The organism is Chitinophaga parva, from assembly GCF_003071345.1.
GTDB lineage: Bacteria > Bacteroidota > Bacteroidia > Chitinophagales > Chitinophagaceae > Chitinophaga > Chitinophaga parva.
This window is the reverse complement of record NZ_QCYK01000002.1, coordinates 115344-171635: the sequence shown is the minus strand read 5'-3', so window position 1 is coordinate 171635 and position 56292 is coordinate 115344. Positions and strand designations below refer to the sequence as shown.

58 protein-coding genes and 1 tRNA gene (1 of these 59 cut by a window edge) are annotated in these 56292 nt (G+C 52.1%); 37 read left to right on the top strand and 22 right to left on the bottom strand.

Annotation, left to right across the window (positions count from 1 at the left end; genetic code table 11):
* A protein-coding gene (locus DCC81_RS10900) for a branched-chain amino acid aminotransferase (RefSeq protein WP_240612965.1) crosses the window boundary here: on the bottom strand, nt 1–841 show its 5' portion. Its footprint begins 263 nt before the window's first position; only the first 841 of its 1104 coding nucleotides appear in the window; it begins with the start codon at nt 839–841; the stop codon falls past the left edge of the window.
* Between the two features lie 187 nt (nt 842–1028).
* On the opposite strand from DCC81_RS10900, the gene DCC81_RS10895 reads away from it, so the two are divergent.
* The 4 genes from DCC81_RS10895 to DCC81_RS10880 are packed head-to-tail and all read left to right on the top strand — an operon-like array spanning nt 1029 to nt 3223.
* Nucleotides 1029–1571, top strand: coding sequence for a hypothetical protein (locus tag DCC81_RS10895; protein WP_108686669.1), 543 nt, complete (start codon nt 1029–1031; stop codon nt 1569–1571).
* Nucleotides 1572–1580: 9 nt separating this feature from the next.
* Nucleotides 1581–2162, top strand: a complete 582-nt coding sequence (gene rdgB / locus DCC81_RS10890; RefSeq protein ID WP_108686668.1) for an RdgB/HAM1 family non-canonical purine NTP pyrophosphatase — start codon at nt 1581–1583, stop codon at nt 2160–2162.
* Nucleotides 2163–2197: 35 nt separating this feature from the next.
* Nucleotides 2198–2629, top strand: coding sequence for a thioesterase family protein (locus tag DCC81_RS10885; protein WP_108686667.1), 432 nt, complete (start codon nt 2198–2200; stop codon nt 2627–2629).
* Between the two features lie 9 nt (nt 2630–2638).
* Nucleotides 2639–3223: a nitroreductase family protein gene (locus DCC81_RS10880; protein ID WP_108686666.1), complete on the top strand. Its 585-nt coding sequence runs from the start codon at nt 2639–2641 to the stop codon at nt 3221–3223.
* A gap of 141 nt (nt 3224–3364) precedes the next feature.
* Here DCC81_RS10880 and ygiD read toward each other — a convergent pair whose 3' ends face one another.
* Nucleotides 3365–4192 carry a 4,5-DOPA-extradiol-dioxygenase gene (gene ygiD / locus DCC81_RS10875; protein WP_108686665.1) on the bottom strand — a complete coding sequence of 276 codons (828 nt, stop codon included), beginning with the start codon at nt 4190–4192 and terminating at the stop codon, nt 3365–3367.
* A gap of 198 nt (nt 4193–4390) precedes the next feature.
* Between ygiD and DCC81_RS10870 the strand changes: the two genes are divergently transcribed.
* The 9 genes from DCC81_RS10870 (at nt 4391) to DCC81_RS10830 (ending at nt 15028) form a co-directional block, all read left to right on the top strand.
* A complete protein-coding gene (locus DCC81_RS10870; RefSeq protein WP_108686664.1) occupies nt 4391–5083 on the top strand; it encodes an NUDIX hydrolase in 693 nt (230 codons plus the stop codon).
* A gap of 93 nt (nt 5084–5176) precedes the next feature.
* Nucleotides 5177–6073, top strand: coding sequence for an NUDIX domain-containing protein (locus DCC81_RS10865; RefSeq protein WP_108686663.1), 897 nt, complete (start codon nt 5177–5179; stop codon nt 6071–6073).
* Nucleotides 6074–6076: 3 nt separating this feature from the next.
* Nucleotides 6077–7504 (top strand): nicotinate phosphoribosyltransferase, encoded by a 1428-nt coding sequence (locus DCC81_RS10860; RefSeq protein WP_108686662.1) that lies wholly within the window; start codon nt 6077–6079, stop codon nt 7502–7504.
* Entirely contained in the window at nt 7504–8475 is a 972-nt protein-coding gene (locus DCC81_RS10855) for a phosphotransferase enzyme family protein (RefSeq protein ID WP_108686661.1), read from the top strand. The genes DCC81_RS10860 and DCC81_RS10855 overlap by 1 nt, the downstream gene beginning before the upstream one ends.
* A gap of 24 nt (nt 8476–8499) precedes the next feature.
* Nucleotides 8500–9408 (top strand): adenylyltransferase/cytidyltransferase family protein, encoded by a 909-nt coding sequence (locus DCC81_RS10850; RefSeq protein WP_165806545.1) that lies wholly within the window; start codon nt 8500–8502, stop codon nt 9406–9408.
* 4 nt (nt 9409–9412) lie between these two features.
* Nucleotides 9413–11200 (top strand): asparagine synthase (glutamine-hydrolyzing), encoded by a 1788-nt coding sequence (asnB, locus tag DCC81_RS10845; protein WP_108686659.1) that lies wholly within the window; start codon nt 9413–9415, stop codon nt 11198–11200.
* A complete protein-coding gene (locus DCC81_RS10840) occupies nt 11190–12416 on the top strand; it encodes a glycosyltransferase (RefSeq protein WP_108686658.1) in 1227 nt (408 codons plus the stop codon). The genes asnB and DCC81_RS10840 overlap by 11 nt, the downstream gene beginning before the upstream one ends.
* Nucleotides 12413–13300, top strand: a complete 888-nt coding sequence (locus DCC81_RS10835; RefSeq protein WP_108686657.1) for a PIG-L deacetylase family protein — start codon at nt 12413–12415, stop codon at nt 13298–13300. The genes DCC81_RS10840 and DCC81_RS10835 overlap by 4 nt, the downstream gene beginning before the upstream one ends.
* A gap of 3 nt (nt 13301–13303) precedes the next feature.
* Nucleotides 13304–15028 (top strand): chorismate transformation enzyme, FkbO/Hyg5 family, encoded by a 1725-nt coding sequence (locus DCC81_RS10830; RefSeq protein ID WP_108686656.1) that lies wholly within the window; start codon nt 13304–13306, stop codon nt 15026–15028.
* 59 nt (nt 15029–15087) lie between these two features.
* On the opposite strand, the gene yiaA is transcribed toward DCC81_RS10830, so the two are convergent.
* Both yiaA and DCC81_RS10820 read right to left on the bottom strand, forming a co-directional pair.
* Nucleotides 15088–15519, bottom strand: coding sequence for an inner membrane protein YiaA (gene yiaA / locus DCC81_RS10825; protein WP_108686655.1), 432 nt, complete (start codon nt 15517–15519; stop codon nt 15088–15090).
* Nucleotides 15520–15599: 80 nt separating this feature from the next.
* Complete coding sequence (locus DCC81_RS10820; protein WP_108686654.1) at nt 15600–16466, bottom strand: AraC family transcriptional regulator; 867 nt, start codon at nt 16464–16466, stop codon at nt 15600–15602.
* Nucleotides 16467–16577: 111 nt separating this feature from the next.
* Between DCC81_RS10820 and DCC81_RS10815 the strand changes: the two genes are divergently transcribed.
* The 9 genes from DCC81_RS10815 (at nt 16578) to DCC81_RS10770 (ending at nt 22922) form a co-directional block, all read left to right on the top strand.
* Nucleotides 16578–17519, top strand: coding sequence for an NADP-dependent oxidoreductase (locus tag DCC81_RS10815; RefSeq protein WP_108686653.1), 942 nt, complete (start codon nt 16578–16580; stop codon nt 17517–17519).
* Between the two features lie 43 nt (nt 17520–17562).
* Nucleotides 17563–18102: a carboxymuconolactone decarboxylase family protein gene (locus DCC81_RS10810; protein WP_108686652.1), complete on the top strand. Its 540-nt coding sequence runs from the start codon at nt 17563–17565 to the stop codon at nt 18100–18102.
* 64 nt (nt 18103–18166) lie between these two features.
* Nucleotides 18167–18754 (top strand): hypothetical protein, encoded by a 588-nt coding sequence (locus DCC81_RS10805; protein ID WP_108686651.1) that lies wholly within the window; start codon nt 18167–18169, stop codon nt 18752–18754.
* A gap of 15 nt (nt 18755–18769) precedes the next feature.
* Entirely contained in the window at nt 18770–19651 is an 882-nt protein-coding gene (gene bla, locus DCC81_RS10800; RefSeq protein WP_205686313.1) for a class A beta-lactamase, read from the top strand.
* A complete protein-coding gene (locus tag DCC81_RS26055; protein WP_394337119.1) occupies nt 19605–19901 on the top strand; it encodes a linear amide C-N hydrolase in 297 nt (98 codons plus the stop codon). The genes bla and DCC81_RS26055 overlap by 47 nt, the downstream gene beginning before the upstream one ends.
* An 83-nt stretch (nt 19902–19984) precedes the next feature.
* A complete protein-coding gene (locus tag DCC81_RS10790) occupies nt 19985–21679 on the top strand; it encodes a glycosyl hydrolase family 28-related protein (RefSeq protein ID WP_205686311.1) in 1695 nt (564 codons plus the stop codon).
* Nucleotides 21680–21732: 53 nt separating this feature from the next.
* Complete coding sequence (rhuM, locus tag DCC81_RS26050) at nt 21733–21963, top strand: RhuM family protein (RefSeq protein WP_205686370.1); 231 nt, start codon at nt 21733–21735, stop codon at nt 21961–21963.
* A gap of 350 nt (nt 21964–22313) precedes the next feature.
* Nucleotides 22314–22688 (top strand): ribosomal maturation YjgA family protein, encoded by a 375-nt coding sequence (locus DCC81_RS10775; protein ID WP_108686648.1) that lies wholly within the window; start codon nt 22314–22316, stop codon nt 22686–22688.
* Nucleotides 22689–22709: 21 nt separating this feature from the next.
* On the top strand, nt 22710–22922 hold the full coding sequence (locus DCC81_RS10770) for a YwbE family protein (protein ID WP_108686647.1): 213 nt from the start codon (nt 22710–22712) through the stop codon (nt 22920–22922).
* A 275-nt stretch (nt 22923–23197) separates the two neighbouring features.
* Here DCC81_RS10770 and DCC81_RS10765 read toward each other — a convergent pair whose 3' ends face one another.
* Nucleotides 23198–23566 carry a winged helix-turn-helix transcriptional regulator gene (locus tag DCC81_RS10765; protein ID WP_108686646.1) on the bottom strand — a complete coding sequence of 123 codons (369 nt, stop codon included), beginning with the start codon at nt 23564–23566 and terminating at the stop codon, nt 23198–23200.
* Nucleotides 23567–23690: 124 nt separating this feature from the next.
* On the opposite strand from DCC81_RS10765, the gene DCC81_RS10760 reads away from it, so the two are divergent.
* Together DCC81_RS10760 and DCC81_RS10755 are read left to right on the top strand one after the other, a co-directional pair.
* Complete coding sequence (locus DCC81_RS10760; RefSeq protein WP_108686645.1) at nt 23691–24485, top strand: SDR family oxidoreductase; 795 nt, start codon at nt 23691–23693, stop codon at nt 24483–24485.
* A gap of 19 nt (nt 24486–24504) precedes the next feature.
* On the top strand, nt 24505–24819 hold the full coding sequence (locus DCC81_RS10755; protein WP_108688215.1) for a nuclear transport factor 2 family protein: 315 nt from the start codon (nt 24505–24507) through the stop codon (nt 24817–24819).
* Nucleotides 24820–25039: 220 nt separating this feature from the next.
* On the opposite strand, the gene DCC81_RS10750 is transcribed toward DCC81_RS10755, so the two are convergent.
* Nucleotides 25040–25113: transfer RNA gene (locus tag DCC81_RS10750), tRNA-Met, on the bottom strand.
* Between the two features lie 59 nt (nt 25114–25172).
* A complete protein-coding gene (locus tag DCC81_RS10745; protein WP_240612964.1) occupies nt 25173–27212 on the bottom strand; it encodes an alpha-ketoacid dehydrogenase subunit alpha/beta in 2040 nt (679 codons plus the stop codon).
* Between the two features lie 149 nt (nt 27213–27361).
* Between DCC81_RS10745 and DCC81_RS10740 the strand changes: the two genes are divergently transcribed.
* Nucleotides 27362–27796, top strand: coding sequence for a MarR family winged helix-turn-helix transcriptional regulator (locus DCC81_RS10740; protein ID WP_108686643.1), 435 nt, complete (start codon nt 27362–27364; stop codon nt 27794–27796).
* Between the two features lie 165 nt (nt 27797–27961).
* Here the strand turns inward: DCC81_RS10740 and DCC81_RS10735 are convergent, their stop codons facing one another.
* From DCC81_RS10735 to DCC81_RS10720, 4 genes are all read right to left on the bottom strand, one after another.
* Nucleotides 27962–28573, bottom strand: a complete 612-nt coding sequence (locus DCC81_RS10735) for a fumarylacetoacetate hydrolase family protein (protein ID WP_108686642.1) — start codon at nt 28571–28573, stop codon at nt 27962–27964.
* A gap of 41 nt (nt 28574–28614) precedes the next feature.
* Nucleotides 28615–29190 (bottom strand): aminoacyl-tRNA hydrolase, encoded by a 576-nt coding sequence (gene pth, locus DCC81_RS10730; protein ID WP_108686641.1) that lies wholly within the window; start codon nt 29188–29190, stop codon nt 28615–28617.
* 81 nt (nt 29191–29271) lie between these two features.
* On the bottom strand, nt 29272–29853 hold the full coding sequence (locus DCC81_RS10725) for a 50S ribosomal protein L25 (RefSeq protein WP_108686640.1): 582 nt from the start codon (nt 29851–29853) through the stop codon (nt 29272–29274).
* 42 nt (nt 29854–29895) lie between these two features.
* Nucleotides 29896–30849, bottom strand: a complete 954-nt coding sequence (locus tag DCC81_RS10720; protein ID WP_108686639.1) for a ribose-phosphate pyrophosphokinase — start codon at nt 30847–30849, stop codon at nt 29896–29898.
* Between the two features lie 182 nt (nt 30850–31031).
* Here DCC81_RS10720 and radC point away from each other — a divergent pair, with 182 nt between their 5' ends.
* Entirely contained in the window at nt 31032–31760 is a 729-nt protein-coding gene (gene radC / locus DCC81_RS10715; RefSeq protein WP_108686638.1) for a RadC family protein, read from the top strand.
* 146 nt (nt 31761–31906) lie between these two features.
* Nucleotides 31907–32878 carry a Gfo/Idh/MocA family protein gene (locus DCC81_RS10710; protein WP_108686637.1) on the top strand — a complete coding sequence of 324 codons (972 nt, stop codon included), beginning with the start codon at nt 31907–31909 and terminating at the stop codon, nt 32876–32878.
* On the opposite strand, the gene DCC81_RS10705 is transcribed toward DCC81_RS10710, so the two are convergent.
* From DCC81_RS10705 to DCC81_RS10690, 4 genes are all read right to left on the bottom strand, one after another.
* A complete protein-coding gene (locus tag DCC81_RS10705) occupies nt 32875–33555 on the bottom strand; it encodes a 2-C-methyl-D-erythritol 4-phosphate cytidylyltransferase (protein ID WP_108686636.1) in 681 nt (226 codons plus the stop codon). The two genes, DCC81_RS10710 and DCC81_RS10705, sit on opposite strands and share 4 nt — an antisense overlap.
* Before the next feature lie 94 nt (nt 33556–33649).
* Nucleotides 33650–34699 carry a tRNA preQ1(34) S-adenosylmethionine ribosyltransferase-isomerase QueA gene (gene queA, locus DCC81_RS10700; protein WP_108686635.1) on the bottom strand — a complete coding sequence of 350 codons (1050 nt, stop codon included), beginning with the start codon at nt 34697–34699 and terminating at the stop codon, nt 33650–33652.
* A gap of 154 nt (nt 34700–34853) precedes the next feature.
* Nucleotides 34854–36605, bottom strand: coding sequence for an ABC transporter ATP-binding protein (locus DCC81_RS10695; protein ID WP_108686634.1), 1752 nt, complete (start codon nt 36603–36605; stop codon nt 34854–34856).
* 13 nt (nt 36606–36618) lie between these two features.
* On the bottom strand, nt 36619–37389 hold the full coding sequence (locus tag DCC81_RS10690) for an AMP nucleosidase (RefSeq protein WP_108686633.1): 771 nt from the start codon (nt 37387–37389) through the stop codon (nt 36619–36621).
* Nucleotides 37390–37455: 66 nt separating this feature from the next.
* On the opposite strand from DCC81_RS10690, the gene DCC81_RS10685 reads away from it, so the two are divergent.
* On the top strand, nt 37456–37902 hold the full coding sequence (locus tag DCC81_RS10685) for a type I restriction enzyme HsdR N-terminal domain-containing protein (protein ID WP_108686632.1): 447 nt from the start codon (nt 37456–37458) through the stop codon (nt 37900–37902).
* A 157-nt stretch (nt 37903–38059) separates the two neighbouring features.
* Here DCC81_RS10685 and DCC81_RS10680 read toward each other — a convergent pair whose 3' ends face one another.
* From DCC81_RS10680 to DCC81_RS10665, 4 genes are all read right to left on the bottom strand, one after another.
* Complete coding sequence (locus DCC81_RS10680) at nt 38060–39493, bottom strand: Glu/Leu/Phe/Val family dehydrogenase (RefSeq protein ID WP_108686631.1); 1434 nt, start codon at nt 39491–39493, stop codon at nt 38060–38062.
* Between the two features lie 23 nt (nt 39494–39516).
* The gene (locus tag DCC81_RS10675; RefSeq protein ID WP_108686630.1) at nt 39517–39759 is read right to left on the bottom strand and encodes a CcmD family protein; all 243 of its coding nucleotides are present in this window, start codon (nt 39757–39759) and stop codon (nt 39517–39519) included.
* On the bottom strand, nt 39746–40420 hold the full coding sequence (ccsA, locus tag DCC81_RS10670; protein ID WP_108686629.1) for a cytochrome c biogenesis protein CcsA: 675 nt from the start codon (nt 40418–40420) through the stop codon (nt 39746–39748). The genes DCC81_RS10675 and ccsA overlap by 14 nt, the downstream gene beginning before the upstream one ends.
* A gap of 200 nt (nt 40421–40620) precedes the next feature.
* Complete coding sequence (locus DCC81_RS10665; RefSeq protein WP_240612963.1) at nt 40621–41283, bottom strand: heme exporter protein CcmB; 663 nt, start codon at nt 41281–41283, stop codon at nt 40621–40623.
* Nucleotides 41284–41346: 63 nt separating this feature from the next.
* Between DCC81_RS10665 and DCC81_RS10660 the strand changes: the two genes are divergently transcribed.
* Together DCC81_RS10660 and DCC81_RS10655 are read left to right on the top strand one after the other, a co-directional pair.
* Nucleotides 41347–42834 (top strand): acetyl-CoA carboxylase biotin carboxylase subunit, encoded by a 1488-nt coding sequence (locus tag DCC81_RS10660; protein WP_108686628.1) that lies wholly within the window; start codon nt 41347–41349, stop codon nt 42832–42834.
* A 146-nt stretch (nt 42835–42980) separates the two neighbouring features.
* On the top strand, nt 42981–43466 hold the full coding sequence (locus DCC81_RS10655; RefSeq protein ID WP_108686627.1) for a GtrA family protein: 486 nt from the start codon (nt 42981–42983) through the stop codon (nt 43464–43466).
* Here the strand turns inward: DCC81_RS10655 and DCC81_RS10650 are convergent.
* Nucleotides 43463–44038: a thymidine kinase gene (locus tag DCC81_RS10650; protein ID WP_108686626.1), complete on the bottom strand. Its 576-nt coding sequence runs from the start codon at nt 44036–44038 to the stop codon at nt 43463–43465. The two genes, DCC81_RS10655 and DCC81_RS10650, sit on opposite strands and share 4 nt — an antisense overlap.
* Nucleotides 44039–44123: 85 nt before the next feature.
* Between DCC81_RS10650 and DCC81_RS10645 the strand changes: the two genes are divergently transcribed.
* Nucleotides 44124–45197, top strand: a complete 1074-nt coding sequence (locus tag DCC81_RS10645; RefSeq protein ID WP_108686625.1) for a hypothetical protein — start codon at nt 44124–44126, stop codon at nt 45195–45197.
* Nucleotides 45198–45293: 96 nt separating this feature from the next.
* Here DCC81_RS10645 and DCC81_RS10640 read toward each other — a convergent pair whose 3' ends face one another.
* Complete coding sequence (locus DCC81_RS10640; RefSeq protein ID WP_108686624.1) at nt 45294–46556, bottom strand: 3-deoxy-D-manno-octulosonic acid transferase; 1263 nt, start codon at nt 46554–46556, stop codon at nt 45294–45296.
* Nucleotides 46557–46657: 101 nt separating this feature from the next.
* On the opposite strand from DCC81_RS10640, the gene DCC81_RS10635 reads away from it, so the two are divergent.
* From DCC81_RS10635 to rfbD, 6 genes are all read left to right on the top strand, one after another.
* Nucleotides 46658–47785 carry a DegT/DnrJ/EryC1/StrS family aminotransferase gene (locus DCC81_RS10635; RefSeq protein ID WP_108686623.1) on the top strand — a complete coding sequence of 376 codons (1128 nt, stop codon included), beginning with the start codon at nt 46658–46660 and terminating at the stop codon, nt 47783–47785.
* A 19-nt stretch (nt 47786–47804) separates the two neighbouring features.
* On the top strand, nt 47805–49121 hold the full coding sequence (locus tag DCC81_RS10630; RefSeq protein ID WP_108686622.1) for a UDP-glucose dehydrogenase family protein: 1317 nt from the start codon (nt 47805–47807) through the stop codon (nt 49119–49121).
* 75 nt (nt 49122–49196) lie between these two features.
* The gene (locus DCC81_RS10625) at nt 49197–50141 is read left to right on the top strand and encodes a UDP-glucuronic acid decarboxylase family protein (RefSeq protein ID WP_108686621.1); all 945 of its coding nucleotides are present in this window, start codon (nt 49197–49199) and stop codon (nt 50139–50141) included.
* A 2-nt stretch (nt 50142–50143) separates the two neighbouring features.
* Nucleotides 50144–51199 carry a dTDP-glucose 4,6-dehydratase gene (gene rfbB, locus DCC81_RS10620; RefSeq protein WP_108686620.1) on the top strand — a complete coding sequence of 352 codons (1056 nt, stop codon included), beginning with the start codon at nt 50144–50146 and terminating at the stop codon, nt 51197–51199.
* 8 nt (nt 51200–51207) lie between these two features.
* A complete protein-coding gene (gene rfbC, locus DCC81_RS10615) occupies nt 51208–51768 on the top strand; it encodes a dTDP-4-dehydrorhamnose 3,5-epimerase (RefSeq protein WP_108686619.1) in 561 nt (186 codons plus the stop codon).
* 9 nt (nt 51769–51777) lie between these two features.
* Nucleotides 51778–52644: a dTDP-4-dehydrorhamnose reductase gene (rfbD, locus tag DCC81_RS10610; RefSeq protein ID WP_108686618.1), complete on the top strand. Its 867-nt coding sequence runs from the start codon at nt 51778–51780 to the stop codon at nt 52642–52644.
* Between the two features lie 103 nt (nt 52645–52747).
* Here the strand turns inward: rfbD and DCC81_RS10605 are convergent, their stop codons facing one another.
* Nucleotides 52748–56080: a TonB-dependent receptor gene (locus tag DCC81_RS10605; protein ID WP_108686617.1), complete on the bottom strand. Its 3333-nt coding sequence runs from the start codon at nt 56078–56080 to the stop codon at nt 52748–52750.
* Nucleotides 56081–56292 lie beyond the last annotated feature (212 nt).

Here is a 56292-nt window from a genome sequence, read left to right as displayed (position 1 = left end):
GCAGATCAATTACGCTGGCACGGGTTACGCCGGCCAGGATGGTGCCCTGTGACAGGTCCGGGGTAATGGCGGTGTTGCCAATGATGGCAAACACATTCATGGTGCCGCATTCCTGCAGGTATTTGTGCTCATAGCCATCTACCCAGAGGATCTGGTCGTAGCCCTGCTTGCGGGCTTGCATAGTGGGGTACATGGTGCCCCCGTAGTTGCCGGCCGCCTTGGCAAAGCCTACGCCGCCGGGGAAGGCACGTATATACTTATCCTGCACCAGCAGGTGGATGGGCTTATTGAAATAAGGACCGGAGGGTGAATTGATCACCGCAAATTTGTAGGTCTCAGACGGGCGCACGCCAATGAATTCATCTGCCGCGATCATGAAGGGACGCAGGTAAAGGGAGCAACCTTCGCCGGTGGGCACCCAGTCACGGTCAATATCGACCAGCTTTGCCAGGCCGCCAATGAACAACCACTCGGGGATGGCAGGCATGCCCATGCGCTCGGCAGAGGTCAGGAAACGGGCGTAGTTATCATACGGACGGAAGATCATGGGATTGCCCTGGGGATCTTTGTAGGCCTTGATGCCTTCAAAAATAGCCTGGCCGTAATGCCATGCGGCATTGGACGGGCTTACGGAAAAATTGCCGAAAGGCAGGATCTCCGCATTTTTCCATTCCTTGCCGTCAAAATCTGCTACCAGCATGTGGTCAGCATATTTTTTCCCGAAAACAAGGTGTTCAAAATCAACCTCTGCAAGCCGGCTGGCGGTGGTGCGGGTCACTTTGATCTTTTCGTTGGCCTCCTGCATTGCGGTGGATTTTGCCATTGGAGTATCTACCATCATGGTTAATCAGTTTTATCTCAATATTTTTACACTTTCGCCTGTAAACCGCAAATTGAAAATATTCAATAACCGGGCATTTAACCGGCCAGTATTTTTATATTTTAAAATTGTCGAGCAGTTTTTTATATAAACTTCTAGTGGAACCGGATTTGCAAATAAACAGCTTTTTTCCATAAAACCACCGGGCATGTCTTTAGAGCATCTACAATTTGATCCGTATTTCCTGGCCAGGATCTACCAGCACCAGGCAATCATCCCGGGCGAAAAGCCCGCTGCACCGGCTATTGGAGCCACAGCGCCCGCAACGCCAAAGGTAACGGAGGCGCCCGCTGCTGCCCTGCCGCCTGTTAAATTTCTAGGTGACAACCAGAAAAAAATTGTGCTCCTGATCAGCAATGCAAACGAAGTGTACCTGAATGATGCGCTCTTCCATCTCCTCACAAATATACTAAATGCCTGTAAGCTGGGCATGCAGGACGTGGCGCTGGTGAACCTCCACGCCTATCCGGGAGCAACGTTCACGGCGCTGCAGCAGGCCGTGCCTATGCAGTATTGTATCTTTTTTGGCGTAGACCCGGCCACGCTGGCGCTACAGGGCGTGGAACGCTACCAGGTGAGCCAGGCCGGCCACACCAGCCTGCTGTACAGCCACGACCTGGCCGTGATCGCGGAAGATAAAGTAATGAAAGGCCGCCTCTGGAATAGTTTGAAACAATTGCTCGGCATTTAAAATCACCGCATGCACACATTAGTATTTGCTACCAACAATAAAAATAAGGTAAAAGAGATCCGCGCCATGCTGGGCGATGCCTTTAACATCATAACCCTGGAAGAAGCAGGCATTGATATTGACATTCCCGAGCCCCACCATACCCTGGAGGAAAACGCCTCCGAAAAATCCCGTACTATTTTCAACATGACAGGACAGGATTGTTTTGGGGAAGATACCGGCCTGGAAGTGAAGGCGCTGAATGGTGCCCCCGGCGTGTTCTCTGCCCGTTATGCCGGTGAGCAGAAATCTTCAGCAGACAATATTCAAAAGGTGCTGCAGGAAATGCAGGGGCAAGCCAACCGGCAGGCACAATTCCGCACGGTGATCTCCCTCGTCTGGAAAGGAAAAGAATACCAGTTTGAAGGCGTATGCCCGGGCACCATCCTCCCTGAAGCCCAGGGTGGGGAAGGCTTTGGCTATGACCCTATTTTCCAGCCGGCAGGCGCAGACCGTTCTTTTGCCACCATGGCCATGGCGGAAAAGAACCAGTACAGCCACCGTGCAAAGGCTACTAAAAAATTAATTGACTGGCTGCAGGCCAATGCGTAAAATATGATACGCAAACATTCGTCTACACAACATTTATGGCAAGGATCAAACTTACCTTTCCCGAAAAGGTTTTATTTCATACCAGCATTCCTGTACGCATTACAGATGTGAATTACGGCGGTCATGTGGGCAATGATGCCATACTCTCCATGCTGCACGAGGTGAGGGTGCAATTCCTGCAACACCTGGGCTGCAAAGGAGAGCTGGATGTTTTTGGTACCGGCATCATCATGGCTGATGTAGCCATTATGTACCAGGCGGAGGGTTTTCACGGGGATGTATTCACCGTGGAAGTAGGCGCAGCAGATGTTACCGCCATGAGCTTTGACATCGTGTACCGCCTCAGCACCACCCGCAATGGCAAGACCTTCATCATTGCTACCGCCAAAACCGGCATTCTCTGTTTTGATTACAGCACCCGCAAAGTAGTGCGCATACCGGAAGCACTGCTGGAAAAACTACCATAAAAACAACGCATGGAAAAATCAACTACCCTGGAGCTACTCATTACGCAACGGCGCAGCGTAAAGCCGGCCAACATGAGCGGCCGCAAAATAGCAGACCACACCGTACAGCACCTGCTGGAACTGGCCGACTGGGCGCCCACCCATGGCTATACGGAGCCCTGGTACTTTGTTGTATACAGTGGTGACAAAGTAAAAGAATTCTGTGCCCAACACGCAGCGCTCTACAAGGCTAACACACCACCGGAAAAATTCTTGCAGGGCAACTATGATAAACTGTTACAGCATGGTGAGAAGGCATCTCACGTGATTGTAGCCTGCATGAAGCGGGGGGATAACCCGAAGATCCCGGAAATTGAAGAAGTGGAAGCCGTGGCCTGCGCCGTGCAAAACCTGCTGCTGGCTGCCACCGCTTACGACCTGGCCAGCTTCTGGAGCACAGGCGGTATGACCTACTCCCCTGCCCTGCACCAATACCTGGAGCTAGGGGAGGCGGACAAGGTGCTGGGCCTTCTCTACCTGGGCTATCCGGGGGAGGAATTGCCCGCAGGGCGCCGCATCAAGCCCCTCACCGAGAAGGTGAAGTGGGTGAAATAACGCGGTCCTATCGCCTATAGATAACCGGCGTATACTCAGCGATCGTCCGATGGGACGATCGTGGTAGTTCCATACCGGCACTAAAAAAGGCCGTCCGCTTTTATGTGCGACAGCCTTTTCTTATTTATTGGCAAGCGTGTACTATCCTATTTTCACGGAGGTCATGGTGAGGGAGCCTCCCACGGCCTTGTCATTGAAGAGACTTATTTCCTCACCGGATTGCTGCAGGCCCAGCGTATAAAGCAGGGGCAGGTAATGCTCTGGTGTAGGAATGGCCAGTTGTGCGGCACGGCCCAGCTGGTCGTACCGGATCAGCGACTGGTGGTCACCGGTCTGGATGAGGTGTTTGAACTGATCATTGATCTCCAGTGCCCAGTCATAGCCGCCTCCATTGATCATCTCCCATGCTACCATGCGCAGGTTGTGCACCATGTTACCACTGCCCATGATCAACACACCTTTGCGGCGCAATGCCATCAGCTCCCGGGCCAGTTCATAATGGTATTGGGGTGGTTTGGTATAGTCAATGCTGAGTTGCAGCACAGGGATCTTCGCGTCCGGGTACATCTGGCGCACCACCGTCCAGGCGCCATGGTCCAGGCCCCAGTCGTGGTCTTCCTCCACGTGTACCGACCGGATGATCTTTGCCGTTTCTTTGGCCAGGTCGGGGCTGCCGGGTGCGGGGTACTGCACGGCAAACAGCTCCGGTGGGAAGCCGCCAAAATCGTGGATAGTAGGCGGAAGGTCCATGGCCGTAATGCGGGTGCCCCGGCTCAGCCAGTGGGCAGACACTACCAGTACCGCGCTGGGCGTGGGCATCTCTTTAGCGATGCGGGCCCATTCGCGGGTAAATTCATTAGTCTCTATCCCGTTCATGGGCGAGCCGTGGCCCATGAAGAGTACCGGCATCAGCGGCCCCTGTTCGGGCAGGCTGTTGGTAAACCGGTTAAAATCATTGAGTGTGTTCATTATAAAAGAACTCCTTTTCTGTAATTTATTTAATTACAGTACAAAGGTACGGTTTTTCCACACAAAAGCAACATGGCTATCCCCGGGGAAACCGCCTTCTAAACACATTAAGAAAAATCAAAATTCAATATATCTTAGGTAAAGGGATGATGTGCGGTAAATATTGTATTATTACGGCCGTTCACCCTTAAAAAGCATATGGTTAAAAAGACTCCAGGCATCAGTGTTGCCGTAGATGCGGTGGTATTTGGCTACGCGAAGAGTGAGGGCGTGTCTGTACTGCTGATCCGCAGGAAATATCCTCCTTTTAAAGATGAATGGGCCATCCCCGGCGGGTTTGTAGGGGAAGATGAATCGCTGGAAACGGCGGTGAAACGGGAGCTGCGGGAAGAAACCGGCATAGAGGTGAAATACCTGGAACAGCTTTACACCTTTGGTGCCCCGGAGCGCGACCCGCGCCAGCGTATTATCTCCGTAGCTTATTTTGCGCTGGTAAAGACCTCCCGGTTTATGGCGCTGAAAGCGGATACCGATGCCAGTGTAGCGCAGTGGTTCAATATCAACGAACTGCCGGCGCTGGCTTTTGATCATAAGAACATCCTGGAAAAAGCCATCCAGCGGGTGCAGGCCAAGCTGCGTTATGAGCCCATTGGCTTTGAACTGCTGGATAAAAAATTCCCCTTCTCCGACCTGGAAAGCCTGTATGCCGCGCTGCTGGGACGGGACATAGACCGGCGCAACTTTAAGAAGAAAATACTTTCCCTGGAAATACTGGACGAGCTGGACGAGTATGCAAAGAACGAAGGCGCCGGCCGGCCGGGCAAAATGTTCTCCTTCAATAAGCAGCGCTATACCCAGTTGCAGAAGGAAGGCATCCTGTTCGAGATCTGATTTGTCATTGTTGAAAATAAATGCGTAAAATTAACACATATTATTTGGCAATGCCGGAAATATGTGATTATATTTGTGTAGAAATAACACAAAATGAAAAGCACAGGAGTTATCATCGCCAGGTTCCAGACGCCTTATCTGCACGAAGGGCACCATCATCTTATCCGCCATGTAACGGGGCTGCACCACCGCACGGTGCTGGTACTGGGCACGGCCCCGGTAAGGTCCAGCAAGCATAATCCTTTTGATTTTTATACCCGCGAAGCCATGATCAAGGCAGACTACCCCGCCATACCGGTGCTGCCCCTGCGTGACTATACCGATGATAAGGTATGGTCTGAACAGCTGGATGCTTTGCTGACCAATACCTTTCCTGGCGAAAAATTCATTTTGTACGGTAGCCGCGACAGTTTTGCAAAAGCCTACAGCGGCAAGCTGGCAACAGCTACCCTGCCTGCTTTTGGCGAGTTCAGCGCCACCAGCGTGCGGGAAACCCATAGTGACCAGCCACTCACCACGCGCGACTTCCGCCTGGGCATCAACTATGCTATTTATAACCGCTACGATATTGTGTATCCTACCGTGGATATAGCACTGCTCAATGCCGGCCATACGCAATTGCTCCTCGGCAAGAAACCAAATGAAGCTACCTGGCGGCTGCCCGGCGGCTTTGCCGACCCCACGGATGAGAGCTATGAAGCCGCCGCCGCACGGGAGCTGCAGGAAGAATGCGGTGCCCTGGAAACCACGCCCATGCAGTACCTTGGCTCTGTGAAAATAGATGACTGGCGCTACCGCGGTGAAACAGACAAAATACTCAGCCTGCTCTTTACCGCTACGTTGCTGAGTGGTACACCACAAGCAAACGATGATCTCGAAGCCCTGCAATGGTTCGATACCAGTGCCCTGCCCATTATGCTGGAAAAAGAAATTATCAATGCCGCCCACCTCCCCTTTATTAATAAGATCCTCGCACATTTAAACGCGTAAACCATGTACACCGATAACATCATCCTGATGGCGGATGCTTACAAATACTCCCATCACAAACTGTACTATCCCGGCACAAATAAAATATATTCTTACCTGGAAAGCCGTGGTGGCCTGTTTGGCGAGACCGCTTTCTTCGGATTGCAATACATCATCAAAAAATACTTCACCGGTGCGGTGGTCAACAAAGAGGCTATAGACCAGGCAGAAGCCCTGCTCAATGGCGTCTTTGGGCGCAATGACGTGTTTGACCGCCGCAAGTTTGATTACATCCTGGAAAAGCATGGAGGCTACCTGCCGGTGTGCATTAAAGCGGTAAAGGAAGGCAGCATTATTCCCGTACGCAATGTGCTCATGACCATTGAGAACACAGATCCCGAATGCTACTGGCTGACCAACTTCCTGGAAACCATCCTGATGCAGACCTGGTATCCCAGTTCCGTGGCCACCCTCTCCTTCCACATCCGCCAGATCGTGGAGAATTACTACGCGGAAACCGCCAGTGCAACGGCTTTGGGCGGAACACCGTTTGTACTCAACGACTTTGGCTTCCGGGGCACCAGCTCCGGGGAGAGTGCCGGCATAGGCGGTATGTCCCACCTGCTGAACTTTAAAGGCAGTGATACCGTGATAGCAGCCGTGTATGCGCAAAAATTTTATGGCGCAAGTTCCGTGATGGCGGCTTCCGTGCCCGCTACGGAGCACTCCATCATGACGCTGCTGGGCGAAGAAGGTGAGCTGGAAGTGATGCAGAATATCCTGAAGGCCTATCCCACCGGCATTATATCCGTGGTGTCTGACTCCTATGATATTTTCCGCGCTGCCGCGGAATACTGGGGCGGTGCAATGAAGGAAGACATCCTGCAGCGCCAGGGCACCCTGGTGATACGGCCCGACAGCGGAGACCCGGTGCAAACCCTGCTGCATTTGTTTGGCATCCTCATGGAAAAATTTGGCTGCACCATCAATGAAAAAGGCTACAAAGTACTACCGCCGCAGGTGCGCGTGATCCAGGGCGATGGCATTAATATAGACAGCATCCGCAGCATTTATAAAGCATTGAAAGATGCGGGCATCTCTGCGGAGAACCTGGTACTGGGCATGGGCGGCGCCCTGCTGCAGCGCCTGGACCGCGACTCCCAGCAGTTTGCCATCAAGTGCTCTTACGCAGAGATCAATGGGCAACCTGTGAATGTGCAGAAGCACCCGGTGGAAATGAATGACGCGGGAAAGATGGTGCAATCCTTCAAGACCTCTAAATCCGGCCGCCAGCAATTGGTCCTTACACCGGAGGGTTACCGGACCATCCCTGAAACAGAATCCAGCCCTTACGCTAATGAGCTGGAAACCGTGTTTGAAAACGGCATCCTGCTGCGCGATGAAAAGTTTGAAAGTGTACAGGAAAGGATCAACGCCCATCTGAAAAGATAATGGATAACGTATTCGCATATACGGAATTGCTACCCGCACATTTTGGCATACGGCCACTGTCTGTAACCGCCCTGGGAGGCTATTCTAACCGGAATGCCCTGGTACAGGCTGCGAACGGTGCATACGTGGCCAGGCTGGCCCGGCACAACCGGCGGGCAGATAGTGTGCGCGCGGAAGAGCATGTGCTGCAATCACTGGAAGCGCAGGGTTACCGGCATGCGCCCCGGCTGGTAAAGCACCCCGGCCCTCCGTTGCAATGGCAGCACCGGTTTGTGCATGTTTTTTACCTGCAACCGGGCAACATTCCCTGCAAGTGGTGGCAACACTGCAGCAGTGAACAGCTAGCCTTGCTTTTTAAAGAACTGGCGGGCCTCCACCAGGCCATGTATGATATCCTTTCTGTGCATGATACCCACCAGGGCGTGTACCAGTGGTACCGCATGCCTGCCCAACCGCCCGCAGTGCTGGAACAAACCAAAGCCGGGCGTTATGTACTGAAGCATTGGGAGCGTTTCTGCGAGGCTGCCTACAAGCTGCAGCAGGCCGTGGCACTGCAATTCCCCTGGGATGCTGCCCGCTACCAGTGGATCCATGGAGATATACAACTGGAAAATGTTTTGTTTGACAAAGAAGTGCTGACGGCCTTCCTGGATTTTGAAATGGTGAAATGGGATGCCTGTGAGAAAGACGTGATCTTCTCCGCATTCCGGGTGTGTAAGGAAGGGCCCGAAGATGGTACATTCCGCTACGACGCCAACCGCCTGCGTAGCGCCATTGCCCACTACCGCCAGGCGGAAACCCGCCTGCACAGTGGCTTCTTTGACCTGTATGAAGCTTTGTGGAAGCCATTCTTTTGCCTGGACCAGGCATTGGTATACCTCCACAATGCGTTTGATCAGGTGTGGGTATTGGATGATAACATTGGGTTTATGCCCTGCTTTGATGAAGTGCTGCACTATTATGAATGGTGAGCTTCACACTTAAATGCCATGTGTATGAGAGCCTTGCTTGCCCTGGACTGGCGCCATTTTACAGATGCGCAACTGCAGGAAATACTGCGGCTGGAACAGGAATATGATGAGCTTATCTTTGTGATCAGCCGGCCGGAAGGCCTGCTGGAAGGGCATTCCCCCATGCTTTGCTCGCAACTGATGCCGGCATTACAAGCCACGCTGGGGCAGCATTTGCAAAAGCCATTCTGCCTGCTGCCCATTCCCGGCAAGGGGCTTCCGGATCATTACCACTGGTTGCGCTGGCGTATACTTTGTCCTGCCTTTGTCCATGCTTTTACCAGTAATGCGGCAGAAAGGGAGGCGATGGAACTTACATTACGTGTGCCCGTTACCGTTATACCATCTGGCGGCGCCCCGGTGATCATGCCGGCATTGGCCCCGGTGAAGCGCGGCATTTTCATTACCCGGGCACAACCCTTCCACAACGGGCACGCGGCTTACCTGGAGCAGATGAAAGCAGAAGTAGACGAGGCCATCGTCATAGTGGGCGTGGCTAATCAGTCGCACACAGCAAAAGACTTTGCCACGGCAGGTGAACGGCTGGAGATGATAAAGCCTTACCTGGATCAGTGCTGGCCGGGGCGCCACTACCTTGCAGCCCTGCCCTACAGCGGTTTTTCTTTGGAGAATTTTTATGAGCTGGAATATGTATTGCCGGCTTTCCATATCGTCTACACCATCAACACCAGTACCATTACGTATGCACACACAGCCGGTTACCCTGTAAAAAACCTGAACACATCCATGGAGGTGAGCGGCACCCGGGTGCGCGCCTGCATGGTGCAAGACCAACCCTATGACCACCTGGTGCCGGAAAGCGTGCACCGGTACCTTACATACACCAACCTGGCCACCCGGCTGAAACAATTACTGGAAAAGGAAAACCGTTAAACGTATGTGCGGAATTGGAGGCATCCTGTTTTCTGCAGACACCGGCCCGGTGTTGCGGAAAAAAATTGAAACCATCAGCAAGGCCCAGCGCCACCGCGGGCCGGATGATGAAAGAACACTGGTGCTGGGGCAACATGCCCTGTGCCACCAGCGCCTGTCCCTGCTGGATGCAGCCGGCGGTGCGCAACCTTTTACTGATCCAAGTGGACGCTATCACATTGTGTACAACGGCGAGATCTACAACCACGCCACCCTGCGGGAAGTGCTGCGGCCCCACTACGACTTTCACACCCGCTGCGACACGGAAGTGGTGCTGGCCGCCTACATGGTATGGGGAGAGGCCTGCCTGGATCGCTTTAACGGCATGTTCTCCTTCCTGATCTGGGACCAGCAAAACCAACAGGCATTTGCCGCCCGCGATCCCTTGGGTGTGAAGCCCTTGGCCTACCTGGTGCGGCAGGATACTTTCTATTTCGCATCGGAAGTAAAAGCGCTGCTCCGCGTGCTGGACCAGGCGCCCCTGCCGGATACCAGTCGCCTGGCGGAATTTGTTATCGCGCCTTCCCTGAGTGGCAACGGGGTTAACACCATTTTCCAGGACATCCGTTACCTGGAACCGGGCACCCTGCTGCGTTTTGGGCAGGATGGGCTGCGGCTCAAGACCTGGTACCAGTTTAACTGGCAGACCTCTAACAGGGATGAATATACGCTGATCAGCGAGATAGACGATGCCCTGCAACAAAGCGTACGCCTGTCCATCCGGGCAGATGTGCCGGTAGGCGCTTTCCTGAGTGGCGGGCTGGATTCCTCGCTGCTGGCCACTTTGGCAGCACAGCATAGCACACAGGCTATTGAGGCATTTACCGTGGCTTTTGAAAACCACGACCAGATCAACTTTGATCCCGGCACCATTGTAAATTCTGACGACCTGCCTTTTGCCAAACAGGTGGCCAGGCAGGTCAAGGCCGGTTTTCACCAGGTGACCATTCAACATCCTTCACTGGAAAACAGCCTGCGGGAACTGGCCCGGATCAATGAGCGCATACCCGTATGGGAGCAGGAATTTTCACAACACCATCTCTCGCGCGCAGCCAGCCGCCACGTGAAGGCGGTGCTGGTGGGCGATGCAGCGGATGAAACCAACTACGGCTATTACTTTTTACTGAATAACCAGGTAAATCACAGCCCCCTGGGATTGATGAATTTATTTGGTGCAGAGAAACGGGCCACCATGCTCTCGCCTAAGCTGCGGCGGGAACTGGACCCGCTGCAACAACTGGATGCAGAATACCGGCAGCTGGTGTGCAAGGCCGGGGTACAGTTTGGCCGCTGCGAAACTGAAAACATCCTGGCCATGAGCGTGCTGGTAAACCGGCGCTGGCTGGCCCGCCTGCTACACAACGGGGATATCCATACCATGCACTTTGGGCTGGAGGCGCGCGTACCGTTTGCCAACCGGAACATGCTGTACGCGGTATCACAGGTAGGGCCTGCACTGGGCTTTAAAATGGGCGTGGAAAAGTACATGCTGCGCCAGGTGGCCCTGCGCCATATGCCGGCCACGCTGGCCCTGCGCAAAAAATCATCCCTGCCCCGCGATCCCAGGCTGGGCGCGGCTTACCAGGCCATCCTGCAGCAGCTCCTGGCGGGAAAGCATGATTTCATTGATACTTACCTGGACCGCAAAGCCCTGGAAACACTGAGCAGGCAACCGACCATACCGGAAGCAGACCGCCTGCTGCTTTTTAACATGATCTCTTTAATTCAATGGGCCAGTCACTATGTGCAATAAGAAAATACTCATTGTCACCATCCCGGAAAAAGGGCATATCAATCCCATGATCGGGGTAGCCCAGCACCTGCAGCAAATGGGTTATCACCTGGGCTTTTTCTCCCAGGTGGACCTTACGCCCCAGCTGCGCAAAGCAGGCCTGGAAGGCCCTGTATTCTTTGACCCGGAGCCGGTGAATATAGATCCGCAGTTCATCACCAAAGGAGCCGACTTTGTACAAAAACTAGCGGATAAATCCTGGCTGCGCCAGTGGATAAAAACGCTATTGATAAACGCTGTGCCCCACCAGGTGCAGCTACTGGAGAAAGTAGTGCAGGAATTTGCCCCGGACCTTATTGTTACAGATCCGATGGTATACGCCGGGGCGCTGGTAGCGCATGCACACAACCTCCCATGGGTGGGCATTTCGTCCTCTTTAAACCCTGTCACACCAGCCGCATGGCAATGTGAACTTACGCACACGCTGCACGCATTTGCGCCGCTGCGCAATGCCCTATTTGAAGCACGGGGATTGCAGCCCCGCTTCAAAGTAAGCGATGCTATTTCACCCTGGCTTAACATCGTTTTCTGCACAGAAACCTATATGCCACGGGAGATTTGCGGCAATGATTTTTCTTACTATGCAGGGCATAGCCTCCCGTTGCAGGCCCGGGGCGATGAAACGGAGTTTCCCTTTCACCTGCTGGACACAAGTAAACGGAAAGTGTATATGTCCATGGGCAGCCAGGTCTACCATCATCCCCACCTGTTTGAGACTGTAGCCCTGGCATTGAAGGATGAAAATGTGCAGCTGATCTTTGCCATCAATGAATTGCTGCACACACCGTTTGCGGCCACACTGCCGGAAAATGTGATAGCCGTGGGATATGCGCCCCAGCTGCAGTTGCTGCCCCACATAGACCTGATGATCTCCCACGGGGGTGCAAACTCCGTGATGGAGGCGCTTACCCACGGCGTGCCATTGGCCCTGCTGCCTGTGTGCAATGACCAGTTCCTGCAGGCGCAGTTTGTAACGAGGGCCGGAGCCGGCATTGTGCTGGACACTCCGCATCCATCCCCAGCACGCTTTAAGGCAATGCTGATGCCTTTACTGGCGGGTGATGCACCGGAGCGCGTACAGGCGCAGCAGGTTGCGGCATCCTTCCGTGCAAAGCCAGGCCCCGCGGGCGCTGCGGCAGAAATTGTAAACATTATTCATCAAGCAATACCGGCATGAGTACTTACCTCGTTTTCTCTCCCCACCTGGATGATGCCGTGCTAAGTTGTGGCGCGCAGATAGCGGTGTGGACAGAACTTGGCCACCATGTAGTAATAGCCACCGTATTCAGCGAGGGAAATGAAGCCCATAGCACGCAGTACGCCCGCCGCCGTGCAGATGATGAAAATGCGGTGCGTGCACTGAATGCCGTACCGGTGCATCTTGGCTTTACAGACGCTCCCTTCCGCAACGCGCATTACCATAATTTCAGCACCCTGCTGCTACATGAAACGCTGCCGCCGGATAGCCTGGAAACCGCCGCTGCCGTTGGTTTGCGCATGCATGCATTGGCACAGGAGGTACAGGCGGATGCACTTTATTTTCCACTGGCAGCAGGCGGTCATGTAGATCACCTGGTAGTTTTTGAGGCGTCAAAACGTTGCTGGGCGGACAGTATACCTGTAAATTATTACCAGGACCTGCCTTATGCCCTGGTGCCTGGCTGGGCAGCCATGCGCTGGCAGCAACATGGAGCCAGCATGGAATATGCACTGAAAATGGACATGCACCCTACCCGCCTGCAGGATCTTTCACTGGCCTTTCTAAAAAATTACATGGAGGACGATGCAGACCTCCAGGCGAGTGAAACACAGCACGCCGCACAGGTCAGCAAATTATCGCTGGCCGCCGCCGGAGCACTGACCTGGAAAATCTCACACCATACCTTTAACCGCCGCCGGGTATGCGTAGCCACGACCTACCTCCAGCAAAAGATAAACGCCATCCGTTATTATGCTACGGAATGGCCTGTTTTATTTGGCCCTGCGGAACAGGATATTGAAAATACCCTGCGGACTAACGTTAACGATTATACGGAAATCTATTGGACCTTAAACCGATGAACCATGCGCTTTGTAACAAATGCAACCCAAATTGCACAGCAGGATAATGCCACCCTTTTGAAGCAAACCGTCATCAACGGTACGCTGGTAGACGCATGGTTTGCGGAACAGGATGAGCATGCGGTAGCAGAAACTTACGGCAACATACGCCTGCAGCGTGCATCTAACGGGGTATTTGGGCGCCTGGAGCTTTCATTGGAGCAGGGCATTTCCCACGCAGCATACGAGGCTTACCGTGAGCTGCTGCATACTTTGCAGTTGTTCCCCGGGTATACGTTGCTCCGTTGCTGGAACTATGTGCCGGATATTACGCGGGTGTACCAGGCATTTAACGCGGGCCGTTACCAGGCATTTGAAAATTTTTACGGGACGGCATGGCGGGAGCATCCAGCACCAGCTGCCAGCGCAGTGGGGACTGATGGCAATACCTTGCAGGTAGAATTCATGGCAGTGCAAACGCCCCTGGCATTCATTGAAAATAAAGACCAGGTACCGGCCTACCAATATTCCGAGCAATACGGCAAACTGCCCCCGTACTTCAGCCGGGGCGCTATCTTTCAAAACAAAGGGCAACGCCTGCTGCTCTCTTCCGGCACAGCCAGCATTGTAGGAGAGCACTCCGTACACCCGGGCGACATCTACGAACAACTGGCCCGCTCCATCCTGAACCTGCGTATCCTGGCAGGGCAGTTTAACCTCAAGCAATACAACATCCATTATGGTTTTGCACTGGAAGACATTGTGCTGATGCGCGTGTATTACAAGCATGCGGCAGACCGGCCCTTCCTGGAACGTTACCTGCCCAAGGTGCTGGCACCAGGCTGCCAGCTTGCATTCCAGCAGGCAGACATTTGCCGGGAAGAACTGCTGGTGGAGCTGGAAGCCGTATTTGTAAAGAAAGGCGAAACGGAACAAGGTACACTACCCAAGTATTTTATGAAAGGGGATCGCATCAAAACGGAATCATTTGAGATCCACGTGGCGGAGCACTGTAACCTGCGCTGCCGCGATTGTTGCAATATCTCTCCTTTCAATGCCAAACATTTTATGAGCCTGGCAGATGTACGGGCAAGCTGTGATTTTGTAAAGGAAAACCTCCTGCCGGATGTATTCAAGATCGCCGGCGGTGAACCTACCTTGCACCCGGAGCTGGACAAGATCCTGCAAACCATCCGGCAGGCAAACCTGGGCTGTGCGGTGCGGGTGATCACTAACGGGCTGCTGCTGCACCGCATGACGGACCTGTTCTGGGAAAACGTGGGCCAGCTTACCATCTCCCACTACATCAGCGCGCCCATGAAACCACATATCCTGGAAGAAGTGAAAGCAAAAGCAAAAACGTACGAAGTGGTGCTGAACATTAAATACGTGGAGCAATTCAACGAGATCTTCGTGGAAGAGAAGATCACAGACCCTGCGCGCATACAGCACATTTACGATGATTGCTGGATGCGGCACCGCTGCCTCATTACCCGCAATGGCTATTTCTATAAATGTACACGTGCGGCTTACATGAATGAAACCCTTGCCATTAAAGGCATTCCAGCTACGGTTAATTATACGGAAGCAGATGGCATTGCCGTGGATGATCCGCAATTCAAAACAAAGGCCCTCGCCTACCTGAACGAAACTGCGCCCCTGCACGCATGTGAATATTGCCTGGGGGTATCCGGGAACCTTCGGGAAAATATGCAATTGAAGAAGGCAGATATTCCCGTACGGCCATAAAAAAGTCCCATGCGAATGGCGGTTGCATGAGACTTTACGGTAATCCAAAACTACTTTGATCAGGCGTCCACCTCTATCGGAATGCGTTGCTGTTCGGGCTTTTTAGCGGCCTGGGCATCGCGGGTGTTCTTCTGCACCGTAATAGCGCCAAACACACTAAGCAGGAATGCAAAAGCATAGAAGCCTTTTTCACTGGGCAACAGTGTAGCATTCCACAGCCCCACGGTGAGGAGCACAATGGTAAGCAGGATAGAGAACCAGCTCAGCCCATAATAAATGTCGGTTACAGGAATGCCTTCCAGGCGGTCGCGCACACATTTCTGCACAGACACTGCTGCAAAGAGGCCATACATTAACACCGTGAAATAATAACCTTTCTCATTGAGTTGCATGCCGGTGGCGTTCCAGAGGCCAACAATAAAACCTGAAATTCCAAGTAGCAGGGCAATCCAGGATGCCGCTACAAATGCATTTGAAGGCTTTTGGGTCATAAAGGGATAGCGTTGTTTACGGAAAGATAGTAAGCCTAATTTAAAGGTTTTGTTAAAACCAGGCTGTGCGTTGTGACGCATTAAACCGCCACGCGCCGCCTGGACTTCCGGTAAGCGGTGGGGCTCATACCCTGGTACTTTTTGAAAATGCGGTTCAGGTGACTTTCATCTGCAAAATTAAGTTCCATGGCAATTTCATTGATGCGCATATCACTGTGCAACAGGCGCTTTTCCACCAGCTTCAGTTTGTAGGTGGTGATGTATTGCTGCAGGGTTTCTGCTGTATGCTTCTTAAAATACTTGCCCAGGTAATTTACAGAAATGCCGAAATGCCCTGCTATCACAGGTGCGCGCAGCATTTCCGGCTCATAGATATTTGTATGGATATACTGCAGGATGTCCTGTGTTTTTTCCGCTGAAACGGCGTCCACTTTCTGGGGCAGGGTGCGGGCTATGTTGCGCACCACGATCCAGAGTACCGTGTTTACAAACTGCTCAATGATCTCCTGGCTATAAAGCTCCCGGTTTGACAGTTCCCGTGCCATGGCCTCCAGCAAGGGCCTCATCAGCAGCTTATCATCCTGTTTCCACAGAATGCAGCCTGGCTGGTGGTTGGCACTCTGCAGGATAAACTCCAGGCGCTGGTTGAAAGCACGGTGGCGCTGGCGGTCTGCCTTCAGGCTGCCGGAAGCAATGTAGGCATCATTAAACCGCATGAAGAAAAAGCGCGTGGCCGTTTGCACTTTAAACGCGTGGCAATCTTCCGGGGTAATGAGGAACATATGGTTAGGAAAATAGGAAAACTCATGGTTGTTGATACACTGGATGCCCGTGCCTTCCAGCACATACACCAGCTCAAAGAAGCTGTGCACGTGGCCCGGTGCGGGGCCTTCTTCCAGGGTTTTTACTTCTATTTCATAGGGCTGGTACAGATTTTCCTTTTGCATATGCCTTTATTTAAGCCGGTAAAATTGACCAAAAAATACCTGTTTTTGGCAATATAGTTCAGCTCTTTCTTTGAATATCTGTACAATTTTACACCATAAAAGGCAACCATCATGAAAGCAATTACCCTGGAACAACCTGGCGGTGTAGAAAATCTTCAATACACAGACCTTCCCATCCCGGCCCTGCAGCCGGGGGAAGTATTGATAAAAACCAAATCCCTGAGCATTAACCCTGTAGACGTAAAATCCCGCGCAGGCAAGGGTTTATACGGCCGTTTTAAAGACTTTAAGCCTCTCATCCTGGGTTGGGATATTTCCGGTGAGGTGGCAGCCGTGAGCCCGGATGTAAAAGATATTAAACCGGGCGATGCAGTGTTTGGTATGGTGAACTTTCCCGGTCATGGGCAGGCTTACGCAGCCTATGTAGCTGCACCTGCCGCCCACCTGGCCCTGAAGCCGGACAACATCCCGTATGAAGATGCCGCAGCCGCGACCCTGGCTGCGCTCACTGCTTACCAATTCCTGTATCATGAATACAACATTGTTCCCGGCCAGCGGGTACTGATCCATGCTGCGGCCGGCGGTGTAGGCCACTATGCGGTGCAACTGGCCAGGCTGGCCGGCGCCTACGTAATAGGTACTGCCTCCGCGCAAAACGCGGACTTTGTGAAAGCGCTGGGTGCGGATGAGGTGATCGACTATAAGGCGCACCGTTTTGAAGACGTGGTAAGTGAGGTGGATTTTGTGCTGGATGCCATTGGCGGGGAGAATATTGACCGTTCATTAAAGGTGATCAAAAAAGGCGGGACCATCATCAGCATTCCCTCCGGGCTTAATGCGGACGTGGTAGAAAAAGCCCGGGCACTGGGCATCCATGGTGCATTTCACCTGGTGGCATCCAGCGGTAAGGATATGCAGGCCATCGCAGCATTATTGGCCGAAGGCAAACTGAAATCCAACGTGTCAGAAGTATTTACTTTTGACCAGATGCGGGAAGCCCACCTGGCATTGGAAAGAGGGGTGAAGCGGGGCAAGATCGTGATCAATGTGTAAGTGGTAAATATGTTACATTCACTTTACAAAACCCAACACAGCGATGAAAGCATTTCCCGTTCCCACCCGTGAGCAGGTCAATGAAAAAGCACAGGCGCACTTTGACCAATACACAAAACTGATAGGGCGCATGCCCAATCTCTATGCCGCCATTGGTTACTCCGGCAATGAGCTGGATGCTTACCTGGCATTTGTGCAAGCCCAGGCCAGGGGCTCATTTCACGGCAAGGAGCGCGAGGCGGTGTACCTCATCGTGTCTGAACTGAACGGCTGTGAATACTGCCTGGCATCGCACACCCAGTCTGCCATAAAAATGGGATGGAAGCTGGAAGAAACCGTTCAACTACGTGCAGGCCTGTACGAAAATGGACACTGGCCGGTGCTCTATAAAGTGATCAAGTCCATTATTGACAACCGGGGCAGCGTGGCAGACGAACTACTGGAAGCCTTTACAGCAACGGGCTACAGCCCGGCAGCGCTGGTAGACCTACTGGGATTGGTGAGTGTAATGAGCTTTACCAATTATGCATACCGCCTGTTGCGGGTGCCGGTAGATTTTCCGCCGGCTCCCCCACTGCCTTAAAGAAAAATAACTTTCAATCTTGTACCGCCGCCCAGTGCGGTACAAGATTTGCGGCAAATGGCGGATGCGATACCTTTTCCAACTTTCCCTCCTGGCCTTTCTGCTTACGGCAAAGGCACACGCGCAGCATGGCGATCAACCTACTTATGCCGCGCAACTGGCGCATGACAAAGTGTACATGCATAGTGGCAACACCTTGGTAGCCACACCGGCCTGGCCTGGTCTTACACAAGCCAAAGCCATGAAGATGCTGCAATCCGTGACACCCCGGTTTAAACTGGATCCAAAAGAATACAGCCGGAAAATCAGCGCCAGCGGCACACTTACACTGATCGTATGGACCACGAAGAACAAGGACCTGCCCGTGTCTGAGATCCTGGAAGTGCACAACCAACCGCCCAATCCAACCAATGCAACGCCCGCAGCCGCGCAACTGCACTACGTTTACTACGAGGTACATGCGCGCAAAGCCCCGCTGGTCTTCAGCTACAGCACTGAAAACACACAAGGCATGCTGGGCTTCCAGTGGGATCAGTATGATGTGACCGTGCGCCGCAAAACACAACTGCTCAACGTGGCTGCCACTGCCACCCGTGCCATAGCTGATTGCAAGGCGCTGGCAAAAAAATACCTGGAAACAGCCCACCCCTAAATAACAAACCCAGACATGCACCACTTTAAAATGCTCTTTGGCGCCTTGTTGGCCACTCTTCCCGTTTCCGCCCAAACGTCCCTCCATCAACAATTCCAGGACATTGCAGCCCAGGCGAAGGGCCGTGTGGCCGTATATGCGCAGGTACTGGAAACCGGCGATACCGCCTCCCTCAATGCCCACGTGCATGCGCCCATGCAAAGCGTGTATAAGTTCCCGATTGCCATGGCGGTGCTGCATACAGTGGACCAGGGCAAACTGAAACTGGACCAGCCCGTCCACGTAACCAAAGCGGACTACATCCGCGTGGGCCACAGCCCCCTGCGTGATGCGCACCCGGATGGCAACATAGACGTAACCGTGCGGGAACTGCTGCGTTACAACGTGGCCGAAAGTGATGGTAGCGCCTGCGATGTGCTGTTGCATTTATTGGGGGGCACCGCTGCCGCCGATAAATACATACACAGCCTGGGCGTGAAGGAGATCAGCATTGCCACTACAGAAAAAGTGCAGACGGAAAATGAACGGATACAATACCGCAACTGGTCTACCGCGGCGGGCCTGGTACAATTACTCCACATCTTCTATACCGGCAGGAAGCTCTCCCCTTCCAGCCAGCAGCTGCTCATGGACCTGATGGTCAACTCTACGCCGGGCGCCCACCGCATTAAAGGGCAACTGCCTGCCGGCACCGTTGTAGCGCATAAAACCGGCACCTCCGGCACGCACGATGGCCTTACCCGCGCTACCAACGATACAGGCATCATTACCCTGCCCAATGGACAGCACGTGCTCCTGGCCGTGCTGGTCACAGATTCCCGGGCAGATGAGGCCACGCGGGAGCAGGTAATTGCAGCCACGGCGAAGGCCGCTTTTGACCACTGGACCAGCCATTAACTCAGGCAGGAGAACTTTGCATCTTTCCATTTCTGATGCATCCGGCGACAATGCTATCTTTGAATACATTAACAGCAAGCTGGTAGTGTATCACGACCACGCCTATACGGTGATGACTGCTCTGTACCATATGGTATCACTACACCAGAGCATCCCAACATTTCCACTACCTGGTGGCGCGCCGTCTCTGATCAGAAAAACCTGGTGTATTATTTTGAGCAGGCCCTTTCACCCAACACCTTCTGGATAAATTCCAGGGGCTGTAGCCGGGTATGCTATAAAGTTTGCCGTTGCCGCTGTATCTTAATGGGAATGTTATACTTCCCAAGCGTTATGAAAAGCCAACAACTCCTGCTGCTATTGTTATTATGTCCCGTGCTGTTGCTGGCCCGGCAAAAGCCTGGTGCAGCCATTCCCTGGACCACTTACGAGGCCGAAAACATGCGTACCAGCGGACAGGTACTGGGGCCACAATATGGCCCTTACCGCGTAGAAACGGAATCTTCCGGGCAACGTTGCGTACAGCTGAAGGGAAAAGGGCAATACGTGGAATTTACCGCGCTGGCCAATGCCAATGCACTGGTGGTGCGTTACAGCCTTCCCGATGCCGGAAAGGGTGGCGGGTTGAAGTCTACCTTTGGTATTTACAGGAACGGGCAGTTGGTGAAGGATTGCCATGTCACCTCCCGTTACTGTTACCTGTACGGCAAGTATCCCTTCAGCAATGACCCGGATTCCGGCAAAGTGAGAAACTTTTATGATGAGCTACGCCTGCGGGACGTGGCGGTGCGCAAAGGGGATATAGTGCGGATAGCGCTGGATTGTAAAGCAGGAGACATCACCCGTTGCATCATTGACATGGCAGACCTGGAGCAGGTGGCGCCCGCGCTGGCCATGCCAGTTAATGCCTTGTCCCTGGCGGATTTCAGCGATGGCGGCACAGACTACACGGATGCAATGCGCAAGTGCATTGCGGCGGCTGCATCCGGTGGCAAAACAGTGTGGCTGCCGGTGGGCACCTATAAGATCACCGGCGATATTGTGGTGCCGTCCGGCGTTATCATCCAGGGAGCCGGCATGTGGTACAGTGTGCTGGAAGGCGACGAAAATGCGTATGCTTCCGCGAACAAACGCGTGCGCATTAAAGGTACCGGCAGCAATATCCACCTGGCAGACTTTGCCATCACCGGCAAGCTGAATTACCGCAACGACAGTGAAACCAATGACGGCATTTTTGGCACTTACGGGACCGGCTCTACGATCAGCCGGCTCTGGATAGAACATACCAAAGTAGGCATGTGGATAGAAAACTCGGAAGGGCTGGTGGTGGAAGGCTGCCGGCTGCGCAATACCATTGCCGATGGTATTAATTTTTGTGTGGGCATGCGAGGGTGCGTGATGCGCAATTGCACAGCCCGTGGTGGTGGCGATGATTGCTTTGCCATATGGCCGGCGCCCTTCCGCAAGCAGGAGTATGTGCCGGGACATAATGTTATTGAAAACTGCACCGGGCAGTTGGTTTTCCTGGCTAATGGTGCGGCCATTTACGGTGGCGATAGCAACACAGTACGCAATTGTATTTTCACGGATATTACGCCCGGCTGCGGTGTGCTGATCAGCAATACCTTCCCTACCTCCCGGAAAGGATCGGATAATAATTTCACGGGCACTACGCTGGTGGAGGATTGTGAGCTTCGCACCTGTGGCGGGTTTGATCATGAGTGGAACTGGCGGGCGGCATTGGAGATCTGCGTGGATAAGCGGGATATTTCGGGGCTGGTGATCCGTGATGTGGAGATGGAGAATAGCTTGTCAAATGGTATTAATGTGCGGGCGAGGAACGCGGGTGATAAAATTGGAAGTTTGCAAAATACGTTACTGGAACGGGTGAAAGTGGCTAAAGTAGGATTAGGTATGAGGAATGCTTATGGATTATTTGTAAATGACGGGGCGCATGGAAGCCTCATGGTGAGGGCATGTGAGTTGGGTGTTATTAAGAATGATGCCGGTACATTTACTTTACAATAGCCCACTAAGCAAAACATCAGTTTGCACCTCAATAACATTTACAGTGAGGGAGAATTAGACCAAAGTGCAACCGTCAAGTATTCCTTGACAGTTCGAAAGGAAGGGAACAGATCTGTAAAACGCAAGACAGAGAAGCATTCCCTGGATATGATTATTTCCGTAGGTACCGGGTTAAATCAGCGCAAGGCACCCAATTCCGGATCTGGGCCAACAAGGTATGGAAAGAACACCTTGTCAAAGGTTATTCGCTCAACGAAAAACACTCCCAGGAGCAACAAGCGTAGTTGGACGGCCTCAAGCGGGCAGTGCGCATCAGGAGCGGTGTGATAGCGCGCCGCCCACTTTCAGGAGACGAAGCTCAGGGCTTACTCCGGTTGATCACTGATCACACTTACGCCCCGGACATCTTAGACCGATATGATCACCGTACATTAACCATTGAGGCCATCTGCAGGCAACCTGCTTTTATTGCCACCTGTGACAACACGATGGACGCCGTAAAGGCCTGCGGGAGAAATTGGCGAGAGCCGACCCGGATGAGAAGAACATCCTTACACAGGTGGTGGTAAGCCTCATCAATGAATATAATTAACCTGGCTTCCATCTATCTTTTGAAATCAATACTGCATCTCAAATGAAATTTCGTTTTAACACCCGGTACTTTGTGCTCGCTGTTTTACTTTTTATTATTGAAGTCCTGATTGCGCGTTACCTGCACGATGAATTTGTGCGGCCATACGTAGGCGATTTTCTGGTGGTGATCCTGATCTATTGCTTTGTATGCAGTTTTGTGCAGGCGCAGGTGTTTCCACTCGCGGTGGGCGTGTTGATATTTGCGTACCTGGTGGAGATCTCGCAATACTTTCATCTGGTGAAATGGTTAGGATGGGAACATTCCCGGCTGGCAAATGTGGTATTGGGAAACTTCTTTACCTGGAACGATATGGTTTGTTACACGCTGGGGATCGGAGTGGTATTACTTGTAAATAAGCTTGCGGGCAGGTGGTAAAACTGATGTAATTTTAAACCCATGAACGGACAATACAGAAAAGACATCTATCCTGGCCTGGAAGTGGCCATCATTTTGAAAAAGGACCAGCGCAGCGGTAAGCGTACCTATGGCATTGTGAAAGATCTGCTGACCTCCGCGGCGTTTCATTCAAGGGGGATAAAAGTGCGACTGGAGGATGGACAGATAGGAAGGGTTGTGGAGACGGATGCGGTGGATCCCGAGGGAGAGTAAGTGTTAAAAAGTATGCCCTTATGATGCTATCAGTAAATCGGGTACTTTCCTTTGACTATAATTTTTTCTCGATGATCGGGGTACAAAATCCCATACATGACCCAAAATCTTCAATACGGTCGGGCGTTTTTTTAGCTAACATACGCGCTAATAATTTGCCAGCGATCTGTTAGGTAATATCTTATTTGCAGCTTTCAATGGATTGTCTGTAAGGACCGTTCAATGGTATGCAACACTAGCGGCAACCACTTTCAGCCTTACGTTCCAAAATCAAACTACTCACTTCCGGAGGTCAAATGCTTTAAAATAACTGAACGTAAATGCGCTTCATTTTTGTCGCCCCAATCTCCCAACGCAGAAATTACAGGAATTAGAGTTTGCCCAAACTCGGTTAAACTGTATTCTACTTTCGGCGGTACGACAGGATAAATTTTCTTTGTAATCAATTCGTGGTCTTCCAGTTCTTTTAACTGAATGTTTAGCACGCGCCTTGTTGCATCGGGAATTTTTCGTTGTAATTCACTCGGACGCTTATTTCCTTCGTGAATGAACCACAACAAACGGACTTTCCATTTTCCGTAAAGCACTTCGCCAACTAAATCTAACCCACAATTTAGGTTCGGCAAAAACTTTCTTTCATACATCAAACAAAATTAAATCAATGTTCCAAATTGTACAATAGGGGAAAAATTATTCCCTATCTGAATCGCTTCACCGTACTTGTGAGAACTATACATAAGTCTGAATTTTGCCCTAAATATTTAAACAATGAACCAAGATTTTAATTTCAACAATGAATTATCGGGTAAAATTGCCTTGGTAACAGGAGGAACAAAAGGAACCGGGAGAGCAATCGCCGAAAGGCTTATACAAGCTGGTTCAACAGTTATTATTACCGCACGAAACGCACCGGAAAAAGAAAACAGCAACGTGCATTTCATTCCCTCCGATTTAAGTACAGCAGAAGGAACACAAAAAGTAATCAGCGAAGTGCTATCAACTTATGGAAAACTGGATATTCTTGTGAACAACCTTGGTTCTTCATCAACACCCGCTGGTGGTTTTACCGTATTAAGTGATGAGGATTGGGAATCAACTTTACAAGCTAATTTGCTTGCTCCTGTTCGGCTGGACAGAGGATTTTTACCACAAATGATAGATCGAAAAAGTGGTGTTATCATTCACATGGCTTCAATACAGGGTAAATTACCGCTCTATGATTCAACTTTGCCGTATGCAGCTGCCAAAGCAGGATTGATAAATTACAGCAAAAGTTTATCAAATGAAGTTACGCCAAAAGGTGTTCGTGTACTAACTGTTTCGCCAGGATGGATACGCACGGAAAATGTAAAAGGATGGCTGGAAACAATTGCCCAGAGTTCAAATATTTCTATTGAGGAGGCTCAACAGAGTGTGCTGGATGCTTTGGGTGGGATACCTTTTGGAAGACCTGCCGAACCAGAAGAAGTAGCGGAATTAGTTGGTTTTCTTGTTTCACCAAGAGCTGGTTATTTAACAGGAACAAACTTTGTAATAGATGGCGGCACCGTACCAACAATCTAATACTCTTAAAAATATAAACATGAACTTACCGAAAGTAGTAGCAGATTTAGTAAGCGCACAAAACAATTTTGATAGTGTTGCTTATGCAAATTGTTTTATCGAAACAGCCGTAGTTTTTGATGAGGGCAAAACGCACAACGGAAAAAAAGAAATAGAACATTGGATAGAAAAAGTAAACAAAGAATATCAGGCAACGATGAAGCCCCTTGAATATTCAGCAATCGAACATACATTGAAAACTGAAGTTTCAGGAACGTTTCCCGGAAGTCCGATTACAATGACTTATCATTATGAATTCGCGGATGGATTAATTCAATCGCTTAAAATCGTGTAAACCAATGTAGTAGAAAAGGATTTAGATGGAGATGACTCTTATATTGAAGACATTGCCAAGTGGGGAGAAGTTTTTGAAAATATGAAATCTACTTGCCCGAAGTGTCATACCCCATTATCTAAAACTAATCTGACCAGGTAAAGTATCGAAGAGATGGAGCGTCCCTGCTCGAAACAAAAACGGCTCTCAAGCATCTGCTTAAAAGCCGTTTTTTCCGTTGTAGCGAGGATGGGAATTGAACCCATCACCTCAGGGTTATGAATCCTGCGCTCTAACCAACTGAGCTACCTCGCCGGATTGGGAGTGCAAAGATACACGGAAATTGAAAACTTCAAAAAGTTTTGCCAACTTTTTTACCACGCTAACAATTCCTTCATCGCGGCCTCCACTTTTGTTGCATTCGGCAGCATCATCGCCTCCAGTCCCATATTAAGCGGCACCGCCGGCAAATCAAGCGCACCAACGGTTTGCACCGGTGCGTCCAGCTCCCGGAAACAAGCCTGCTGGATGCGGCCCGCCAGCGATTGCGCAAAACTATTGCTCAGCTGCTCCTCTGTGAGCACCAGGCATTTGCCATGGCGGCGTACGGTGGCATAAATCAATGGTTCATCCAGGGGAAACAAAGTACGCAGGTCCACGATCGTCACCTGCCCCGGCCATGTTGCCGCGGCCGCCTGTGCCCAATACACGCCCATACCATAAGTGATTACACACATGGACTCCCCATGGGCCACTGCCTGGTCCGTAGCATCCGTCACAATCCGGCCCTTGCCCAAAGGGATCACATAATCTGCAGAAGGTTCCACCGTTATCGCATCCTGCGTACCGGGCACTTTGCTCCAGTACAGCCCTTTATGCTCCAGCATCACCACCGGATTAGGGTCCAGGAATGCCGCTTTCAGCAAGCCCTTCATGTCTGCGGCATTGCTCGGGTAGACCACTTTGATGCCCTTAATACTAAGCAAGGTACTTTCCACACAGGCGGAGTGATAGGGCCCTCCCCCGCCATAGGCGCCTACCGGCACCCGCAGCAGGGTTTGCACAGGATATTTACCCGCCGTGAGGTAGCACGACTTTGCAATCTCCGTAGCCAGTTGATTGAGCCCGGGGAAAATATAATCGCCAAATTGTACTTCCACGATCGGCTTCACACCAGTGGCGCAGAGACCCGCGGTGGAACCAATAATATAGGCTTCCTGGATGGCGGTATTGTACACGCGCTCATCCCCAAATTTATCGCCCAGGGTGGCTGCTTCGCGGAATACGCCTCCCAGGCGGCGCCCCACATCCTGGCCGTATAAAATGCACTCGGGGAATTCCTGCATCAGTTCTTCCACCGCATGCAGGGCCGCATCCACCATCATTACCTTGGCGGCACCGGCAGGACTGCGCTGCCCCGTTTCTACAATAACGGGCGTAGGCGCAAATACGTGTGCTGTCACTGTTTGAGGGTCCGGGTCCGGGGCGGCCACCGCTGCGGCAAATTCCTGGTTGATGTATGCCTTTGCATCTTCCGCTGCCGTGTGGAGATAATCATCTGTTACGCCGGCCCGCCGCAGTTCCTGTTCCAGGATGGGCAGTGGGTCCATGCCCTGGTGTTTTTCCAGGTCTTCTGCGGGGCGGTACCATTCCTTGCGCACGCCAGACGTATGGTGCCCCAGCAAGGCCACCTGCGCATGTACTACCATGGGCTGGCGGGTACTGCGCACGTAATGGATGGCCTCTTCCATGGCCGTATAACTTTTTATAAAATCAGTACCGTCTATGCGCATGCGGGCCATTCCTTTAAACCCGGCTGCATAATCGTAGGCATCCATGGCGCGGGCTTCTTCGCTGCTCACAGAAATGCCCCAGTCATTGTCCTGCACCAGGTACAGGATAGGCAGTTGATGGAGCACGGCAAATTGCCAGGCCTCGCTCACCTCCCCCTCCGTCACACTTCCATCGCCGAGGGAGCAGAGCACAATAGGTGCTACGCCGCCCTGCTGCTGCAACAGGCCTGCCTGCTCCAGGTACTGCAGGCCCTGGGCCATCCCGGTGGCGGGTATCACCTGCATCCCCGTAGCACTACTCTGGTGCGGGATGTGCGGCATACCGGGGCGTTTAATATTCGGGTGGCTGTAATAAGAACGGCCGGCGGAAAAGGGATCATCGCCTTTGGCCAGGAGTTGCAGCATGAGTTCCTGTGGAGAAAATCCCATGGCCAGCAGCATGGCATCATCACGATAGTAAGGGCTAACATAATCGCAGGGCTGCAACTGCAGGCCTGTGGCCAGTTGTATGGCCTCGTGCCCGGAGGAGGTGGAATGCACGTATTTGCAGATGGCACGGTTTGCCTCATACGTAACGGCCATGCGCCGCGCTTCCAGCATCAGTCGGAAAGCGTTTTGCAACAAAGCAAGATTTACACCGCGATCGGACACTGCGGTGTCTTTTATTGTTGACACGCTTATAGTATCTTTAAACACGTAAGATTGTTTTGGTTTATGCTTTCCTATACAATAGTTGTCATAGCAACTATCTACTAACGAAATTAACGAATATGTCGGATACTTTCATCATTAATCCATCTTTTTATAAACTGGATGCTACCTTAAAAAAACTACGGAATTACTGGCAGCAAACGTTCGATAAGAACCAGAAGGATATTACGGTGGACCAGTGGCTGGTGATGGAAAACCTGTATAAACACACGCGCACCACGCACAAGCAGCTGGCACTGCTCACCGACAAGGACATTACCACTATCTCCCGCATCCTGGACCTGTTGGTTAAGAAAGGACTGGTGCTGCGCCAGGCCTCGTCTGACGACCGGCGTAAGGTATACCTGGAGCTTACACCCGCGGGCGTGGAAAAATATAAGGACGTGCGCCCCCTGGTATTAGAGCTGCGCCGCACAGGCTGGAGCGGTCTTACAGAAAAGGATTTCGAGGACCTTACCCGTATCCTGGATGTGATTGCGCACAACCTGCCTTAAGGGGCCGCAAAAGATCTTATCCGGCTACCGGAAGTCATTGCAACACAACCCCACCCGATGAGCTGCCATCCATAAAAACAAGCTATCACGGTCACGTATAAACGAAAAAAAACCGGCTATTGCGCTGTGCAATAGCCGGTTTTTCTTTTTACGGGAACCCAGGGTTTATTTAATGGAAAATTCCAGGAGGCTGTCATCTTCAATAAAGGCCTCCAGCGCGTCTCCCACCACCACGGGGCCTACGCCGGCCGGCGTGCCGGTAAACACGAGATCCCCGATATTGAGGGTAAAGAATTTCGAGATATAAGTGATCAGGGTATCAAAGGAGAACAGCAGGTCTTTGGTATTGCCCTGCTGCACGATCTGTTTGTTCTTGTAGAGGCAGAAATTGATGTCTTTCTTATCCAGTTCAGGCACCATAGGAATGAACTTGCCTACCACCGCGGAGTTGTCGAATGATTTGGCAATTTCCCAGGGTAGCCCCTTCGCTTTTTGTTTGTCCTGCAGGTCGCGGGCAGTGAAGTCGATGCCCACGGACATCTGGTCGTAATACTTGCTGGCAAATTTCTCCTGGATATGCTTGCCATTCTTGCAGATACGCAGTACCAGCTCGCATTCATAATGGAGGTTCTGGGAAAATTCAGGATAGTAAAAAGGGTGATTGTCCTGCAGCAACGCGTTCTTCGGCTTCATAAAAATCACCGGTTCTGATGGCACCTCGTTCTTCAGCTCTGCAGCGTGATCAGCATAGTTACGGCCTACGCAGATAATCTTCATTGGGCGTGTTTTTCAGGTAAATAAATTGGCAGTTTAATGGTCTATAGCGGAAAAGTCAGGGTATTATATGTATTCATTGTCCGGGCAATTCCTGCCGCTGCAAAGCTTTCTATCACTTCTACACAGCTGTCTATTTTCTGAAGCACTACCGGTTCTTCTTTCGCGGTCCATTTACCCAATACAAAATCTACCTGTCTGCCTTTGGGAAAATCATTACCGATACCAAACCGCAGGCGGGGGAACTGGTTAGTGCCAATGAGCTCCTGGATGCTTTTCAATCCGTTATGCCCTGCATCGCTGCCACCGGAGCGGAGCCGGTTAGTAGTGAGCGGCAACGCCAGTTCATCTACGATGACCAGCATTTGTTCTACGGGTATCTTCTCCTTATCCATCCAGTACTTCACGGCCTTGCCACTGAGGTTCATGTAGGTAGTGGGTTTGATCACCACAAACACTTTGCCCTTCCATTTCACAGTGGCTACATCAGCCAGGCGGTCCAGTTCAAAGCGGCCTTCATGCTTCTTTACGAAGGCATCGGCCACGTCGAAACCAATATTATGCCGGGTATGTCGGTATTCCTCACCGATGTTGCCCAATCCTACGATCAGATATTTCATAGCAGATCAAAAATAAAACAAATCAAAATAAAAAGCCCTGCCAAAAACGGCAGGGCTTTTCGGGGAATATTATGAAGATGATTATTTCTTCTTGCCTTCGGCAGCTTCTTCCTGACGCAGCTGACGGGTCATCACTACGGAAGCGATGGGAATACGCGGAGAGTTGGTGATGGTGATGTTATCCGTCTTCACATCTTCTACGCGGATGTTACCATTCAGTTGCAGGCCGTCGATGCTTACCTCGATGTTTTCACGCAGGTGTTTCGGCAGGGCCTTTACTTTCAGGGATTTCAGCTTTACAACCAGTTTACCACCGGCTTTTACACCTTCAGACTGGCCTACGATCTTGATGGGCAGGCTTACCAGTACTTCCTTGTCTTCTACCAGTTCCAGGAAGTCAACGTGAGACAGCTCATCGGTCACTACGTCAAACTGCAGGTCTTTCAGTACGCATCTGTAAGACTTGCCGCCGATCTTTACCTCGGCCAGCTGGAAGTCAGGTGTGTACACCAGGTCTTTGAATTGTTTTGCAGGCGCTGAAAAGCTCACCGTCTCTGCACCCCCATAAATAACACAAGGCACTTGTTCCTCAGAACGGAGAAGGCGGGTGGCTTTTTTGCCGAAGTCGCTCCTGAGTTGTCCTTCGATGGTTATTGTTTTCATTGATTAAACATTTATTGTTTTAATAAAAAATACTCGGATTGCTTAGCGGTCTTTCCGGTTACTATGCACAAACAGGCTGGTAATAGACTTGTTCTCATGCATATTACGGATGGCCACTGCGAAAAGCTCTGCCACAGACAATACCTTCACTTTGGCGGGTAGCTGGCTGGTGTTGGCGATGGTATCGCACACTACCATTTCTTCCAGCACGGAGCTTTCGATATTGTCAAAGGCTTTACCGCTGAATACCGGGTGGGTGCAGAAAGCACGTACGGTGCGGGCGCCTTTTTCTTTGAGCAGAGCCGCTGCCTTGGTGAGGGTGCCGGCAGTGTCGCAGATATCATCAATGAGCACTACATCCCGGTCTTTCACCTCCCCGATCACCACCATGGAGGCGATCTCGTTGGCGCGTTTACGGTGTTTGTCGCAGATCACCATTTCAGCATTGAAATAGGATGCTACTTCCCTTACCCGGTTGGTACTACCCACGTCCGGGGACGCAAAGGTAAGGTTTTCCAGCTTTAAACTCTCTATATAAGGGATAAAAATAGCAGAACTGTCCAGGTGGTCTACCGGTATGTCGAAAAACCCCTGGATCTGTGGCGCATGCAAGTCCATGGTAATCACCCTGTTGGCTCCGGCTGAGGTCAGCAGGTTGGCCACCAGTTTGGAGGCGATGGCCACGCGGGGTTTGTCCTTACGGTCCTGGCGGGCAAAGCCGAAATAGGGGATCACGGCGGTGATGTAGCCTGCGGACGCCCTTTTGGCGGCGTCTATCATCAGGAGCAACTCCATCAGATTGTCCGTTGGTGCGTTGGTGGTTTGTACCAGGAAAACATTATCGCCACGGATGCTTTCCAGGTACACCGGCTGGAATTCTCCATCACTGAACTTCTGAATGGTCAGCTTACCAAGGTTGCCGCCATAACGCCTGGCGATCTTTTCGGCCAGGGCGGGATTACTGTTGCCTGTGAAGATTTTTACGGATGGTTGCATGATAATAGGAAGAGGGTGCGAAATTAAAACATTTAACGCTACCGGGGTAAAAAAATATAATACCAGAAAGAACTAACGGGAATGTACGGTTTATAAAGAACGTGGAAACGGGTGGGAGTTGTGGAAAAGAAAATTTCAAAAACCGGGGGAGAATGCTAAATTTGTTAGCAAATTGTTTGTGAATGGAAACGCTCATGACTGTAATGCCCCGGCATACCCCTATCCGGCTGAGAGAGCCCGAAGACCAGCCCCGGGAAAGAATGATCCGTAACGGGGCCTCCAAGTTATCTACCGCCGAGTTACTCAGTATTCTCCTCCAGTGCGGCGTAAAAAGCAAGTCTGCCCTGGATCTTAGCCACGAGATCCTCAGCTCTATTGCTTTCAATAACGCCGATCTTTCCAAACTGAATATACAACAATTGGAGCGTATTGCAGGCATCGGCAAAGCCAAAGCATGCACCATCATGGCAGCCCTGGAGCTGGGGCGGCGCCAGGCATGTGGAGGCCGTGCCAGGATTCCCAAAAAAGATAAACCTTACGTGTTCCGCAGCAGCCGGGAGGCCGCCCTTTACCTGCAGCCCAAGATAGGCCACAGCCCCCAGGAAGAATTTCATGTGCTGTACATGGCCCAGACAAACCAGCTCATAGATCACTGCCACATCAGCACCGGCGGCATCAGCTACACCCTTGCAGATCCTTTCGTGATCTACAGCCATGCCCTTCATCATAAGGCCTGCCGTGTAATGCTCTGTCACAACCATCCGTCCGGCCTCCTGTCTCCCAGCCAGGCAGATCTGAGCACCACCCGTCGCCTTACGGAGGCCGGCAAGCTCCTGAACATTGAAGTGGTAGACCACATCATCGTGAGCCGCAGCGGCTATTACAGCCTTGCGGAAGAAGGGCTGATGTAATGGTGCCCGTGCAGCAAATAACCAGGCGCAAACCTGTGTAGCACCGCCGGGAACAGCGGGAGATATGCCGGTACAAAGGGTACAAATAAATGGCACGTATGTATTTCCTATTTTAACTACTTTCGCTGTTATTTATAAAATCCGTTATGCTTAAAATAGGAATCTTTGGCGTAGGGCACCTGGGCAAAATTCATCTTTCCCAACTGATGACCATGAAAGATGTAGAGGTAGTTGGTTTTTATGATCCGAGCAACGCCAACGCTGCCGGTGTGATGGAACAATACAACCTTTCCCGCTTCACTATTGCCGAAGAACTTATTCAATCTGTAGACGCCATTGACATCGTAGCGCCTACCACCCTGCATTTCAACCTCTGTGAAATGGCTATCCGCAACGGAAAGCACGTGTTTGTAGAGAAGCCTATCACCAATACCGTGGAAGAAGCCAAAACACTGGTAAAGCTGGTAGACGAAGCCCATATCAAATTCCAGGTGGGCCACGTAGAACGTTTCAACCCCGCCTTCCTGGCGCTCAAGGGCAAGGAATTAAATCCCATGTTCATTGAAGTGCACCGCCTGGCAGAGTTCAATCCCCGCGGCACAGATGTGAGCGTGATCCTCGATCTCATGATCCACGATATTGACATTGTACTGAGCATCGTGCAATCTACCATCAACCGCATATCCGCCAGCGGCGTAGCCGTGATGAGCAATACACCGGACATTGCCAACGTACGCATAGAATTTCACAACGGCTGCGTAGCCAACCTCACCTCCAGCCGTATCTCCCTCAAGAAAATGCGCAAAATGCGCCTCTTCCAGAAAGACGCCTATATTGGCATTGACTTCCTGGACAAGAAGACCGAGATCATCAAGATCAAAGCACCGGAAGATGCCGGCAAGTTTACGCTGGACATTGACACCAACGACGGCAGGAAAACCATTGCTATCGACAACCCGGAGATCAAGCAATCCAACGCCATCCGCATGGAACTGGAAATGTTCCGTGACGCTATCCTGCAAAATAAACCGGTTCCTGTGAGTGTAATAGATGGCCTGCAGGCCCTGGAAGTAGCCCACCAGATCCTCCAGAAGATCGGCCAGCAAACGGAGGCCTAACGGCCACGCAACAGCGCTTCCGCTATCACCAGGTCGTGTGGCTGTGTGATCTTGATGTTTTCAGGATCGCCTTCTACCAGGTGAATGGCGTGACCAGCCATTTCTACCACAGAAGCTTCGTCTGTAAAGAGGGGGTCAAAGGGGCGTTCAAATGCGGGGACCAGCACGGCTGCCGTAAAAGTTTGTGGGGTTTGCACAATCCTGAACCGCTCACGGTCTGCAGCGGCATTTCCATTTTCCTGTAATACACGGATACTGTCTTTCACCGGGATCACCGGTATGGCGCTCCCGTGCTGTAATGCAGCTTCATAACAGCGGCGGATGAGAGCGGGCGTAACCAGTGGGCGCACCCCATCGTGCACAAAGATCACCGCATCGTCCTTTACCTGGTCCAGCCCGTTCTTAACTGAATGGAAACGGGTTTCACCGCCTGCAATTACCTGTACACGGCCTGCATCGGGGAAGTGCTGCAGGATGGTGGCTGCCTGTGCAAAGTGGGCCGCCGGCAACACCAGGATGATCTCCAGGTCTTCATAAGCCTGGGCAAACGCCTGCAAGGTATGCGCCAGCACGGGCTTACCTGCCAGTTGCAGGAACTGCTTGGGCACTGCGCTGCCCATGCGCACTCCCGATCCACCGGCTACAATAATGGCTACCTTTCTGCGATTGCTGCTCATAAAGACATTGATAAAAGTTACGCTGCAAGATTACGTTCAAAAAAGAAAAGTCCCGCATAGCTGCAGGACTTTTTCTTCTAAAGGACGTTATGGCTTAGAGGATCAGCATGGCATCGCCATAGCTGAAGAAGCGGTATTTTTCTTTGATGGCCTGCTGGTAGGCTTCCATCACCAGGTCATAACCGGCAAATGCGCACACCATGATGAGCAGGCTGGTTTTGGGCAGGTGGAAGTTGGTCACCAGGGCATTGGGAATAGAGAAATCGTAAGGCGGGTGAATAAAGGTATTGGTCCAGCCTTCTGCTGCTTTCAGGTGGTTCTGCGCAGTTACGGAGCTTTCCACGGCCCGCACACTGGTGGTCCCGATCGCGCAGATCTTACGGTTTTCTTCTTTTGCTTTGTTCACCACTTTCACCGCATGTTCATCAATATGGAAATATTCCGCATCCATTTTATGCTTGCTCAGGTCTTCCACTTCAATGGGGCGGAAAGTACCAAGGCCGGTGTGCAGGGTTACTTCTGCAAACTTGATACCCTTGATCTCCAGGCGTTTGATCAACTCACGGCTGAAGTGCAAACCCGCTGTGGGGGCGGCTACCGCGCCTTCGTACTTGGCGTACACGGTCTGGTAACGTTCCTTGTCTTCTTCTTCGGGCTTACGTTTAATATATTTCGGGAGCGGTGTTTCACCCAAGCTGTCCAGCACTTGCTTGAATTCCTCATCGTTACCTTCAAACAGGAAACGGATGGTGCGGCCGCGGGAAGTAGTGTTGTCAATTACTTCTGCCACCAGGGTCTCATCATCCCCAAAGTACAATTTGTTACCTACGCGGATCTTACGGGCAGGGTCCACGATCACATCCCAGAGACGGTTCTGCTTATTCAACTCACGGAGCAGGAACACTTCGATCTTGGCACCGGTTTTCTCCTTGCGGCCATACAGGCGGGCGGGAAATACCTTGGTGTTATTCACGATCATTACGTCCTTGTCGTTGAAATAATTGATGACATCCTTAAAGAGCTTGTGCTCGATCTTTCCGGTAGCGCGGTGTACTACCATCAGGCGGGATTCATCTCTGGTCTTGGAGGGGTGCTGCGCAATAAGGTTGAGCGGGAGGTCGAATTTAAACTGCGATAGTTTCATATTACGGTATGAATAAATATTAATTAAGTCTGCGAAGGTAGGTATTAATCATTATTCCATCAAAAACAATGCGGGAATTACACGACCGTGCTAGAGGGCCGGGAATGGCAGCCGGCAACTGGCGGAACACGGTGATGGAGAGGGTGATGATCTGCTAAAAGGCCGGGCCGGGGATGGCAGCCAGCAACTGGCGGGTATAAGGCGACTGTGGATGATGGTATACCTGGTCTGCCGGTCCCAGCTCCATGATCTGTCCTTGTTGCATGACCATAATCCGGTCACTCACGTAACGCACCACGCCCAGGTCATGGGAAATGAAGATGCAGGTGAAGCCCATGGCCTGGCGCAGGTCCATCAGTAAATTGAGGATCTGGGCCTGGATGCTAACGTCCAGGGCGGATACAGACTCGTCACAGATCACAAAGGACGGCTCCAGGGCCAGGGCACGGGCTATCACAATGCGCTGGCGCTGGCCCCCGGAAAACTCATGGGGATAACGATGATAATGCGCAGGCAGCAATTGCACCCGCTCCAGCCACTCCAGCACCCGTGCTTTACGGGCAGCCTCACTGCCCAGCATTCCATGTACACGGAGGGGCTCCTGTATGGCCTGGCCAATGGTAAGGCGCGGATTGAGGGCGGAATAAGGGTCCTGGAAAACCAGCTGCATATCCTTGCGCAGCGCCCGCATGGCGCCAGCACTGTATTTGCGCAGCGCTTCCCCTTTGTATAAAATGCTGCCAGAGGTGGGTTCTATAAGGCGGAGCAGGCTGCGGCCCAGGGTGGTCTTACCGGAGCCGGACTCTCCCACCAGGCCGAGGATCTCCCCGCGCCGCACGTTAAAACTCACGTCATTCACGGCTTTTACGTAGTAAGACGGCTTGCCCCAGAGATTGCGCCGGCCGGGGAACAGGGTGTGCAGGCTGTGCACTTCCAGTAAATTATCCGCGGCAGCCAGGCCGGCAGCACGGGCTTCCCAGGCCATGGGTGGCTGTTCCAGCGTGTCCAGGAAGCCCTGCACGGACGCCTGTTTTTCCTGCATATGGCCCTGTGCATCCACCTCCACAAAATCACTGGTCACCGGAAGCCGCTGCAGGCGCCGGTTCGCCGGCGGGCGGCAGGCCAGCAGGCTTTTCGTGTAGGCGTGGGCGGGATGGGTAAATACCTGCTGTACCGGCCCTTCTTCCACCACCTGGCCTTTATACATGACCAGCACGCGGTGGGCCATGGAGGCCACCACGCCCAGGTCGTGCGTGATAAAGAGGATACTCATGCCGGTGTCTGCCTGCAACTGGCGGAGCAGCTGCAGGATCTCTTTTTGTACCGTTACGTCCAGGGCGGTAGTCGGTTCATCGGCAATGAGCAGGCTGGGATTACAGCTGATGGCCATGGCGATCATGACCCGCTGCTTTTGTCCGCCGGAAAGTTCATGGGGGTAACGGTCCAGCAGTTGCTCCGGATCAGGAAGCTGTACCTGCCGGAACAGCGCCAGTGCCCGGGCCCGGGCACTGGCTTTATCGGTGTGCTGGTGTATGCGGATGGCTTCCATCACCTGCTGGCCGCAGGTAATGAGCGGATTGAGGGAAGACATGGGCTCCTGGAAGATCATACCGATCCGGTGGCCACGTAATGACCGCATAACAGCTTCCGGCAATGCACCGGTGTCCAGGGGCTGTGCAGCATCTGCGGGCTGCAACAATACCTGCCCGGTGATGCTGGCGGTATCCGGCAGCAAGCGGAGTACAGACATGGCCGTTACACTCTTGCCGGAACCGGATTCCCCCACGATACCGAGGATCTCACCGGGTTGCACGGCAAAACTGATACCGTTTACCGCCCTGGCCTGGTGGCCATTAGCGGTGAACGTTACGGTCAGATCTTTTACCTGGAGCAAGGGTGCGGGCATGCGGGGCAGTGTTTTAGAAACGCAGGTGCTTCACGGTCTGGTGACTGTTGATCAGGTTCTTCAGGGAGTCAATGCCGATCTTCAGGTGGCGCTCCACGTAGTTGGTGGTTACCTTCTTATCGCTTTCCTCTGTTTTCACGCCTTCGGGGATCATTGGGGAGTCAGATACCAATAACAGGGCACCGGTGGGGATCTTGTTGTAAAAGCCTACGGAAAAGATGGTGGCGGTTTCCATATCAATGGCCATGGCACGTACTTGTTCCAGGTACTTTTTAAATTCTACATCATGTTCCCATACCCGGCGGTTAGTGCTGTAGCAGGTACCGGTCCAGTAGTCGCAACCATATTCACGGATGGTGGTAGAGATGGCCTTTTGCAGGGCAAAAGCCGGCATGGCAGGCACTTCCGGTGGAAAGTAGTCATTGGAGGTACCCTCACCACGGATGGCGGCAATGGGCAATATCAGATCACCAATGTTATTCTTCTTTTTAAGCCCGCCGCATTTACCCAGGAACAACACGGCCTTGGGCTCAATGGCGCTCAGCAGGTCCATGATGGTAGCTGCGCTGGGGCTGCCCATGCCAAAGTTGATGATGGTGATATCACCGGCGGTAGCACACTGCATAGGGCGGTCTGTGCCTACTATTTCAACGCCATTCCATTCGGCAAACAATTTCAGGTAATTGGAGAAGTTGGTGAGCAGGATGTGGGAGCCAAAGTTGGCCAGTTTCTCACCGGTGTAGCGGGGCAACCAGTTCTGGACAATGTCCTCTTTTGTCTTCATGTTTTTTTTGACAACCGAAGCTACGATTTTTTGCGCAAAACAGGAAGCGTTCACTAGTTTTGCCCTATGATAGCCATACGGTTTCCTACTCCCAACTTCAAGCTGCAAAAGCAGGGCGACAAGGACATGATCTTCGACGCCTGGCGCAAAAAGTACGTGGTGCTTACGCCGGAAGAATGGGTGCGTCAGAACTTCATGGCCTACCTTACCCAAACCCTGCAGTATCCCGCCTCCCTCATCGGCGTGGAAAAGGAAATACTTCTTGGCCCGCTGCGCAAGCGTTGCGACATCATAGTGTACAACCGCCACATGCAGCCCTGGATGATCATTGAATGCAAGGAAATGAACGTGCCGCTAAGCCAGGTAACACTGGAGCAGGTGAACCGGTACCAGATGGTGCTTTCCTCCTCCTACCTCGTGATCACCAACGGCACCCATACCTTCTGTTGCTATGGAAATCCTGTAACATCCCGGTGGGAATTTGTAACGTCGTTGCCGGCATATCCGGGGTAGGCGGGACATTTCCAATATCAAAATCACAACATCGATTCCTCACCGGCGGCAGCCTGCAGCATCGCATAAAAAAACCGCGAAAGGCAAGCCCTTCGCGGTTTTGTATGGTATGGTCCCTGGAAACTACGTTTGCAATTTCCCCTGGAACCGTGCTTCCTCATGGGAAGATACCCAGCTGCTCGTAAGAAGCGCCCACCTTGTCAATGGCGCACACATACGCAGCGGTACGCATATCCTTGATCTCGGGATTGTCCAGCATTTTCTGGCGCACTTCGTGAAGGGCAGTGATCATGGTTTCTTCCAGACCGGAATATACCAGGTCCACTTCGTCTGCACCATGTGCAATGAACTTTCTTTCCTTATCAGACACCTGCTTGCCGGTCATGTCTTCAATTACGCTGAGGATGTGGATGTTCATGTTTTCATCAAAGCGCTTGCCCAGGCGGCCGTAGCGCACGTGGCTCAGGTTCTTCAGCCATTCGAAGTAGGAAACGGTAACACCGCCTGCGTTCAGGAACATGTCGGGTACAATGATAGCGCCTTTAGCGTTGAGGATCTCGTCTGCTTCGGGGGTCAGCGGGCCGTTGGCGGCTTCGCCGATGATGCGTGCTTTTACATTGCCTGCATTCTTTCCATCTATCACGTTTTCCAGGGCGGCGGGGATAAGGATATCGCAATCCAGCTCCAGGCCCATGGTATTTTTTTCCAGGTCTACTGCGCCGGGGAAGTTCTTGATAGAACCGGTGCTGTTACGGTGTTTCAGTACTTCATCGGGGTTGAGGCCCTGGTCGTTGAAGATAGCACCATCCCATTCAATGAGGCAGATCACTTTGGCACCGGCTTCATGGAAGTATTTGGCAGCATGGTAGCCCACATTCCCCATACCCTGCACGATCACGCGCTTGCCTTCAATGCCGGTAGGGAGGCCAAGGCGGTCCATTTCTTCTTTGATGTTGCACAGCTCGCGCAGGCCGTAGAACACACCCAGGCCGGTAGCTTCGCGGCGGCCGCGTACACCGCCCAGGTGCAGGGGCTTGCCGGTTACGCAACCGTAGGCATCTACTTCACCGGGGCGCAGGCTGGTGTAAGTATCGAGGATCCAGCTCATTTCACGTTCACCGGTACCGTAATCGGGTGCGGGTACGTCTACGCCCGGGCCAATGAAGTTTTTCTTCACCAGTTCTGCGGTGTAACGGCGGGTAATGGCTTCCAGCTGGAAAGGGGTATAGTTGCGGGGATTGATCTTGAGACCACCTTTGGCGCCGCCAAAAGGCACGTTCACGATGGCGCATTTGTAGGTCATCAGCGCGGCCAGGGCCATTACTTCGTCCTGGTTCACTTCATCGCTGAAGCGGATACCGCCTTTACAAGGCAGTTTGTGATGGGAGTGTTGTACACGGTAGGCTTCAATTACTTCAATGTTATTGCCTACGCGTACGGGAAATTTCATACGATAAACAGCGTTGCACGCCTTGATCTGCTCAAGAATGCCTTTCTCCCATTTGGTGAATTTCGCCGCTTTGTCGAAGCTTCTCTCTACGCTCTCAAAGAAGGAGTACGTTTGTTGCTCCTGCGCAGTTGTTGTAACCATAAAAATCGTTTTGGTATGTTAGATTAAGAGTGAGGCTGCTGGCGCTTTTCCAGCTTACTGATCCTGCGCTCCAGCCGGGAAAGGAAGAGCACAATGCCCAGGAAGATGATCACAAGCACGCCAACCACCACATATATTTTACCGTCGCTACGGAAAAACTCATTAACGGGGCCCTTCTCCGTATTCTGTTGCTGGGCGCTGGCCAGCAGGGAAAGGCATAAGAAAAACAGCGTAAAACAAACGGATAACGCTTTACGGACGATCATTACCGAAGATATTTTTTAATTCAAGTTTTCTGTATCGCAGTTGCAGGGAGTACAACCATACGCCCAGCAGCGTCCATCCTACCATAGCCGGGTAAAACACCATCATCATGTGGTGGTCCGTATCACTCTTGGAAAAACCGGGCGTAGAGCCGGCTCCGGGGTGCAATGAATCTACCATGCGGGGAATGATATAGGTAAGCGGAATAAGCAAAGCAAAGGCAAACACATTGAACACGGCAGAGATACGGGCCCGTTTGTCAATATCCTGGATAGACATGCGCAGCACCAGGTAGGCCATATAAATCAGCAGGGCCAGAGCGGTGCTCATCTGCTTGGGGTCTGTAGGCAGTGAACCGCCCCAGGTATAAGTGGCCCACAACGTACCGGTGGCAAAGCCAAGTACGCCAAAGAAGGTGCCCACATTGGCTGCGGAACTGGCACTTACATCATATTTCAGGTCGTAATTGCGGAGATAGCGCAGGGAATTGATAACGGAGATGGTAAACAAGGTATACATGGAAATCCACATGGGCACGTGATAAAAGAGGCCCCGGGAAGACTCTGCATTGGTCCCAATCATGGGAATCTGTATCGTTAAACCCACTATGATCGTGTACAGCAGGATCAGCACTGCCAACACTTTCCACCAAATTCTGGTCATTTTTTATGTGCAATAATTGGGGGCAAACCTACGCGATTTGAACTAGATGGCAAAGACCTAAAATTGCCGGATGGACAAGCGGTTAAATTGTTTTACAGGCAAAAAAAGCCTTCCTTAACGCAATCAAAACAAAACTGGTAATTGGTTAAAAATTAGCTAACTAACAATAAAACAATTTAACAATGCAACAATTTGCCTTCCTAATCTTTCCAGAGGAAAGGGAAAAGCACCAGGGATAAGGCAATGGTAAGCACATCCATCCCGGCCAGCATTAAGAACATTCTGGGCACCCCCTGCTGGATCACCGGCACAAAAGCGGGACGGGAAATATTATTGAGCAGCATGAGCACCGGCATGATGATGGGAAACCCCATAATGGCCATGAGGGCCGCGTTGTGATTGGCCTGGGCCGCAATGGCCGCCAGCATGGTGAAGAGCAGGGACAGGCTGGCACCGCCCAACAGCACCATCCCAAAAAAATAACCAAAATGCGTCAGCGGGTTACTCAGGAAAATAAAGAAGGCCACCAGCACAATGATGCTCATCAGGCACATGAGCACCAGGTTGTAAACCAGCTTGGCAACGATGAAGTGCACCGGGTGCACCAGGTTGTAAAAGTACATCATGCGCCCCCGGCTTTCCTGCATAAAGCTCTTGGCAATGGCATTCACGGAAACAAATAATTGTATCACCCAGAATAAGGCGTTCCAGGTCTTTTCTTCCGGCTTGTCCATCATCAGGTGGATCACAAACACCGTACTCACCACGTACAGCAGGATGCCGTAAAACGCATACTGCTGGCGCCATTCCAGCAAAATATCTTTTTTTACCAGGGTCCAGACCTGGTGCAGGGAGTGTTTCACGGGGCAAAGATAATCGGATTTGAGGCAAGGGGCCCAATGTTGTTTTTACCTATCTTTAACCCTATGCAAAAAATCCTGGTAGCCAATCGCGGCGAGATAGCGCTGCGTGTCATGCGTTCTGCGAGAGAAATGGGCATTAAAACAGTAGCGGTTTTTTCCGAGGCCGACCGGACCATGCCTTTTGTACAATATGCGGATGAAGCGGTGTGCATTGGCCCCGCACCTTCCAGCCAGAGTTACCTGCTGGGGGAAAAGATCATTGAAGTGGCAAAGGCTACGGGGGCAGATGCCATCCACCCCGGCTATGGCTTCCTGAGTGAAAATGCTGGTTTTGCCGCAGCCGTTGCCGCGGCCGGCCTCATTTTTATAGGACCTCCTGCCCGGGCAATTGAAGTGATGGGCAGCAAACTGGCTGCCAAACAGGCCGCCCAGGCCTTTGGTGTGCCGATGGTACCCGGTACTGAAACACCGCTGCGCAGCCTGGAAGAAGCACGGGAAGTAGTGAAGAAAACCGGCTTCCCCATCCTCATCAAAGCCTCCGCCGGCGGTGGCGGTAAAGGTATGCGGGTGGTGAATACGGAAAGCGAGCTGGCCGAACAGATAGCCCTGGCCAAAAGCGAAGCAAAAAGCGCCTTTGGCGATGACGCTGTATTCATCGAAAAATACGTGACAGCTCCCCGCCACATTGAAATACAGGTGCTGGGCGACCAGCACGGCAATTACGTATATCTTTTTGAGCGGGAATGCTCTATACAACGCCGCCACCAGAAACTGATAGAAGAGGCACCCTCCTCCTGCCTTACCCCGGCCATCCGCGCGGCTATGGGCCAGTGCGCCCTGGACGTGGCCAGGGCCTGCAATTATTATGGAGCAGGCACGGTAGAGTTCCTCGTAGATGAACAGCTGAACTTTTACTTCCTGGAAATGAATACCCGCCTGCAGGTGGAACACCCGGTCACGGAGCTGATCACCGGGCTGGACCTGGTGAAAGAACAGATCCGGGTAGCCCGGGGGGAAAGGCTCACCTTTACGCAGGCAGACCTGAAGATCAGCGGGCACGCCATTGAGCTGCGGGTATGCGCGGAAGACCCCGCCAATAATTTCCTGCCGGACACCGGCCGCCTGGAAACCTACGTGCGTCCCCAGGGATACGGCGTGCGGGTTGATGATGGCTACGAGGAAGGCATGGACATACCTATTTACTATGACCCGATGATCGCCAAGCTGATTGCCTGGGGACAAAACCGGGACGAGGCCCGGGAGCGCCTGGTGCGCGCCATTGAAGAGTACCAGGTGAAGGGCATTACCACTACCCTGCCTTTTGGCGCCTGGGCCCTGCAGCACCCGGCCTTTGTGAGCGGGCAGTTTGATACCGGTTTTATCGGGAAATACTTTACCCCGGCCGCCCTGGACGCGCCGGATGACACCGCAGCCCGCGCCGCCGCTATCCTGGCGGTGCAGATCTGGCAGCAGCAGGCAGGTGGCCCTGCGCCAGCCCCTGCAGTAAACCAGCAGGCCAGTAACTGGATAAAACGCAGGGAGTTACGTTAAACATCACTCCGCTGCCACCACACTGCCCCGGGCTACCATATCTTTAGAAACCCATGAAAAACCTGCACGGGGTGGGGTGAATTAACAATAATTATAGACGGCGCACTAAACGCCGAAACGGAAAAAGTATAACTTTGCGCCATCTTATGCGGCAACTGATTTTAAATATTATCGATTTCTTCTATAAGCCATTTTCGAAGTTCGTGCCTTTGCAAACCTTCCGCTATCTCGCATGTGGCGGCAGTAATACTTTGCTGGATATTGTGCTGTACTCCATGATGTACCATTTTGTGCTGCACAAAGCAGCTGTAACGGTGCTGGGGATCACCATCTCCGGGCACATTGCAGCCCTGTTCATGTCATTGGCCATTACCTTCCCCACCGGTTTTCTGCTGTCTAAGTTCATTGTGTTCTCCGATTCCAACCTGCAGGGAAGGATACAGTTGTTCCGCTATTTTGTGCTGGTAGGCATCTGCTTCTTATTGAACTACCTGTTCATGAAGCTGTTCGTAGATTATCTGCATTTCTTCCCCACCATTGGCAAAATACTGACTACCTTTTTCGTGGTGGGTTTCAGCTATCTCACGCAAAAGAAATTCACTTTCAAGACTAAAAGCATTCCCTTACCTTAATTAATATCCTCTTCGTAGAAGTGCTGGCGGCAGCGTGGCTCGTAAACGTCTTTCTCTCCCAGCAGTACCGTGTTGTTGTTTGCAGATTTCCGGTAAGAATAATTAGCAATGTTGCCGCATTTTACACAAATGGCATGCAGCTTGGTAATATAGTCCGCTTTGGCCAGCAGGTTGGGCATTTGCCCGAACGGCTTGCCCAGGTAGTCCATATCCAGGCCGGCAATGATCACGCGGATACCACGCAGGGCCAGCTGGTCGCACACGTAGGGCAGCTCAGCATCAAAGAACTGGGCCTCGTCAATGCCCACCACGTCTACTTCCTGGGCCAGCAATAAGATCTGCTGGGAATTTTCGATGGGGATAGCTGAAATATTATTTTCGTCGTGCGACACAATATTCACCTCATCGTAGCGTGTATCGATAGCTGGTTTAAAGATCTCCACCCGGAGGTTGGCAATACGCACCCGTTTCAAGCGGCGGATTAGTTCTTCGGTTTTACCGGAAAACATGGAGCCACAGATCACTTCTATCCATCCGCGTTTGCCATCTGCAAGTGAAGGTTCAATAAACATAATCCAGTGTTTTGGTTTTTAACTAGTTGAAAAAAGGTAACTTTAATACAAAGAAACAATTACTCACACTTAAACCAATTAAAGCATGGAAAAAATAAATGCATTAATTGATAAGTTGGCGGAATTGAAAAATTCCAATGCGGGCTTGCAAACCATTGCTTACTATTCCCAGTTGCTACAATCAGAGATCTTCCGAGCGCAACTGGCCTCTTCTGACACCTATTCCAACGTCTCCAGCAATATTGCCGTGATCCTGCCCGCTTCGCGGATAGAGGCGGCCATTGACACAACGGCACCGGCTGTAATGGCCGCCCCTGCTGCATCGCAGCCCGCCATTAATGCCACCGTGGTACAGCCTGCCGCTGCACCCACAGCGCATAGCAATGGTAATGCCACCGTGGTGATGCCTGCCGCCAAAGCTGCACCCGTGGCGCCCGCAGACAAGCCGGCGATCCCGCAGGATCATGAAAAATGGACCGGCAAAACAGAAACGCCCGCTGCGGCCACAGCTATCCCTGCGGCGCCCATACCGGCTCCCACCGCGGCGCCGGATACGGCACCACATTCCGCCCCCGGTTATGTGCCCCCCGCCGCCAATGCGCCCCGTGAAATGCAGCCGGAGCGCCCGAACGAGCGCGCATTTGTGACTGTGAACAGTGAAGACCTGCAACCGGAACCGCCTAAAAAGCACACCTCGCTTTTCCAGGACCATGAACCGGAGCCGCTGGTGCCCAACCGCCCCAAGACCATCGTAGGCAAGAACGGCGTGCCGGGCAATACCCTCTTTGACACGCCTGCGCCCACCCAGCAGCCATCCGGCATCCGCAGTGAGTTGCACGAATTGGCCGGCAAAAATATGGCATCGCTCAATGATCGCCTAAGAACTTCTAAAACAGAATTGGGAGAAAAGCTGGGAGATAATAAGGTGGCGGATCTGCGCCAGGCCATTGGTATCAATGATAAGTTCCGGTTCATCCAGGAACTGTTCCGCGGCGATGTGGATATGTATGAACGCTCCGTGCGCACCATCAATGAATTCCGCAGCTACCAGGAAGCGGACATGTGGATACACCGGGAGCTGAAGATCAAACTGGGCTGGCTGGATGATAACCCGTCTGTGCAGCATTTTTATGTGTTGCTGAAAAAACGGTTTGGGTGAGGGAAACCACAACTTCCAAATTCAAGTATGGATGAAATAACGCCGGGCAATGATTTCTGAAAGTCATTGCCCGGCAACTTTTTTATACCTGGCGGCTCAATCTGCTTTTAACCATGGTTGCTGCGCAATGTATACCAGCACTTTTTCCGTAGCGCCATGCCCTGCTTCCACAAAGTGTGCAGCCGCTGTGGATGCGGCATTGCGGGCTGCTTTATCCTGCAGCAGGCTATCCATCCGGCTTTTTAATTCCACCACATCCTTTACAATAAATGCGCCGCCGGCAGCTATCAGCGCGGGGGCTTCCGGAAATTTATCGAAGATGGGACCGAACAATACGGGCTTGCCATAAGTGGCCGGTTCCAGGATATTATGAATGCCTTCCTTCCCAAAACCGCCACCTACAAAGGTTACAAGCGCATAGCGGTACAAGGCGGAAAGCATGCCTACATTATCAATTACCAATACATTGCTGCGCAATGCCGCTCCCGCGGCCACCTGCGTGTACCGCTGGGCCTGTGGGAATTGTATCATCACCTGTTCTATATGCGATGCATTTATTTCATGGGGGGCAATGATCAACCCCATATCCGGCGCGGCTTCCGGCCAGTAAGCGGCCCACAGGGCTTCATCTTCCGGCCAGGTACTGCCGGCCACGATGAGGCGCTTTCCCTGCGTAAATTGTGCGATCAGCGGCAGGTCGCGGTGCTCATTACGCAGGGCCCACACGCGGTCAAAACGCGTATCACCGCTGATGCTGGCATTTTTTAAACCCAGCTGTTGTAACAATTGCAGGGACGCTGCGTTCTGTACAAACAGGTGCGTAAACTGCTGCAGCATGCGCCGGAAAGGGCCTCCATACCATTTAAAGAACACCTGCCCGGGCCTGAAAATACCGGAAACCAACAACGCAGGAATTTTTCGTATATGCAATTCCGTTAGGAAGTGATACCAGAATTCATACTTGATAAAAAGTACCAATGCTGGCTGTGCAATGTCCAGGAAACGGCGCGCATTGCGGCGGGTATCCAGGGGCAGGTAGCAGATATAATCGGCACCGGGGTAGTCTTTCCGCACTTCATAGCCGGACGGAGAGAAAAAAGTGAGCAGGATCTTATGACCCGGGTACCGGCTGCGCAGGCCTTCCAGCACCGGGCGGCCCTGTTCAAACTCGCCCAGGGAGGCTGCGTGCACCCAGATAAGGGGCATACCCGGTGCAACGGCGGCCTGCAGGCGTTCCGCCCACTGGCGCCGGCCCTGCTGCCAGCGGCGGGCCTTTTCTTTGCCGGCTGCTGCAGCCAGGCTGATGGCAAGTTGGTAGGCGCGCACGCCCAGATCGTATAAAGGCCTGAATAAGATCACGTTATCGTATGATATTTTTTTTCTTTACGTACAAAGATAAGTAACACCACCAATTTCAATTTTCGTAAATTTGCACACTTTAAATAAAATTCTATTCCGATATGGTTCCTATTCAAATGGTTGATCTGAAGCGCCAGTACCTGAAAATTAAGCCCCAGGTGGACCAGGCTATCCTGGATGTGCTGGACAATACGGCCTTCATCAACGGAAAACCGGTGCAGCAGTTCTCTGAAGCCTTGCAGCAATATCTTGATATAAAGCACGTGATCCCCTGTGCTAACGGAACCGACGCCCTGCAAATAGCCATGATGGCCCTGGACCTGCAGCCCGGTGACGAAGTGATCACACCTTCCTTCACCTTCATTGCCACTGCGGAAGTGATTGCCCTGCTGCGTTTGAAGCCGGTATTTGTGGATGTGGACCCGCAGACCTTCTGCCTGGATCCTGAGGCGGTGAAAAAGGCCATCACCCCCCGCACCAAAGCCATTGTACCGGTGCACCTGTATGGCCACAGCGCAGACATGGAGCCCATCATGGCCATTGCAGCAAAACATAACATTACTGTCATAGAGGACAATGCACAAGCTATTGGCGGAACTTATACCTTTAAGGATGGAACAAAAAAGAAGACCGGTGTGATCGGCCACATTGGCTGCACCAGCTTCTTCCCTTCCAAAAACCTCGGCGGCTATGGCGATGGTGGTGCACTCTTCACCAACGATGACGCACTGGCAGCCAGGATACGCATGGTGGCAAACCATGGCCAGAGTGCCCGTTACTACCACGATGTAGTAGGTGTAAACTCCCGCCTGGACACCTTGCAGGCAGTGATCCTGAACATTAAACTGCCCTTGCTGGACGAGTACATCCAGGCACGCCGCAAAGTAGCAGCGGCCTACAACGAGGCATTTTCTGTGCACCCCGAATTTACGGTGCCTTACGAAGCACCTTACAGTTATCACGTGTACCACCAGTATACCCTCCAGCTCAATGGTATTGACCGGGAAGCACTGGTGGCCCACCTGCAGCAGCACCAGGTGCCTGCCATGATCTACTACCCTGTGCCCGCACACCGCCAGAAAATGTTCTCTGCCTTTGGTGGCACGGAATTCGACCTGCCGGCTACCGATGCGCTTACACATAAGGTAGTTTCTTTGCCCATACATACCGAGATGGACCGGGAGCAGCTGGAGCACATTATCAAATCTGTAAAGTCATTCCTTCAATAACTAATCTTAAACCCCACCCATGAAAATTACAGTCGTAGGAACCGGTTATGTAGGGCTTGTTACTGGTACTTGCTTTGCGGAAACGGGTAATAATGTAACCTGTGTTGACATTGATGCCAACAAAGTGAAGAAACTTTCTTCCGGCCAGATCACCATTTATGAGCCAGGCCTGGAAAAATTATTTGAGCGCAACCAAAAAGAGGGGCGCCTGCATTTTACTACTGATCTTGCGGAAGGCATTAAAGATGCCCGCATCATTTTCCTGGCCCTGCCCACTCCTCCCGGTGAAGACGGCTCCGCAGACCTGTCTTATATCCTGGGCGTGGCAGACCAACTGGGCAAACTGCTCACAGACTACAAGGTGATCGTAGACAAGAGCACCGTTCCCGTAGGCACTGCAGACAAAGTACATGCTGCCATTGCCAAACATGGCGTAACGGATTTTGATGTAGTGAGCAATCCCGAATTCCTGCGGGAAGGGGTGGCAGTAGAGGATTTTATGAAGCCGGACCGCGTGGTGATCGGCACCACTTCTGAACGTGCACAGAAGATCATGAATGAACTGTATGCACCATTTGTGCGCCAGGGCAATCCCATCCTCTTCATGGATGAAAAATCAGCGGAACTGACCAAGTATGCGGCCAACTCTTTCCTGGCCACCAAGATCACCTTCATGAACGAAATAGCCATCCTCTGCGAAAAACTGGGGGCGGATGTGGACATGGTGCGCCGCGGCATTGGCAGCGATGACCGTATTGGCAAGCGCTTCCTCTTCCCCGGCATTGGCTATGGCGGCAGCTGCTTCCCCAAGGATGTGCAGGCACTGGTAAAATCTTCCGAAGAAGTGAACTATAATTTCCGCATCCTCAACGCGGTAACAGACGTGAATGAAAAGCAGAAATTATTCCTGCTACCCAAAATAGAAGCTTACTTTAGCAATAACCTGAAAGGCAAACACTTTGCCCTGTGGGGACTGGCCTTTAAGCCCAACACAGACGACATCCGCGAGGCACCCGCCCTGTACATCATAGACGCACTGGTGGCCGCAGGTGCTACGGTAACCGTGTTTGACCCTGAGGCGATGGAAAATGTGAAGCGCGTGATCGGTGACAAGGTAAAATATGCAGACCACCAATATGAGTGCCTGCAAGGAGCCAATGCGCTGATCATTGCCACAGAATGGAGCGTGTTCCGCACCCCGGACTTTGACGCCATCACGGGCACCCTGCAGCATAAAGTGATCTTTGACGGCCGCAACCTGTTTGACGTGAAACGCATGCAGGAACTGGGCTTCCACTACGAAAGCGTAGGCCGGCAGGCAGCCACATTGCAGTAATTCAACTTAATTTTCCCGGTCGTTGCTGCAGTGCGGTAACAGCCGGTTCATTTCACCGTCTAACCATTTACTTAAATGGAGAAAAAAAGAATACTGATCGCCGGCGCCGCCGGGTTCCTCGGTTCCCACCTGTGCGACCGGTTCATCAAGGAAGGCTACCATGTCATTGGCATGGACAACCTGCTGACGGGTAATCTCAGGAACATTGAACACCTGTTTTCCCTGCCGGACTTTGAATATTATCACCACGATGTCACCAAGTTCGTACATGTGCCGGGCCAGCTGGATTATATCCTGCACTTTGCCTCCCCGGCCAGCCCGATCGATTACCTGAAAATGCCCATCCAGACGCTGAAAGTAGGCGCCCTGGGCACTCATAATCTCCTGGGCCTGGCCAAAGAGAAAAAAGCCCGCATCCTGGTGGCTTCCACCTCTGAAGTATATGGCGACCCGAACGTGCACCCGCAGCCGGAAGAGTACTGGGGCAACGTAAACCCCATTGGCCCGCGCGGTGTGTATGACGAAGCCAAACGCTTCATGGAATCCATCACCATGGCATACCACAACTTCCATGGCGTGGAAACCCGCATTATCCGCATCTTCAACACTTATGGTCCGCGCATGCGACTGGATGACGGCCGTGCACTGCCGGCGTTCATGAGCCAGGCCCTCACCGGACAGGATATTACCGTGTTTGGTGATGGCAGCCAGACCCGTTCCTTCTGCTATGTAAGCGACCTGGTGGACGGCATTTACCGCCTGCTGTTGAGCGATTATCACCTGCCGGTGAACATTGGCAACCCGGCTGAGATCAGCCTCCTGGAATTTGCGGAAGAGATCATTAAGCTCACTGGCACAGACCAGAAGATCACTTTCCACCCGCTGCCAAAGGATGATCCCAAACAACGCAAGCCGGATATTACCAAAGCCAGGACCATCCTGGGCTGGGAGCCGAAGGTGAGCCGCGAGGAAGGCCTGAAGATCACGTATGAATATTTCAAACAAGCACTGAATAAATAATTATGAAGCGCACACTGCTCGTTACCGGGGGCGCCGGCTTTATCGGCTCGCACGTGGTAAGACTTTTTGTAAACAAATACCCGGACTACCGGATCGTGAACCTGGATGCCCTCACTTATGCGGGCAACCTGGAAAACCTGGCGGACATCCAGGACAAACCGAACTATGTTTTTGAAAAAGGCGACATCACCGATGAAGCACGCATAGACGGCCTGTTTGCAAAATACCAGTTTGACGGCGTGATCCACCTGGCGGCAGAAAGCCATGTGGACCGCAGCATCATGGACCCGCTGGCCTTCATTAAAACAAATGTGCTGGGCACCGCCACCCTCCTGAATGTGGCCCGCAAATACTGGAAAGGCCAGGAAGAAGGCAAACGTTTTTACCACGTTTCCACGGACGAAGTATACGGCTCCCTGGGCGAAGAAGGTCTCTTCACCGAAGAAACCGCCTACGATCCGCGCTCTCCCTACTCCGCTTCCAAAGCCAGCTCCGACCATTTTGTGAAAGCATATTACCACACCTATCACCTGCCGGTGGTACTGTCTAACTGCTCTAACAACTATGGTTCTCATCACTTCCCCGAGAAGCTGATCCCGCTGGCTATCCATAATATCAAAAATTCCAAACCGGTACCGGTGTATGGCAAGGGGGAAAACGTGCGCGACTGGCTGTTTGTAGAAGACCATGCCCGCGCCATAGACACTATTTTCCATAATGGCCGCCTGGGCGAAACCTATAACATCGGTGGTTTCAATGAGTGGAAAAATATTGACCTCATCCACCTGCTTTGCAAGATCATGGATGAAAAACTGGGCCGTGCACCTGGTACTTCTGCACAGCTGATCACTTTTGTAAAGGACCGTGCAGGCCATGACCTGCGCTATGCGATTGATGCCACCAAACTCAATCAGGAACTGGGCTGGAGCCCTTCCCTGCAATTTGAAGAAGGACTGGAAAAAACCGTAGCCTGGTACCTTGCTAACGAACAGTGGCTGGAACACGTGACCAGCGGCGCTTACCAGCAGTACTACCAGGAACAATACACACAACGCTAATTACCACTATGCCATTTCACGAAACCGGTATACCCGACCTGCTGATCTACGAGCCCAAAGTGCACGGTGACCATCGCGGTTATTTCTTTGAAAGCTACAATGCCCAAGTCTTCCGCGAGGCAGGTGTAAATATTGATTTTGTACAGGACAACCAGGCCCGCTCTTCCTACGGGGTGCTGCGCGGCCTGCACTACCAGCTGAACCCTCACGCCCAAACGAAATTGATCCGCGTGCTGGAAGGCGTGATCATTGATGCGGTGGTGGACATCCGCAAGGGCTCTCCTGCCTATGGCTGTTCCTTTGCCATAGAGCTTTCTGCCGAAAATAAACGCCAGTTGCTGGTGCCACAGGGCTTTGCCCATGGCTATGCCGTACTGAGCGCCACTGCGGAAGTGATGTACAAGGTGGACAACTTTTACAGTAAGGAAAGTGAAGGCGGCATTATCTTCAATGATCCCGCCCTGCAGATCAACTGGGGCATTGACCTGGAAAAAGCCATTGTATCAGAAAAAGACCTGGTGCTGCCCAAGCTGGCAGACATCCAGCACAATTTTGTGTACCAGGGTTAATACTATTGCATGAAAAATATTCTCGTTACCGGCGCTAACGGCCAGCTGGGCCAGGCTATCAAAAGTGTTGCGGCGCGACACGCCGATTTTAATTTCCTATACACGGACCGTGAAGAACTGGATATCACCAGCGAAGACGCCGTGAATGCCTGGTTTGAAGCAAACCCCGTGGATGCAGTGCTGAACTGTGCTGCTTATACCGCAGTAGACAAGGCCGAAACGGATGAGGAGCTGGCGTTTAAACTGAACTTTGAAGCCGTGCTGTACCTGGCCCACGCCAGTGCAAAGCACAATGCAGCGCTCATACAGTTCTCTACAGATTACGTGTTTGATGGCCGGGGCAACCGCCCTTACACGGAAACAGACGACACCAACCCTACCAGCATCTACGGTGCTACCAAACTCAGAGGAGAGGCAGTAGCCATTGCAGAACACCCGGAAGGCATCGTGATCCGTACTTCCTGGCTGTACTCTGAGTTTGGACAGAATTTTGCCAAACGCATGAAAGAGCTGATGGCAGAAAGGCAGGAACTGAACGTGGTGTTTGACCAGGTGGGGACGCCTACTTATGCGGTAGACCTGGCCGGTGCAGCCCTGGCTTTGCTGCAGCATAAATTCCAAAACCCGGATGTAAGCCTGGCTGGCGTATACCACTACAGTAATGAAGGCGTAACCAGCTGGTACGACTTTGCCATGGTGATCAAACAGATCCTGGGCAGCACCTGCAACGTGCAGCCCATCACCTCCGACAAGTATCCCACACCGGCGCAAAGGCCCGCCTACAGCGTGTTTAACAAGCAAAAGATCAAAGACCTCCTGGGCATACAGATCCCCTACTGGACAGATAGTCTGAAGGTTTGTATGAGTAAGTTATAAAAACATGATCCCGGGCCAGTTGGTCCGGGATCTTTGTTTATAAAGTAAGGGCCACTCCATAACGGAGCGGCCCTTTTCAATTTATCATCAGCATTAAAATCGCTTAGTTGAAAATGTAGCGGATGCCGATCTGGCCCTGCCAACGGGAGATCTGGTCGGGGTTGGTCTTGAAGGAATACGTGTTCGGCGTACCGGCTTTCACGTTAGCCAGCGGGAAGTTGTAAGTAGCTTGCTGACCACCTTTACCATCAGCTACTACGCCTTCAAATTTCATCAGGGAGATGGTACCGCTGTTGAAACCATTGTAGGTGTAGTCATACAGGCCCCAGTTGTGGTTCAGCAGGTTACCTACATTGATGATATCCAGCGTCACCCGCAGGGTGTGGCGGCGGCCATTGGCCTGCTTGAGGTAGAAGTCCTGGGTAATGTTCAGGTCAGCACGTTTGAAGTACGGCAGGATCACAGCGTTGCGTTGTGCAAACTGGCCACGGTGCTTGCTCAGGTATTTGTCCTGTTTGATGAAGTTGTCCAGCTGGTTCCACTGTTCATCTGCAGAAGCGGGGTTGGCGTTTGCATCGGGCACCAGGGTGATGTCACCTTTTGCTTTCGGGATGTACATCAGGTCATTGGTGCCACCGTCGCCGTTAGGATCACCGGAGGTGATGTAAGACACAGCGCCGTTGTTAGCCATTTCCCAAACCAGGCCGGCAGAAGTAGCAAAGTTCTTTGCATATTCTTTACGGTAAGAGAAGGAAGCGATAACGCGGTGGGGCTGGATATAAGAAGCATTACCCAGCACATTGGCGTTGGGATTGCCCACGATGGGGCGGGTGCTCCAGATGGTAGATGCGGTAGAACCACCGTCGTTCACATCTTTTGCCTGGCTGTAAGTATACGCTACGTTTGCGTAGAAACCACCCTGGAAGTTTTTCTGCAACTGGATGGTACCAAAGTAAGCATAACCTTTCTTGGTGTTACGCATGTAGATGGCGTTGTTGATATTCGGGTTGGTGATCGTGTTACCCAGGCCACCGTTCACAGAGGGGAACAGGGTGTTGGAAGTGTAACGGATCTGGCCTTCCGGACCAGACAGCGTGGTGTAAGTATCCGGCAGTGCAATGTTCTGGTGGTAAACCGCCTGCAGGTCCTTGGTATATACGGCTTCTATGGTACCGATAATACCCCAGGGCAGTTTCTGGTCTACCGCAGCGTTAAAGCGGGCCACCTGCGGGTATTTGAAATCGCGGGAAGCAACGTCCACCTCATAAGAGGTGTTAGCAGCGATAGGGCCGGTGGGGCGGTTGTGGTTTACGTCTGCATTAAAGATCAGGCGGTTGTCTGCAGGGGTAGCTGCATACGTAACCGTACCGGAGCTAAACAGGGTACCGGTGTTGGAAGCCTGGTTGGAGATCCACACGTAAGGTACCACGCCGCTGAACAGGCCAGCACCACCACGTACCTGGGTGTTGTGCTTACCATCCACATCCCAGTTGAAACCAACACGCGGAGAGATCAGTACATTGCTTTTCGGCAGTTTGGAAACATCAATACCGGTAAGGCCCTGGTCGAATTTCAGTGCAGCTACCGCGGGGTTTTCATCCAGTGTAGTGGGGAAAATGGCGTAGTCAGCACGGATACCAGCAGTCAGCTTAAAGTTATCGGTAACGCTGTATTTATCCTGGATGTAAACACTCAGGTTAGTAGAAGAGATCTTCGCATAAGGGAAAGCACCTTTCACGGAGTTGCGGTAGGTATATGCCATAGCGGGCATACCCAGCATAAATTCCTGCGGCGAGTTGAAAGTGTACAGACCATTGTAATCCGGTGCAAAACCGTTCAGGTAGCTATTCACCTGGTTGGAAGTACCTACTACAAATTCATTCTTACCGGCATACCAGGTCACGTCATCGGAGAACTGGAAGGTGTTTGTATTCAGCTTATTGCCGGCAGTATACAGTTCATAGCCAAAGCTGGTGAGGGTAGCGGTGGCATTGGTTTTCTTGCCAGACACCGGATCGTAAGTACCGTTGCCAATATCTACCATGGGCACCTCTTTATTACCCAGGGAAGAGCGGAAGTCGCGCAGGGCAGAATAACCAACGGTCAGCTTATTGTGCACGCTGTTAGAGAAGCGGGTGTTCAGCTCACCGATCACGATGTTGAAGTTATTGTTGATGCGATAGCCGGAACCGAAGAACGGCAGGGTAGACAGGCCGGGGGCACGGGAGGTACCGTACCCCACCTTGCTGTTGGTAATGCCGGAGTTAGACGCCGGTTGATCCTTGAACGATTTGAAGTAGAAATATTTCAGGCTGAAAGTGTTCTTCTGGTTCAGGTTCCAATCCAGTTTCACGGTCAGCTTGTCGCTCTGTGTTTTGTAGTTGTAGTTTTCGTAAGCGCCGGGATTATAGCCATAGTTCTTCTGGAGGAACTGGCTCAGGGAGTCCAGTGTGGTAGCCTGTACCTGCGATACGTTGCCGGAGGCGCCGCTGCGGCCCGCTACATAGGTGGTGGGCACGTTGCTGATGCGTTCCTGCTCACCGGATACAAAGAAGAACAGTTTGTTTTTGATGATAGGGCCACCAATGCTGGCACCACGGGTGTTGTAATCGAAGGGCACCTTGTTCACCTTAGTACCACCTGCATTATAGCCGGTAAGGCCGGTGCTGCGGATGTAAGTGTAAACGGAACCTTTGAAATCGTTGGTACCGGATTTCACCACGGAGTTTACACCTGCGCCGGTGAAGAAGCCCTGCCGTACGTCAAACGGTGCCAGGTCCACCTGGATCTGGTCAATAGCGTCCAGGGAGATAGGCTGGGAGCTGGTCTGGCCGCCCAGGGTGCCGGACAGGCCAAACGAGTTGTTGAACAGCGCACCATCCACGGTGATATTGTTATACAGGTTGCTGCGGCCACCAAAGTTCAGCCCATTTGCGGAAGGTGTCAGTTTGGTGAAATCCTGCAGGGAGCGGTTGAGGGTAGGCAGCTGGTCTATCTGCGCGCGGGTCACCGTTTCGCGGGCGCCGGTGCGGCTGGTATTCATTACCTTATCCTGCTTGCCGGTCACCACCAGCTCTTTCAGCGCGGTGGACGCCTCTTCCAGTTTGGTATTCACTTTATAGTCTTCACCGATGGAGGTGGTAATGTTTTGTTGGGAAAAATCCTGGTAACCAATGTAAGTGATCTTAATGCTGTACGGGCCACCTACGCGTACATCGGGGATGTTGAAACGGCCGTCCGCGCGGGAAATGGTGTTGTATTTGGTACCGGTAGGCTCGTGGGTAACAACAACGGTAGCACCCGGAATGGCGCCGCCTTTGGTATCACGGATCACGCCACTGAAGGACGCGGTGGTAACCCCCTGTGCAAAGGCTGCGGGAACGGCAGCAAGAAGGGTCATCATGAATAAGATCCCGTAGATTAGAAATCGCTTCATAAGTAAACTGTGTAGTGACAGATGTTTTGTGAGCTGTATTGTGTGTTAATGAAAAACGGAAACCCGCGCCTGGGGTGCAGAAAAATGTGTTTTGTTGTCCTGATAAATGTGGCCGAAAAAATACTGGACTGATCACCCGCGGAGTGACCAGTGATTTAGATTAGTCGCATTCTGTTCTGTTAATATTGCTTTGCTTTAACTTTTCTTTAACA

What these genes read in the sequence shown, in the direction of transcription:
- DCC81_RS10850 (WP_165806545.1), top strand. Translation starts at nt 8,500, where the DNA reads ATGAGAGCCTTGCTTGCCCTGGACTGGCGCCATTTTACAGATGCGCAA.
- bla (WP_205686313.1), top strand. Translation starts at nt 18,770, where the DNA reads ATGCACCACTTTAAAATGCTCTTTGGCGCCTTGTTGGCCACTCTTCCC.
- DCC81_RS10650 (WP_108686626.1), bottom strand. Translation starts at nt 44,038, where the DNA reads ATGTTTATTGAACCTTCACTTGCAGATGGCAAACGCGGATGGATAGAA.
- DCC81_RS10765 (WP_108686646.1), bottom strand. Translation starts at nt 23,566, where the DNA reads ATGTATGAAAGAAAGTTTTTGCCGAACCTAAATTGTGGGTTAGATTTA.
- DCC81_RS10895 (WP_108686669.1), top strand. Translation starts at nt 1,029, where the DNA reads ATGTCTTTAGAGCATCTACAATTTGATCCGTATTTCCTGGCCAGGATC.
- DCC81_RS10720 (WP_108686639.1), bottom strand. Translation starts at nt 30,849, where the DNA reads ATGCAACCATCCGTAAAAATCTTCACAGGCAACAGTAATCCCGCCCTG.
- DCC81_RS10635 (WP_108686623.1), top strand. Translation starts at nt 46,658, where the DNA reads ATGGTTCCTATTCAAATGGTTGATCTGAAGCGCCAGTACCTGAAAATT.
- DCC81_RS10830 (WP_108686656.1), top strand. Translation starts at nt 13,304, where the DNA reads ATGCGCTTTGTAACAAATGCAACCCAAATTGCACAGCAGGATAATGCC.
- queA (WP_108686635.1), bottom strand. Translation starts at nt 34,699, where the DNA reads ATGAAACTATCGCAGTTTAAATTCGACCTCCCGCTCAACCTTATTGCG.
- ygiD (WP_108686665.1), bottom strand. Translation starts at nt 4,192, where the DNA reads ATGAACACACTCAATGATTTTAACCGGTTTACCAACAGCCTGCCCGAA.
- DCC81_RS10645 (WP_108686625.1), top strand. Translation starts at nt 44,124, where the DNA reads ATGGAAAAAATAAATGCATTAATTGATAAGTTGGCGGAATTGAAAAAT.
- DCC81_RS10675 (WP_108686630.1), bottom strand. Translation starts at nt 39,759, where the DNA reads ATGATCGTCCGTAAAGCGTTATCCGTTTGTTTTACGCTGTTTTTCTTA.
- DCC81_RS10880 (WP_108686666.1), top strand. Translation starts at nt 2,639, where the DNA reads ATGGAAAAATCAACTACCCTGGAGCTACTCATTACGCAACGGCGCAGC.
- rfbD (WP_108686618.1), top strand. Translation starts at nt 51,778, where the DNA reads ATGAAAAATATTCTCGTTACCGGCGCTAACGGCCAGCTGGGCCAGGCT.
- DCC81_RS10680 (WP_108686631.1), bottom strand. Translation starts at nt 39,493, where the DNA reads ATGGTTACAACAACTGCGCAGGAGCAACAAACGTACTCCTTCTTTGAG.
- ccsA (WP_108686629.1), bottom strand. Translation starts at nt 40,420, where the DNA reads ATGACCAGAATTTGGTGGAAAGTGTTGGCAGTGCTGATCCTGCTGTAC.
- DCC81_RS10660 (WP_108686628.1), top strand. Translation starts at nt 41,347, where the DNA reads ATGCAAAAAATCCTGGTAGCCAATCGCGGCGAGATAGCGCTGCGTGTC.
- DCC81_RS10835 (WP_108686657.1), top strand. Translation starts at nt 12,413, where the DNA reads ATGAGTACTTACCTCGTTTTCTCTCCCCACCTGGATGATGCCGTGCTA.
- rfbB (WP_108686620.1), top strand. Translation starts at nt 50,144, where the DNA reads ATGAAGCGCACACTGCTCGTTACCGGGGGCGCCGGCTTTATCGGCTCG.
- DCC81_RS10810 (WP_108686652.1), top strand. Translation starts at nt 17,563, where the DNA reads ATGAAAGCATTTCCCGTTCCCACCCGTGAGCAGGTCAATGAAAAAGCA.
- DCC81_RS10655 (WP_108686627.1), top strand. Translation starts at nt 42,981, where the DNA reads ATGCGGCAACTGATTTTAAATATTATCGATTTCTTCTATAAGCCATTT.
- DCC81_RS10695 (WP_108686634.1), bottom strand. Translation starts at nt 36,605, where the DNA reads ATGCCCGCACCCTTGCTCCAGGTAAAAGATCTGACCGTAACGTTCACC.
- DCC81_RS10725 (WP_108686640.1), bottom strand. Translation starts at nt 29,853, where the DNA reads ATGAAAACAATAACCATCGAAGGACAACTCAGGAGCGACTTCGGCAAA.
- DCC81_RS10805 (WP_108686651.1), top strand. Translation starts at nt 18,167, where the DNA reads ATGCGATACCTTTTCCAACTTTCCCTCCTGGCCTTTCTGCTTACGGCA.
- DCC81_RS10740 (WP_108686643.1), top strand. Translation starts at nt 27,362, where the DNA reads ATGTCGGATACTTTCATCATTAATCCATCTTTTTATAAACTGGATGCT.
- DCC81_RS10710 (WP_108686637.1), top strand. Translation starts at nt 31,907, where the DNA reads ATGCTTAAAATAGGAATCTTTGGCGTAGGGCACCTGGGCAAAATTCAT.
- radC (WP_108686638.1), top strand. Translation starts at nt 31,032, where the DNA reads ATGGAAACGCTCATGACTGTAATGCCCCGGCATACCCCTATCCGGCTG.
- DCC81_RS10775 (WP_108686648.1), top strand. Translation starts at nt 22,314, where the DNA reads ATGAAATTTCGTTTTAACACCCGGTACTTTGTGCTCGCTGTTTTACTT.
- DCC81_RS10790 (WP_205686311.1), top strand. Translation starts at nt 19,985, where the DNA reads ATGAAAAGCCAACAACTCCTGCTGCTATTGTTATTATGTCCCGTGCTG.
- pth (WP_108686641.1), bottom strand. Translation starts at nt 29,190, where the DNA reads ATGAAATATCTGATCGTAGGATTGGGCAACATCGGTGAGGAATACCGA.
- DCC81_RS10870 (WP_108686664.1), top strand. Translation starts at nt 4,391, where the DNA reads ATGGTTAAAAAGACTCCAGGCATCAGTGTTGCCGTAGATGCGGTGGTA.
- DCC81_RS10770 (WP_108686647.1), top strand. Translation starts at nt 22,710, where the DNA reads ATGAACGGACAATACAGAAAAGACATCTATCCTGGCCTGGAAGTGGCC.
- DCC81_RS10760 (WP_108686645.1), top strand. Translation starts at nt 23,691, where the DNA reads ATGAACCAAGATTTTAATTTCAACAATGAATTATCGGGTAAAATTGCC.
- DCC81_RS10605 (WP_108686617.1), bottom strand. Translation starts at nt 56,080, where the DNA reads ATGAAGCGATTTCTAATCTACGGGATCTTATTCATGATGACCCTTCTT.
- asnB (WP_108686659.1), top strand. Translation starts at nt 9,413, where the DNA reads ATGTGCGGAATTGGAGGCATCCTGTTTTCTGCAGACACCGGCCCGGTG.
- DCC81_RS10855 (WP_108686661.1), top strand. Translation starts at nt 7,504, where the DNA reads ATGGATAACGTATTCGCATATACGGAATTGCTACCCGCACATTTTGGC.
- DCC81_RS10735 (WP_108686642.1), bottom strand. Translation starts at nt 28,573, where the DNA reads ATGAAGATTATCTGCGTAGGCCGTAACTATGCTGATCACGCTGCAGAG.
- DCC81_RS10705 (WP_108686636.1), bottom strand. Translation starts at nt 33,555, where the DNA reads ATGAGCAGCAATCGCAGAAAGGTAGCCATTATTGTAGCCGGTGGATCG.
- DCC81_RS10840 (WP_108686658.1), top strand. Translation starts at nt 11,190, where the DNA reads ATGTGCAATAAGAAAATACTCATTGTCACCATCCCGGAAAAAGGGCAT.
- DCC81_RS10685 (WP_108686632.1), top strand. Translation starts at nt 37,456, where the DNA reads ATGATAGCCATACGGTTTCCTACTCCCAACTTCAAGCTGCAAAAGCAG.
- DCC81_RS10815 (WP_108686653.1), top strand. Translation starts at nt 16,578, where the DNA reads ATGAAAGCAATTACCCTGGAACAACCTGGCGGTGTAGAAAATCTTCAA.
- yiaA (WP_108686655.1), bottom strand. Translation starts at nt 15,519, where the DNA reads ATGACCCAAAAGCCTTCAAATGCATTTGTAGCGGCATCCTGGATTGCC.
- DCC81_RS10865 (WP_108686663.1), top strand. Translation starts at nt 5,177, where the DNA reads ATGAAAAGCACAGGAGTTATCATCGCCAGGTTCCAGACGCCTTATCTG.
- DCC81_RS10860 (WP_108686662.1), top strand. Translation starts at nt 6,077, where the DNA reads ATGTACACCGATAACATCATCCTGATGGCGGATGCTTACAAATACTCC.
- rfbC (WP_108686619.1), top strand. Translation starts at nt 51,208, where the DNA reads ATGCCATTTCACGAAACCGGTATACCCGACCTGCTGATCTACGAGCCC.
- DCC81_RS10625 (WP_108686621.1), top strand. Translation starts at nt 49,197, where the DNA reads ATGGAGAAAAAAAGAATACTGATCGCCGGCGCCGCCGGGTTCCTCGGT.
- DCC81_RS10820 (WP_108686654.1), bottom strand. Translation starts at nt 16,466, where the DNA reads ATGCAAAAGGAAAATCTGTACCAGCCCTATGAAATAGAAGTAAAAACC.
- DCC81_RS10885 (WP_108686667.1), top strand. Translation starts at nt 2,198, where the DNA reads ATGGCAAGGATCAAACTTACCTTTCCCGAAAAGGTTTTATTTCATACC.
- rdgB (WP_108686668.1), top strand. Translation starts at nt 1,581, where the DNA reads ATGCACACATTAGTATTTGCTACCAACAATAAAAATAAGGTAAAAGAG.
- DCC81_RS10690 (WP_108686633.1), bottom strand. Translation starts at nt 37,389, where the DNA reads ATGAAGACAAAAGAGGACATTGTCCAGAACTGGTTGCCCCGCTACACC.
- DCC81_RS10630 (WP_108686622.1), top strand. Translation starts at nt 47,805, where the DNA reads ATGAAAATTACAGTCGTAGGAACCGGTTATGTAGGGCTTGTTACTGGT.
- DCC81_RS10755 (WP_108688215.1), top strand. Translation starts at nt 24,505, where the DNA reads ATGAACTTACCGAAAGTAGTAGCAGATTTAGTAAGCGCACAAAACAAT.